This window comes from Marinomonas balearica (assembly GCF_004362145.1).
Lineage (GTDB): Bacteria > Pseudomonadota > Gammaproteobacteria > Pseudomonadales > Marinomonadaceae > Marinomonas > Marinomonas balearica.
In genome coordinates this window covers 1-50,338 of sequence record NZ_SNXC01000011.1, presented here as the reverse complement: position 1 = coordinate 50,338, position 50,338 = coordinate 1, and the positions used below count along the sequence as shown (strand labels likewise).

Genomic DNA, 50,338 nt, shown 5'->3' with positions numbered 1-50,338 from the left:
CACGACAGGGATTTCACCTTGATATTGCTTTTCGACATCATCCATTACGTTTTGAATTGAAACAACACGAGCACTGTTTACTGCGTTTTCCAATACGGACATATCAAACTTGTTTTCTTCACGTTCGATACGATGCATTTTTGCACGTGTGGTAGGTTTTACAGAAATCACGCCACAGTACTCTGGCATACTCGCCGCAAACGGCTCAGTTCCAATATCAATGGATTTATTAATAATGTCTTGTTTATTCATTGTGATAAGCGGTCGAATGACTAAGTTTTCTGTCACTTGATCGATCACTTTCAAGTTTATCAGTGTTTGACTCGAAACCTGAGCAACACTCTCACCTGTCACAAGGGCTTTAGCGTTTAAGCCTTCCATAACTTCAGATGCTGCTCGAAGCATCATGCGCTTTAAGATAACGCCCATTTCAGAGTTATCTACTTTTGTGAGTATTTCTGCCACTACGTCTTCAAATGGGACGGTGACAAATTTAACGTTGATATTTGAGCCGTATTTCTCCCAAAGGTAATGAGATACTTGCTTAACGCCGATTTCATGCGCGTCGCCACCCAAATTAAAAAAGCAAAAATGGGTTTTTAAACCACGACTCATTGTTAGGTAAGAGCTGACAGTTGAATCAAAACCACCAGAAATAAGGGACAGAACAGAATCCTGCGAGCCAATTGGGTAGCCACCCAAACCTTCAACGCGTTGTTCGATAATCCACACTCGATCATCACGAATATCGATTGGAACAAGCACCTCAGGGTTTTTCAGTCTAACCGCTAGCGCACCACAACGGGCTTTTAAACAACCACCAATATGTCGCTCTGCGTCTACCGAAGAGAAGTCATGCTGACCCACACGGCGAACACGTACAGCAAAAACAGCATCTTTGATTGCGTCACCATAGGTTTTAGCCGCTTCTTCAGCAACATCATCTAACGTGGTGAAAGAGAACTCTCTTACGTATTGAAAGTGTGCGATACCTGCAATATTAGATAGAGCATTGGTAAAGCCTTCACGCAGACCATCCTTTTCCGACAGTACTTCTATAAAGTCCCAATTACCAGCAACGACAACGTCATCGTCATAATTGCGCAACACGAGGCGGATATTGTGACGAAGTTGCTTTATAAAAGCTTTACGCACAGGTCGACTCTTAATGGTTATTTCAGGAAAGAATTTAACTATGAATTTCATTGGGTAGTCTGTCTAACAGTTGTTCAAAAAAGGCGCACAGTATAATGAATAAGGCAGACAGGACAAAATATATTTTTGCACCAAAAATAAACGCAAAGACCATTATTGCACCAATATAAAGCAGAAAAGAGAATTTAAGGCTGAATCCCTGCTGGCTAAGTGTGCATTTTTCATACAGCAACTTTGTAAGGCATTGTTTTTTAAGAACTTAATTTTTTGCCCAACATTCTGGCATGGCTTATGCTTTATTGTTTGGCAATTAATGCTTCTTTTTGAAGCACTCGTACCCAAATCGAAAATTGATTTCATTTAAACCATTTTGGAGAACATTTATGTCAAACAAGACTCTTGCCTTGATTGCTGAGCACGACGCTAAGTGGGTTGACCTACGTTTCACCGACTTCCGTGGTAAAGAGCAACACGTTTCTATCCCAGCATCAACCGTTGACGAAGAGTTTTTCGAAAACGGTCAAATGTTTGACGGCTCTTCGATTGCTGGTTGGAAAGGCATTAATGAATCTGACATGATTATGATGCCTCAAGACGACGCATCTGTTATCGATCCTTTCACTGAAGAACCTACAGTTATCGTTCGTTGTAACATTATCGAGCCAGCTACAATGCAAGGCTACGATCGTGATCCTCGTTCTGTTGCAATACGTGCTGAAGAGTTCTTGCAATCTACAGGTCTTGGCGACACTGCATTCTTTGGCCCAGAACCTGAGTTCTTTGTATTTGACGATGTTCGCTGGAAAGCTGACATGTCTGGTTGTTCTGTAGAAATCAATGCAGAAGAAGCAGCTTGGGCATCTAACAAGAAAATCGAAGGCGGTAACATGGGTCACCGTCCATTCGTTAAAGGCGGTTACTTCCCTGTACCACCAGTTGATTCTCATCACGATCTTCGTGGCGCAATGTGTGGCGCTATGGAAACAATGGGACTTGAAATTGAAGTACACCACCACGAAGTAGCGACTGCAGGTCAAAACGAAATCGGTGCTAAATTCAATACGCTTGTTAAAAAAGCGGACGAAGTTCAGATTCTTAAGTACTGTGTACACAATGTTGCTCACGCTTACGGCAAGACTGCGACTTTCATGCCTAAGCCAATCGTTGGTGACAACGGTTCAGGTATGCACGTTCACCAATCTTTCTGGAAAGATGGCGTAAACCAATTCTCTGGTGATCAGTACGCTGGCCTATCAGAAATGGCTTTGTACTACATTGGCGGAATCATCAAACACGCTAAAGCAATCAACGCTTTTGCAAACGCTTCTACAAACTCTTACAAGCGTCTTGTTCCAGGCTTCGAAGCGCCAGTTATGCTAGCTTACTCTGCTCGTAACCGTTCTGCTTCTATCCGTATTCCTTACGTTGCTAGCCCTAAAGGTAAGCGTATTGAAGCACGTTTCCCTGATCCAACTGCTAACCCATACCTAGCATTTTCTGCAATGCTTATGGCTGGTATCGACGGTATCAAAAACAAGATCCACCCTGGCGATGCTGCTGATAAAGATCTTTACGACCTACCTGCTGAAGAAGCTGCTGCAATCCCAACGGTTGCAGGTAGCCTAGAAGAAGCACTTAAGTGTCTTGACGAAGATCGCGAGTTCCTAACTCAAGGCGGCGTATTCTCTGATGACATGATCGATGGTTACATCGCTCTGAAATCTGAAGAAGTTGAACGCGTTAACATGACAACTCACCCAATTGAGTTTGAACTTTACTACAGCGTTTAATTTTCGAATGAGTTGCTTGTAGTCTAATCAAGCAACCTAGAAATACACACGAAAAGCTCTGATCATTATCAGGGCTTTTTTTTGCCCATATAAAAGCACAGAATAAAAACTCGCACCATTATGGTTCACTCAATCTATTATGGTTATGATAAATCTCTATAATCATAAGGTTTTCCTTGTGCCCAATGTTGGTTCGTTTTTTGCAGTTAGTAATAACCTGTCTTCATGAGACTCAAAAGTACGACGATCTAAAAGAGGCAAAGTTTCGTGCATAGTTTGTTGATCGACCATCTTTCTACTGCCGTGCTGCAGTTAAACAGCGAGATGAAAATTGAATACCTTAACCCTTCGGCAGAGATGTTTCTGCACGTTAGTCGTCGACGTATTTATGGGCAAGACCTTGGCGCTGCGTTCTCTGAAGATGAGAGCAGTGTTCTAGCATTAAAATCAGCAATCGAATCTGGACATCCTTTTACCAAACGCGAAGCCAAAATCACGTTAGTTGATGGCCGAGCTGTTGTATGTGATTACACTGTGACACCCGTAATGGGATCCATTAACACTACTGAAAGCCTTATTATTGAATTGCACGCGCGCGATCGTGTAAAACGCATCTCACAGGAAGATGACTTAATCGCTAATCACGAATCCAGCAAAGAGCTCGTTCGAGGTTTAGCGCACGAGATTAAAAATCCATTGGGTGGTATTCGCGGAGCGGCACAACTCATTGGTCGGGCTTTCAAAGACGAAGCCTTAAAAGATTATACTCAAGTCATTATTGAAGAATCTGACCGGCTGCGTGATTTAGTTGACAGGTTGCTTGGGCCACGTCAATTACCGCAGAAAAAAGAACTTAATATTCATCGCGTCATTGAGCGAGTCAAACAGCTTATAGATGTAGAGTCCAACGGAGAAATCGTCATTGATCGTGACTATGATCCAAGTATTCCAGAAATGATTGGAGATGAATCGCAATTAATTCAAGCGCTGTTGAACGTTATCCGAAACGCCATGCAAGCACTTCTCTCTCAACCAGAGAATGATGATCGAAGGATAAAATTGATAACACGTACATTACGCCAGTTTACGATAGGTGCGAATCGCCATCGTTTAGTGTGCAAAATTAGCATTATTGACAATGGGCCTGGCATCCCTGAGCACATCATGAAATCACTTTTTTATCCAATGGTAAGTGGCCGGGCAGATGGAACTGGGTTAGGGCTATCGATTGCTCAATCTTCAATTCATCAGCACAGTGGCATTATCGAATGCAGCAGCCAGCCACAAAAAACCGAATTTAACATACTAATACCCATTGAGACGCAATGCGTCGAGAAGGAGGAACACTAATGCAGCCCCAAGATACCGTATGGATAGTAGATGATGATCGTTCAATACGCTGGGTTTTAGAGAAAACACTTGAACAAGAAGGCATTCAGTGTCGATTGTTTGAATCCGCTGAGTCCCTTACTACATTACTCGATAAAGAACAGCCAAGCGTTATCATCAGTGACATACGTATGCCAGGAATGGACGGCCTAACGCTGCTTAACAAACTTCAAACTGAGCACCCTTACCTTCCCGTCATCATCATGACGGCACATTCTGATTTAGAAAGTGCCGTTGCATCATACCAAGGTGGGGCATTTGAATACCTGCCTAAACCGTTTGATGTTGAGGAAGCCGTAAGCCTCGTAAAACGGGCTATTATTCATCATAAAAAATCAATGCCGTCCGAACCTGAAGTCGCTGTCGTTGAAGAAGACGAAGACGTTAATAAAGAAATTATTGGTGAAGCGCCTGCTATGCAGGAGGTTTTCCGTGCTATTGGCCGATTGGCAAACTCAAATATTACGGTCTTGATTAATGGTGAATCAGGCACGGGTAAAGAATTAGTTGCTCAAGCACTGCACCGTCATAGTCCGCGTGCATCCAATCCTTTCATTGCACTCAATATGGCTGCGATTCCTCACGATTTAATCGAGTCAGAACTATTTGGGCATGAGAAAGGCGCATTCACGGGAGCAAACACCCAACGACGAGGTCGTTTTGAACAAGCAAATGGTGGCACACTGTTCCTTGATGAAATCGGCGACATGCCTGCGGAAACCCAAACACGGTTACTTCGAGTGCTTGCTGACGGTGAGTTCTATCGAGTTGGAGGTCACACTCCTGTAAAAGTTGACGTTCGAATTATCGCAGCAACACACCAAAATTTAGAAGGTTTGGTTGAGACAGGCTCATTTCGTGAGGATCTTTTCCACCGTTTAAACGTCATCCGTGTACATTTGCCTAAATTGGCAGAGCGTCGAGAAGACATTCCAAAACTCGCTCGTCACTTTTTAAGTCGCGCAGCAGAAGAATTGGCCGTCGAACCGAAAACGCTGACACCTGAAACCGAAAGCTACCTAAGTCGATTAGAGTGGCCCGGCAATGTTCGACAATTAGAAAACACATGTCGTTGGTTGATCGTAATGGCATCAGGTCGAGAAGTTCTTATTGAAGACTTACCACCAGAGCTGCTTAACACTACGCCAAGTGAACAACCGTTTGGATCTTGGGAAGATGCACTAAAAAGCTGGGTAGACGATACTCTAGCCAGTGGTCAGAAAGCCATTCTTGACCAAGTCGTACCGAAATTCGAGCGCATCATGATCGAAACAGCCCTAAAACACACGGCTGGCCGTCGCCGTGATGCATCACTTCTATTAGGCTGGGGCCGTAACACGCTCACACGGAAAATCAAAGAATTAGGCATTGATAACAGCGATCAAGATGACGATTAAAAGTCATCTAATTACCTAATCAAGTTACTATTGATCAGTAAATAATCTAAAAAGCACAAGTCATGGGAGAACTTCCTTTGATTTTGTGCTTTTTTTGCTCCATATCAACACACTCCCTTGCTTTTACCATTGCCATGCCCTACAAATTGAGTTTATAGTCGCGTCTCAAAATTGATCACGATTAAACCAGCGCTGTCAGAATGTGGGCATTTCAACGAATGAATTGAAATAGAGCACATAAATAACAGTGCGCTCATCTCATTTTATGATAGGTATAAAAATGCATCCGACACTAGAATCCATGGGGATTACCAGTTTTGACGACATCGATAAATTCACTTTGCGTTACGAAGGTGGCTTCGACGTACTAAAAGTTTACTACCGTCGAGAAAAAGGCTCTTTGTTACCTAAAAGCAAAAAGTTCAAATTTGGTCGTTCAACAAAAACCGTTTTAGCAGATGGCGGCCAACAAACATACCGTCAGGTTCAAGAACCGTCTCTTGTTGTGCTTCGTGCAGTAGAAGAACTCGGTCAAATCGTTGGAAAAGCGCAAGAAACTAAAATCACTAAAGACGAGTTAGTAAAAGAACTTGAACATCTAGAACGTGTAATGGCAAATAAAATTGCAGAAATTAAAGACAAAATAGACTCGTTCAACTAAGCGATAGATAACATCGTTTAAAACGACTAGATTACACTTTTATGGTGTAATCTAGATACGCTATTTGTAATACTGCTGAGCATCTAAAGTCATCTTTTCCAAATGACTTTTTGCATACAAACTCCGTCCAAACGTCGTTTTTTATACTTATATTTACTCCATGATAATCACGTCTTCCGTCTCTGAAATTGTTGAAATCATTCGTAATGGTGGTGTTATTGCCTACCCTACTGAAGCGGTTTGGGGGCTAGGATGCGACCCATACAATGAACACGCTGTCCGCAGAATATTAGCGCTTAAATCTAGACCCGAAGAAAAAGGATTAATCCTAATCACGGGTCATAAACAACAACTGTTACAATGGCAAAATCAACTTAATGAACGCTCATTTGAACGCTTAATATCGTTGACAGAGTCTCCGACCTCTTGGGTTGTACCGGATATAACTGTCACACCTACTTGGATACGGGGAAAGCATCAAAGCGTCGCCATTAGGCTAAGTCAGCACCAGCCTGTGATTGACCTTTGCAATCACCTAGAACAAGCAATCGTTTCTACTTCGGCGAATCCAGCGGGCGAAGAACCAGCGATGAATATAGACGAACTAAAAGCCTACTTTGGAGAATCGTTAGACGCGATATACAACGCTCCACTAGGTGAAGCCAAATCACCATCGCAAGTAAAAGACATTCTTACAGGAAAGGTTTTCCGAGATTAGACAATCCCCAACCTCCCTATGATTTAAGAGGTTGGGGATTGTATCGAAAGGCTAATGCCCGCCTAGGTAGGCTTCACGCACTTCTGGGTTTACGAGCAATTCATCGCCCGTGCCCGTCATACGAATTTCACCATTTACCATTACGTAACCGCGATCTGCGAGTTTCAGAGCATGGTTTGCATTCTGCTCTACTAAGAAGATGGTCATCCCGCTACTCGCTACATCTTTCAGTATTTCAAAGATTTGCTTAACAATGATTGGAGCTAATCCAAGGCTTGGTTCATCCAACAAAAGTAATTTTGGACGACTCATCAAAGCACGCGCGATTGCGAGCATCTGTTGTTCACCACCCGACATTGTTGATGCACGTTGATTTCGACGCTCTTCAAGACGAGAAAATAAATCAAACATCTTTCGCATGTCTTCATCGGCGTGATCCATACCAATAGGAATCGTGCCCATCAGTAAGTTTTCTTCCACCGTCATACCAGGAAAAATTCTACGCCCCTCCGGTGACTGAGCTAAACCATTTGATGCAACATAATGGGCAGATTTATTGGAAATATCCTCCCCACGATAAATGATCTGTCCGGCAGATATTCGAGGCTGTCCAAAAATCGACATCAAAAGAGTGGATTTGCCAGCCCCGTTTGCCCCGATCATAGTGACAATTTCGCCCTCTTTTATCTCCAGCGATACTTTTTTAAGAGCTTGAATTGGCCCGTAGTGGACATCAACCTCTTTGAACTCCATCAAAGCAGTCATAGTGTCACCTCTTCACCTTCTTCCGCTCCCAGATACGCAGCGATCACTTTCGGGTTAGACTTAATATCATCAGGCCCACCTTTCGCAATCACCTCACCGTGATCCAAAACCACAATATAGTCAGAAATATTCATCACCATGCCCATATCATGTTCGATCAGCAAAACCGTTGTATTATGCTCATCACGGAGAATCCGAATCATCTTGGTCAGCGCTTCGGTTTCAGACGGGTTCAAGCCTGCCGCGGGTTCATCTAAGCAGACAATTTCTGGATTCGTACACATCGCTCGAGCGATTTCTAGGCGGCGCTGCTGTCCATAAGAAAGCTCCCCTGCTAAGCGGTTAGCAGACTCTTTAAGGTCGACAACTCCTAGCCAATAAAAAGCGCGTTCTAACGCTTCATCCTCAGATTTTTTGAAGCCTTTAGTCTTCAAGATACCCGCAAACATGCTGCGATTAACCCGCATATGTTGTGCAACCAAAAGGTTTTCAACCACTGACATTTCTTTAAACAGGCGGATATTTTGAAACGTTCTCGCAAGCCCTGCTCGGTTCACTAGGTGGGAACCACCGAACATTTTGTATTTTAGACGCTTTATAAATGCCACAGGGTTGAAATAATCAGAAAACTGAAATGACTCTCCGAGTACCTGAATAACACTGGTCGCCTTACCATTCGCATTAAGCATGATGTTGCCACCTGTTGCTTTATAGAACCCCGTAAGACAATTAAATACTGTTGTTTTTCCGGCACCATTAGGACCAATCAACGCAGAAACAGTGCCACGCTTTATTTCAAAGTTCACGTCATTTAGCGCCTTAATACCACCAAAATGCATGACTAAGTTGTCCACTTTTAGAATACTTTCTTGGCTCATTTCACATTCCCCTCTCGCGCTGAAACTCCAATTCTGGTCATACGAACCAATCCGCGAGGTTTCCAAATCATCATTAACACCATCAATATACCAAATGCGAGAACGCGATAATCAGCAAATTCCCTAAGCAATTCAGGCGCAACAGTAAGCACGAATGCGGCAATGACCACTCCAAGCGTTGATCCCATACCGCCGAGTACGACAATGGCAAGAATCAGAGCGGATTCGAAAAAAGTAAACGAAGAAGGGTTCACAAAACCTTGATAGGTTGCAAAGAAAACACCTGCAAGCCCACCTGTTGATGCTCCAATCATGAAAGCAGAAAGCTTAACTAAAACGTGATTAAGACCAAGAGAGCGGCACGCGATTTCATCTTCTCGCAACGCTTCCCAAGCACGGCCAATTGGCATTTGAGTTAGGCGTTTTTTTACATATAAAACGCCTAAAACAACCAACAACAAAACCAGATAGATGAAGATATACTTATAGGCAGAACTGTAAGAAAGACCAAAAAATTCGTGGAATGGCACATGCCCTTCACTCGCGCGTCGCTTAAACTCCAAACCAAAAAAGGTTGGCAGCGGTGCGTTCATACCGTTTGGACCGTGTGTTAAGTCAGTCCAGTTGGTTAATACCAAACGAATAATTTCACCAAAGCCTAATGTTACGATAGCGAGATAGTCACCATGCATTCTTAATACTGGGAAGCCCAATATGGCACCAAATATAGCGGCAACGATTGCAGCAATAGGCAACATAGACCAGAACCCCAAACCAAGATGCTCATAACCAAGCGCTAAACCATAGGCTCCAATGGCATAAAACCCAACAAAACCTAAATCCAACAGCCCCGCTAGGCCAACTACAATATTTAGCCCCAGCCCTAGCAGAACGTAAATCAGTCCTAGAATAACGACCGTCAATACATACTTTGAGGCAATGAATGGAACAGCAAACGCAATGAGAATGGTCAGCGGAATAATCCACTTTAACTTAGATTTATGACCGGGAGCCAATACATGAACACCCTCATCTTTAGACGTATGCTTGTATAGGAAATCTCGACCTTTCGTTGATTGAAAAAACCAAGAAGCGAGAAATCGTCCAACCATAACCACTGCGACGATCGCAAATAACCGCTTAGGTTCCGCGTTAAACGCAAATCCATCGAGCACAAGCCCAACAATAGGCCCAAAGACTACCAAAGCAATCAAACCTGCTAATACAGAATCGATTGCACTCTTTTTAATATCAATACCTGTTGCAGCTTGGCTCATTATACTTTCTCCACTTCAGGTTTACCCAAAAGGCCGCTTGGACGGAAAATCAATATGACCACAAGCAATGAGAAAGAAAACACATCTTTATAATCTGAACTTACCAGTCCAGCAAATAGCGCTTCGGATAACCCAAGTATGATGCCTCCGAGCATTGCCCCAGGTAGAGACCCTATTCCACCTAATACAGCGGCAGTAAAGGCTTTGATACCTATGATAAAACCAACATAAAAGTCAAAGCCGCCGTAATCTAGCGTTACAAGCACACCTGCTAATGCAGCCATGGTCGCACCGATAACAAACACTGTTGAAATAATCTTGTCTGTATTGATTCCCAATATTGATGCCATTTTAGGGTCTTGCTGAGTCGCACGACACATGCGTCCAAGCTTCGTTTTTTGAATAATGTACGTTAAGGCAGCCATTCCGATAAACGAAGCAAAAAGGATGAACAACTTCATATACGTGATTTGCACAAAACCATCGCCAATATCAAACCTAATTGCCCCTGACAGTAATGTCGGCACACCTTGTTGCTTCGCTCCTTGGCTAAGCTGAACATAGTTTTGCAATATAAGGGACATGCCTATTGCCGAGATCAAAATAGACAATCGACTAGAACCGCGTAACGGACGGTAGGCAATACGCTCAATCACCCACCCGTATACACCGGTCACGAAAATGGTAAAAATCAGCGTGCCAAAAATAATAACCGGAAAAGATTCAATTCCGAAAAAAGAAAGTAGAGCAATTGCTACTGCAGTAATATACGCGGACACCATGTAAACATCGCCATGCGCGAAGTTAATCATGCCTATGATTCCATAAACCATGGTGTACCCAATCGCGATAAGTCCATATACAGAACCAAGGGAAAGCCCATTGACTAGCTGCTGGAGAATGATATCCATCAAAAACCTCTTGGGAAGAAAAGCAGAAAAGCACGCCGATTAGCCTTTGAAGACTAATCGGCGGTTAAGCGAGAATATTAGACAGTTACATACCTAACATGTTGTATGTTCCGTTCTTGTCCCACTCATACATTACGTAGTCAGAAACAAGTAAATCACCTTTTTCGTCAAACGCTTTCGTTCCCATAACGGTTTCTACTTTGTTTGCGTGCAACCAGTCGGATGCTTTTACTGGGTCTAGGTCTGTGTTTTGAAGAGCTTCTGCCACTACTTGCATTGCAGCATACGAGTACATTACGTAGCCTTCTGGCTCAATACCCGAGTCACGGAACTCTTTAACAACAGCTTTACCCTCAGCATAAGAGGTCGGATCAGCACCAAACGTCATAAGTACGCCATCGACATACTTAGGCGAGCCAGCGACTGATACAAATTCATAAGATGTAATACCGTCACCTGACATAAATTTCGCTGTTAGACCTTGCTCACGCATTTGACGAACCAAAGGGCCTGCTTCTGAGTGAAGACCACCGAAGTAAACTACATCAGCATCAACAGAACGAATCTTAGTTACCAACGCGTTGAAGTCTTTCTCACCACGTGTCAGACCTTCATAAAGTACTTCCTTAACGCCGTACGCATTAAGACTCGACTTCATTGCATCGGCCAAACCTTTACCGTAAGTGTCTTTATCATGGATAACAGCGACTTTCTTAGCGCCTAGAACATCCACAATGTAGGTAGCAGCAACATCACCTTGCTGATCATCACGGCCACAGACACGGAATACATTTGGCAAACCACGATCAGTTAAACCAGGCGCTGTAGAAGCTGGAGTGACTTGAAGAACCCCTGCTTCTTCATAAATATTAGAAGCAGGAATAGAAGAAGATGAACAGAAGTGACCCACAACAGCCACAGCTTCATCGGAGTCCACCAAACGGTTAGCAACGGATACAGCCTGCTTTGGCTCACACGCATCGTCGGCTTTAATAAGTTTAATCATTTCACCATTAATACCGCCAGCATCGTTAATTGCTTTAGCGGCAGCAGAAGCGCCATTCCATAACTGTGCCCCAAAGGCTGCATAAGCACCTGTGTGAGGCCCAGCAACACCAATTACCACATCCGCTTGTGCCGTCGTCACCGCACCAGCGATTGCCAAAGAGACTAGCGTTTTTCTAACAACTGCGTTTGACATTGTATAGCTCCTACTCGTTTTGTGTTTATCGTTATTTTCAAAAAGCAAGAAGCGTTCCAATAGATTTAGACCCTGAAATTAGTAAATAGATTGGAACATATGCGGCAACTTCTCAAGAATTGTGCACCACATTAACACCAAACAATAAGCCCAGTTCAAAAAATGGTCAATAGAAGTGCAGTAAATTTTAGAATAAAAAAACAAAAGAGAGCGTAAAACTGGAATATTTAACCAATAATTATGACTTGGTCAAATTTTTATACTGAATTCATGATTTTTAATCAAATGAGGAGAGGATCAATTTGCACTAGAGATGTGCAAACTCATATTGAACACGGCAAAATGGAAGAGTCGATAAAACGAACCTTAAGAATACGAAACAACGAGAAGAGCGTCTTTCAAAATACTCTTATTTTTTTTCAGAATCATCCGGTTTTTTGCGTAAATCCAACACTATCAAAAATATGAAATCCGAAGGATTAGCCAAAAGTCGTAGAAGTAAAACGCCCCTAACGACTCGGCGGTGTGATCATGTCATCGATGGGGACTAAACGAACAGAGACATCGTTTAAGTCAGCGAGGCGTTTAAGTAAATAAGCCATGGTTTCAGGGTAAGGATGGCCGATTGCGATTGCCTGACCATTTTTATGGGCTAACTGTATGAGTTTTTGAAATTGCCGATCAATCGCGTTTACTTCTCGAACATTGTCCAAAAAAACATCACGTTTTGACGCTAATAAGCTGTGCCGTTGTGCCATGGTATAAGCAACACTCTCTGCACTGGTCACACTGTCAATGAAAAATAGATTACTTTCACCTAGTACCTGCATGACCCAATTCATCGCTTGCGCGTTGGTCGTGAGCAGACTTCCCATGTGGTTGTTCACGCCTTTTATACCGGGTAAATTCGCTAAATCATCACGTAAGACAGACTTAAATTCATGCTCACTCATCGATACATAGAGACCACCTGGGCCGAGTTTCAATTCACGCTGGTTTTCCATCGGTGCATGCAACAGTGTGGTTCGGTTTTGCTCCATCGACTTTAACGCGGTTTTTTCCCCAAACGGTGTATGAGGAAGAATGGCAAGCGCTACTTCTGTTGGCAGTTTTAAGGATGATTCCATACCGCGACGATTGTATCCCACATCGTCGATAATAATACTGATCTTTGGCTGACGACTTGATTCGACATTTACTTCTGTGTCTTCTTCGGCGTTTGTTTTGCCATGCCCCAATAAGCTCGGTGGAGCGGTAAAGTTGACGTGATGCAAAGAAGAATCTGACGGCAAAATCCAAGGCCCCAATACCCTGTCCATTGACAAAGAGTCCATTGAAAGGGAGTCCATTGAGAGCGAGTCTATTGAAGGCGAGCTTAATTTTGCCGCCTTTCCTTCTTCGTTTAATAGCCCCTCGCCAGAGAATGGATACATCACGCTCGATGCCTGAGGAGTCGATACAGCATTAGAAGTTGAAACAACGGGGCCCAATCGCTCTGGCGTAGTATCGTGAGCCATCAAATACGAAGGAAAAATTGCAGAGGCCAAAAAAATAAAAATCGCAATCTTATTCAGACTGCGATTTTTCACGGATTTAAAGAAGATCATTTACAATTTCTTAGTTAACTTCGAGGCACTTTGTAGAATAGTTAAAGCTTGAAACAGTTGAAAATCAGATACCGCCAGTTGATTGAGGTCTGAGTTTACATCTGAGCTAGTACGTTCCTCTCCTCCAGTTCCATTACCGATATGACCTTTTAATTCCGCTTCTTTAATAAAGAAAGCATCATCAGGAACCGAAACATCCGCTTGAGGAATGATAATATCAGGACGAATACCTTGAGCTTGAATAGAGCGACCATTAGGCGTGAAGTACAAAGCGGTTGTCAGCTTCACGGCTGCGCCATTAGTTAAAGGAACAACCGTTTGCACTGTCCCCTTACCAAAACTCTCAGTTCCTAGTATGACAGCACGTTTATGATCCTGTAATGCACCTGCAACGACTTCAGAAGCAGAGGCAGATCCTTCATTGATCATAACAATAATAGGCTCATCAGGCAGTAAGGTGGCTTTCTTTGTTGCCTTAAACTCTGTTTTTGCCAGCTGATGACGTCCGTCTGTATAAACGATCATGCCGTTATCCACTAACGAATCGACAATGGACACAGCGCTTTGCAATACGCCACCCGGATTATTACGTAGATCGAGGATCATACTGTCAATCGAATGGTCTTGCTTTAGCTGTTTAATGGCATTCGCGAACTCTTCCCCAGAATCCCCTTGAAACTGACTTAATCGGATGTAGGCAATACCGTCTTCCTGATCGAGCCATTTTTGCGTAATACTCGACTCTTCAATCAATTGCCTTTCAATTTCATATTCTTTAATTTGATCATCACGCTGAACATCTAGACGCACTCGTGTGCCAACTTCTCCACGCATAAGAACCGTGACGTCCTGTAAGCTCATACCAGAAACCAGCTGATCATCGATCCTAATAATCACATCGCCCGGCTCTAAGCCCACTTCCTTAGCAGGTGATCCATCAATTGGCGCTACAATAGTTAATAAATTGTTCTCAATTTCAACTTCGATGCCAATGCCGGCATAGTTTCCCGACGTGACCTTCTCAAACTCGCGCATCTCTTCACTGGTAAGATAATTTGAATGCGGGTCAAGCGCAGAAACCATCCCTTTCAGAGCTTTATCGAGAATGGCTCTATCATCCAGATCTTCTACATAACCTTCTCTGATGGTCTCAAATGTTTCCACAAAGGACTGTATTTCTTCTAATGGGATAGACGATTGCTCTTGCGCAATACTGGGTGAAACTACTAGCAAGAGTGAAGCGCTGAGCAGTAGGTTGTTCATAATTCTCATAATTTATCCTAACTCGATCGTAGTGAGAGCAAAAACCACTACCCTCTTCCTACCCACTTCAATGGAGACAGTGGAATACTGTTATGGCGGATGGCAAAAAACAGGCCTGGATCCAAACGTCCACCACTGCTACCGACGGTTGCTATTATTTCGTTTGCAGCAACCCATTCACCTACGTCTTTCAATAAACTTTGGTTATAGCCATATAGAGACATATAGCCGTCACCGTGATCTAAAATAATCAAAAAGCCAAAGCCACGCATCCAATCGGCAAAAACCACTCGTCCATGGAAGATTGCTCTTACATTGTCGCCTTCTTTGGCTTTAAGTGTAATGCCTCCGAGATTGATTTGCCCATTGTTTGGTACTTTTTTAAGCCGAGCAATAGGACGCACTAACTTTCCTTTCTGACTTGCAAACGACACATCCTGATCAGGAATCTGAATATCTGCCAATGCTTCTTCCAAACGCTCTAGCAACGTCTCAAGTTGCTTTCGGTTTTTGGACAGCTGTGCTTGCTTTTGATTCCCAGATTTTAAATCTTGATTTAGCTTTGCTAAAAGCTGCTTTCTTTGAGCGTGTTCCGATTTCAGAAGGCCACGCTGCTTTTGAAGACTTGCTTGTTCTTGTACCTGTTGAGCCCGATGGCTACGAATACTCTTTTCTACGAGGTTAAGTTCTCTTACCTCGTTAATGTAACCGTTAATCACAGACTGACGTGCTTGAGAAAAATAACGGTTGTAGTGTACGAGCCTCATCGAATCGGCGCTTTGACTGTCGCTCAATAACAGCTTTAGGCCATCTTGTTCCCCAGAACGATAAACCGCCCTAAGTTGGGCGGCTATTTGATCATTTTGTTGCTGGATACTGAGTTGTAGAGTTCGTTGCTGTTTGGATAAATCCGAGAGCTGCTTTTCGCCTTTTTTTAGGCTTTGCCGTAACTCCTCAATTTTCTTATGCAGTAACTGGATGCTTTGCTCTTTAGACTCCAACTGGTTTTCCACATCAGAGCGTTCAGACTTAATTTCTTTAAGCCAGCCATTAAGCTTAGTTAGATCTTTATGTAAGGTCTCAATTTGTTTTCGAGCTTCCTCGGGGGTCTGTGGTTGAGCCGCAAGCCCAAACGAGGATATGCAAATTAAACACAGACTGAAGAAAGCTCTCAACAACATTTCAAACCTTAACTGCTTGACTACAATACATACGAACAGAACTCAGCTTACTCTGGTTATTTACGAACCAGTAAGCTTGCTCCTGTCATTTCATCCGGTTTTTCCATTCCCATCATATCCAATAGAGTCGGTGCAATATCACACAGTGCGCCGTTTTTAATGGATACATTTTCATCTGGGGAATACAGCACTAATGGAACTGGCTCCAACGTATGCGATGTTAATGGCTGGGTGCCATCATCACTTAACATTTGCTCTACATTACCATGATCTGCTGTTATCAAACACTGACCGCCGTTTTTCTCTAGCGCGGCGATAACACGACCTATACAGGAATCGACCGCTTCGACTGCTTTTACTGCCGCATCGAAAATACCGCTGTGCCCGACCATATCGCCGTTGGCAAAGTTGCAAATAATGGTATCGTATTTGCCTGCTTCAATGACTTCAACCAGCTTGTCTGTTACTTCTGGCGCACTCATTTCAGGTTTCAAATCATAAGTCGCCACATCAGGAGACGGAATCAGCTCTCGCTCTTCGCCTTCAAATACCGCTTCTTCTCCACCATTGAAAAAGAACGTTACGTGAGCGTATTTTTCTGTTTCTGCGATTCTTAATTGCGTTTTGTTTTCCTTCGACAGAATCTCACCCAAGGTGTTGGAAAGAGCGACAGGAGGAAAAGCGACAGATGCAGAAATATCCGATGCGTATTCGGTAAATGTTACGAACCCTGATAGAGCCGGTACGGCACTGCGCTCGAAACCTGAAAAGCCAGCGTCAGTAAAAGCTCGCGTCAATTGACGAGCACGGTCAGGACGGAAGTTTGCAAATACGATAGCATCTCCATCTTCAACCTTGACCGCATCACCAATCACAGTGGCTTTTAGGAACTCATCATTCTCATCGCGCTCATAGGCTGCAACAATGGCCTGCTCTGCTGATTCAGCAAAGTGCAAACCCTCACCTGATACAATCGCATCGTACGCTTGTTGAACGCGCTCCCAACGGTTATCACGATCCATTGCAAAGTAACGGCCAACTAATGTTGCAATTTTACCAACACCGAGCTCTTTTAGCTTAGCATCCAGATCAGAAACGGGGCCTTGAGCGGAACGTGGCGGCGTATCGCGGCCATCGGTAAAGCCATGTACATATATCGCTTTAGCACCGCGTTTTACTGCTAATTCAGCCATGGCCATAATATGCTCGTGATGGCTATGAACACCACCAGCAGACAGCAGGCCTAAAATGTGGACCGCTTTACCTGCACTTACCGCGCTATCAATTGTGTTAACGAGTTCAGCGTTTTCATAAAAGCTGCCATCGTCTATGGCTTTACTAATGCGAGTGAAGTTTTGATAAACAACGCGACCCGCTCCAAGGTTCATATGACCTACTTCAGAGTTGCCCATTTGCCCCTCAGGAAGCCCTACAGCCATACCGGATGTTTCTATCAAGGTATGCGGCTTTGTGCTCCAAAGCGCATCCCAATTTGGTGTATTAGCAGCTGCAATTGCATTTGACTTGGACGTTTCGCTGTAACCCCAGCCATCCAAAATAAACAAGGCGGTTGTTTTCTTGCTCATTATCTTCATCCCATTAGTGTTCTTAACTCAATACGATTGAGTTCAGCGGTTCAATCCCCCCTAGAAATGCATTCTGGTGTCATGAACGGCTAAACATTTTAAGTGTGGCTAAAGTTGTTCGTTATAATTATTCTTTTGATACTACCACAGAGGTCGTGTTTTTTGTAAATGAGACGCAAATCTTGTTTGTGAATAACGCACACACAAATCTGTCGTTACCCTAATAACCAATCTCGAAACATGACGACTTGCTCTAAATCTGCCTTTCCGGCTGGATAAGACAAAAAGTACTCATGAGGGGTCTCAATTGCATCACCAAATGGAGAGATCAATTCCCCGCTTTCCAAGCCTTGTTTTACAATAAAGGTCGGTAAAATCGCCACGCCCATCGATTGCTTTGCGGCTTCTAGCAACATATGGAAATGTTCAAACGTAGCACCAGAAAGCGTACTTTGCTCTAATTTATGAGCCGCCAGCCAATCAGGCCATGCATTCACACGCGACGAAAGATGAATCAAGTCATAGTTCAATACGTTCGCTTTTACTTTTTGCACATCTTCTTCCGCCGGCTTACCCAGTATACGGCGATGGGTGGGTAAACCAATGAGCTGCGGTGAGCATACTGCAATGACTTGCTCACTCATCAAGTGATGGGAGATCCCCTGTGGCCAATGATCTCCACCATAATGCAATAGAATGTCGGTGCTCTCTTCGTCTATGCTTGAAGTGCTCTCCAATGAGTTCACTTTAATCTGAAGCTCTGGGTGCAATTCCTGAAATTCGCTGAGTTTTGGAATCAACCAGTGTGAGGCTAATGTCGGTAGGGACGTAATTTTAAGCGTCGTTTTCTCGTCTTCACGGCGCAACATGCGCAAGCAAGCACCTTCCATTGCATCAAGTAGCGGTAAAATTTCTTTGTAATAAGCCGCTCCGGTGCCCGTCAAAACCAAGCGTTTATTAAGGCGAATAAACAACTCTCTAGATAGAAATTCTTCAAGATTTCGAATTTGACGACTTACCGCACTTTGAGTGAGGTGCAGCTCTTCGGCAGCACGGGTAAAACTAAGATGTCGTACAGATGCTTCAAAGCATTTTAACGCGGTTGAAGACGGGATATAACGCCGCATGATCCTTCCAATTATGATACCCAGAGCTAAAATTGTATCGCATATCGGGATCAATTGGGAAAGCGATCATGCACTTAAATACAGTATCAGGTTAAGATGTGAGAACGTTGACCCAAATGATAGGCTTTCGCCCCCACTTCATAGAAAACACGCTTTATCTCTCGTAATGGCATATCACGCAATTTGGAGTTAGGCGCCGATAAGTTTGCTATTTCGCCGCTAAACCATTGCGCAAGTTCTTTCCCCATGACAGTGCCTGGGCCGATGCCTCGTCCACTGTAGCCCGCCACACTGTACAAGCCTCGTTGCAATTGTTGGCAGTGAGGTAAATGATCTTCGCTGTACGCGATTTTTCCTGACCAGCAATACTCCCACTCGACCTTTGATAGCATTGGAAACAACTCGCGCACTCGTTGTGTCGCCCAATTCGTCAGTGTTTGGCCAGTGTCTCCCATTCCTCCAAAAATCAATCGACCTTGCTGATCTAAGCGAAAAGAGCTCATCACGGTGCACGTATCCCAACACCCTTCTTTGTTCGGCAGAATCGTCGATAACTCTTGTTCGACCAGTGGTTTCGTCGCCAATTGACTGTAGTGAATAGGCACAAACTTTCTTGCTTGCTCCTGAACACCAAACTCACAATAAGCATTGGTCGCTACAACTACTTTTTGCGCGGTCACTGAGCCATTTTCTGTTTGCAGCTTCCAACCACCACTCTCGGTAGCAATAGAAACAACGGGGGAGTGTTCGAATATTTGAGCTCCTTCCTGAAGCGCGGCTTTTGCGAGCCCTTTCGCGTACGCCAACGGCTGAATCGTACCGGCTCTAGGATCAAACAGCGCAGAATTAAACTTCTGAGAGCCTATTTTCTGTTGCGCTTCGAGAGCATTTAATAACTGAACAGGCGCACCGCGCTGTTGGAGCTGTTCACAGCGCCGCTGTAATTGCTCTAAGCCTGCTTTGCCCACTCCGGCATGCAATGTACCATTTCGAGTAGGTTCGCATTCTATTTGATATTCATCGATCAACTGGAAAACAGCATCAGGCGCTACGGCCAGCGCATCATAAAGCCGCTGTCCCGCTTCTGCCCCTAACTGCTTATCCAACGCTTCGGGTTCCAGCCACAATCCGGCATTAACCAAACCTACATTACGCCCTGAGCCGCCAAAACCGACATCTTGAGCTTCTAGCACAGCGACTGATATGCCTTTTTTGGCCAGATGCAAGGCAGTGGATAATCCAGTAAAACCGGCACCGACAATGGCAACATCAACCGTAAGGTCGGATGTTAAAGACGCCAAATCGAGCGTAACGCCCGCGCTCGCACGCCATAAAGAATTACAAACCGGTTCCACTGCCATGATCACCTCAGCCTTTTAGAATGAGACACACAAAGATAAAGAACGTAATGTTGTCTACGTCGCTTTGATGGAGTCAAAAAAGACGCAGGTTATTCGAACACAATGCCCTGAGCCAACGGCAAATCGCCACCGTAGTTAACGGTGTTCGTTGTTCGACGCATGTAATTACGCCATGCATCTGATCCGGATTCTCGACCGCCACCCGTTTCTTTTTCACCGCCGAAAGCACCGCCAATCTCTGCACCCGATGTACCGATATTCACGTTAGCAATACCACAGTCAGAGCCTGCTGGAGACATAAACAACTCAGCTTCTCTCATACTTTCCGTAAACACAGCAGACGATAAGCCTTGAGGCACGTTATTTTGAATTTCAATCGCTTCGTCAAAGTCAGTGTAAGTTAATACATATAAGATTGGAGCAAAGGTCTCTTCTTGAACAATCTCTGCATCGTGCGCAATTCGTACAATCGCTGGTTTAACATAGAAACCACCCGCTGGGACATTTGCAATCACTCGCTCGCCGCCGTAAACCACTTCTCCGCCTTGCTCTTTCGCAGCATTAAGTGCAGCTTGCATACGCCCAAAGCTCGTTTCATCAATTAATGGTCCAACGAGATTTCCCTCTTCCATTGGGTGACCAATACTCAAAGAAGCATACGATTTGACCAAACGCTCAACCAAACCATCTACAACAGATTCGTGCGTTATGAGTCGTCTAAGCGTCGTACAACGTTGTCCAGCGGTACCCGCTGCGGAGAAAACGATGGCTCTTAATGCCAAATCCAAATCAGCCGTCGGTGAAACAATCATTGCGTTGTTTCCCCCAAGCTCTAAAAGAGATCGACCCAAACGTGCAGCAACGGTTTGAGCAACCGCTTTCCCCATCGCGGTTGAGCCCGTTGCAGAAACAAGAGGGAAAGCAGGATTCGATGCGATGGCCTCTCCAAGGTCGCGGTCACCAATCATGACACTCACGGACGCCTTAGGAATGTCTGGCATTTCGGCGATCACATTTTGTGCGATCTGATACATTGCCAACGCGCACAAAGGCGCTTTCTCTGATGGTTTAAGCAAGATAGGGTCGCCACAAACTAAGCCCAACATGGCATTCCAAGACCAAACAGCCATTGGAAAGTTAAACGCTGTAATAACCGCAACAGGTCCAAGTGGTTGCCATTGCTCCATCATTCTGTGCCCCGGACGTTCAGATACAATCGACAAGCCATGCAACATGCGTGATTGACCCACCGCGTAATCGCATACATCGATCCACTCTTGAACTTCACCCAACGCTTCAGGAAGAATTTTACCCGCCTCAAGCGAAATAACCTGAGCCAACTCTTCTTTATACTTTCGGGCTTCTTCACCAATTCTACGAACCAATTCGCCGCGACGAGGTGCTGGAATAGTACGAAGCGACTTAAATGCATCTTGAAGTTCACCGACTACAGAAGAGAGCTGTTCAGGCGTGGCATTATTAAATTGAGATAGTCCTGAGCCATCGATCGGGCTATGGGCTGAAAATGAATGGCCTTGCCCCATTTCACGGGTATTCCCCGTCAGCACACTGTAAAACGTATCACCTTGTTTCAGTGAATGTATGCCAAGTGTTTCCAAACAAGCCAATGTCATATCCGACCTCACAATAAATTAATTGAATTTCTGACACAGTACCCAGCCTTGCTATCGATTTGAAATATTGATTTCCTGCTGGTGATCTAGTTTTTTCCTATAGCAAAGAACATAATGCAAAGATCAAAAGCGTCTTAACCGAAAATAAAAGAAAGGAACTTTGCCTTGGATATACGCTCCCTCCGATATTTTATCGCCGTATTTGAAGAGCGCAGTTTAAGTGCTGCCGCAAAACGCTGCTTCGTTGCCCAACCTTCTATTTCGGCCCGACTCGCTCAATTAGAAGAAGATCTGAACACAAAGCTGTTTGTGCGACATTCAAAAGGAGTCTCCCCGACGGATAGCGGCAGTCAATTGTATCCACACGCCTGTAAGATGGTGAACGATCTCAATTCACTGCGAGGGCTTTTTTCCGAAACGACGACACCGCTGTCTCTTTCCATTTCTTTAACGCCCTTTTTGTCCGGCGTGCTGATCAGTCAGGTAATAAAGAAAATGCTCGATGAAATTCAAGGGTTAACATTGAGTTTAGTGGACGAATCAGAGAGCGCCGATTTGCGCTTTACTTGTAATCGCTACACGTCAAAGGACGATGTTTTTTACCCGCTCTGGGAAGACGATTATGTGATCGCAATGCCAAAAGGACATTGGCTTAGCGAGTTTCCATCTTTATCTATCAAGCAAATAGATCGACAACCCTTTATTTCTCGTACACCGTGCGACATTCTTGAGTCGTGGAATTACCTCATGCAAGAACAAGGGCTTAAAACCGACATCCGCGCTCAGGTAAAAACAGAAGAATATGCGCTGGATCTTGTTGCCGCAGGATTGGGGATTTCATTGATCCCCGAACACTCTTCAAGAGGCCGTTCGGACATCTGCCTACGCCCGATTAATGACGTCAAACTCAAGCGAATTGTAGGGTTAGCACACAGTAAAGAGAGAAGCTTTCCTGCACACCTAATCAATACCATTTTATCGGCGAAACACAGCCTAGAAACCTCACCTATCCATTAACTGGGGTTGTGATAAATCACGCTAGCATGACTTTTTTGCATCATTAAGTGCTTTTTTACCTTTTGTATAACCTCATCAAGCTAACATACAGTGTCTTTATTAAACTTAGATATTTCAAATGAACACATGTTGAAGGTTAGGATAATATGAATACTGCCGACTTTTTCGATGCTCTATGGGCGCAATACACAAAAATCACCCCGCAGGCTCAGCGCATCCAATCTCTTTTCCAAAGCCACGGAGAAACGGTCCTAAACGACCACGTCGCATTTCGAACGTTTAACCATTCACCTATTGAGCTTGAAAAACTTGAGCCTCAACTGTCTGCACTAGGGTACACAGCCTATGGCGCTTTTCGCTTTGAAAATAAACACCTAAAAGCGCGTTGTTATAAACATGAATCAGACGAGAACGCGCCAAAAATCTTTTTATCCGAACTGCTAACAGAAGAGCTTCCGGAAAAATGCCAACACATTATTTCTAAGCTGACGGATCAAATTTCGGAAGACATTGTTAAGTCCCCTGAAATATTTTGGGCTGGAACACTTTGGAATGCAATTTCTGAAGAAGACTACCTTACCTTAGCAGAGCACTCTGAATACGCGGCGTGGCTGTCTACCATGGGGCTTCAAGCAAACCACTTTACTGTGAGCATTAACCACCTTGAAAAGTTCCCCACCATTGAAGAAGTGAATTCACTTTTACAAGACGAAGGATACACTCTCAACAGCACAGGTGGTTTAATCAAAGGCTCACCAGAGGTGTATTTGGAACAATCGTCAACGATGGCAGATAAGGTTGAAATCACGTTTTCAGGCGACAAAAAAAGCACAATTCCAAGCTGTTTTTACGAATTCGCTAAACGCCATAAGCAAGCGGATGGGCAACTATTCGACAGTTTCATCGAAGGGAACGCAGACAAAATTTTCGATTCAACCAACGCGCAATAATCGAATCTCAATGTTGGAATAGAAAAGCCACTAAGGCGCAACATCAATAGAGAGCAACAGGGACAATGCTTTTTGCGCAACAACGGCTTCTCCGTAATAAAACACATTCGTCATAAAAGGCGTTTTAGGCATTGTGAGAGAAACATCCGCTACGTGCTGACCTTCTATGTAGAGAGGGCCTTGCTCATTCCAAACGACTTGCATAGCAAGGCTTTCTCCAGAAGCATTTCTTAGCTCCCATTCGCGCGCATCACCACGCCAGATACGTAAAGGGGCAGATGAAAACTGCCTCTGATTTTTGTCGCTCGCCAATACCAACGTTAACGTAATAACATCACCAAGCTTGGCATCTAATTTACGTTCAGCCACTCGCTTATTTAAAGAGGCAAGCAACCCATTGGCAAGCTGTAAATTAGCAGAGTTTTGCTGAAGTATGGCTTGTTGGCCTCTATCCGTGCCACTGACTAATGGAGCCCCTCGTTGTAAGTCAGGAATAATATGCGCTCGTACCCAAAGGGCTTCCAACTTTCCCGATAACTCGACCTGAGTTTCTTGTCGTTTTTCTTCAAAATTAGATTTATTGCTAGCAGTCGAGCAGCCGCTCAAGAGAAACACCGCACTAAGAAAAACGCACAATTGTAAACATTGGCGGAGAAAACCAACCTCAAGATTCGATTTTTGACCAAGATTCAACATAATTGCGCTCCATTTTGCGTTTTGCTTTGCGAATAAACCCGCTCTGCACCATTAGCAGCGGTTTAACTCTCTCATTAATACCAAAAAATTGCGACCTCTTGAATAAAGGTAGCATTCCGAGCCTGTACCCTTTCCACAGCGCGTGTATAATGCTTGACGTATTTTCTTAGGCTTATGCAATTACCACAGGCTTTTACCATTATGATTGATCAAATTCTCGAATTTTCTACCAACCATTGGGATATGGTTGCCATCTTCGTCTTAATTCTCGCAACCGTTGTGTTCGTTGAGATGAGAGGAAACGCCAAAGGTATCTCACCAGCAAGTTTAACAAACTTGATGAACAACAAGGATGCAGTAGTCGTCGATCTTAGAACTGCCAAAGAATTCCGTACGGGTCATATTACGGGTGCCATCAATATTCCTGCAGATAAACTAAAAGATAAAAATGCAGAGCTTGAGAAACACAAATCCACCCCTATTATTCTTGTATGCAAGACAGGAATGACGGCCGGAACAAACGCGAAAGAGCTTATTAAAGCTGGATTTGAAGTTTACAAACTTCAAGGTGGCATTGCTGAGTGGGAGAACTCCAGTCTTCCTCTTGTTAAAGCGTAACAATTGAGAGGGTAATATGGCTGATGTAACCATCTATTCAAGTGACTACTGCCCATTTTGCATGCGAGCTAAGCAATTACTCAGCATTAAGAATGTAGACGTTAATGAAATTAATGTTGATGGCAACCGTGCGCTACGCCAAGAAATGATGGAAAAATGCGGACGCCATACTGTGCCGCAAATTTGGATTGGCGATCATCATGTTGGTGGTTGCGACGATTTATTTGCTCTCGAACGAGATCAAAAACTAGATCCAATGCTTTCTGTTTAGAATAATGTAAAAGATAAAACAAGGAACCAAAATGGCTGAAGAAAATAATCAAGAAGCGCAACAATCTCAAGGTCCTGTGCTTCAAATGCAACGTGTCTTCTTAAAAGACATCTCCTTTGAGTCTCCTCGTTCTCCTATGGTTTTTCAGGAAGAATGGAAGCCAGAGCTTGGTTTAGAGCTGAATACAAAGAGCCGTCAGGTTGGCGACAATTTATACGAAGTTGTTCTTGAAATCACAGTGAACGTTAAAAATGAAGGTGAGCCAGCGTATTTGGTTCAAGTTCTACAAGGCGGACTGTTTACGATTTCTGGACTTGAAGAGCAGCAACTTCACCACGCTTTAGGCGCATTCTGCCCAGGCACTCTATTCCCATATGCTCGTGAAAATATTGATGCTGTTGTCGTAAAAGGCAGCTTTAGCCCAGTAATGCTTGCACCTATTAACTTCGATGCGCTTTATATGGAAAGCCTTCAGAAGCAGCAATCTGAAGCTGAGACAACTCAGTAAACCTCTGTTTTTCTATCTACAGAGCGACTTAAAAAAGAGGCATTTTGCCTCTTTTTTTGTTTTATCCTCTTTGAATTTATCACCCCTTTTGATTAACTAACTAAAAAAGATGTACCTTCCTCTAAAAAGCTGAAAATATGTATCTAGATTAAACTCGTTCAAACTAAACTAAAGGCGCATCGGACGAGCTTTAAAGAAAAGGAAAACAAGTGAAAAAGAAAAAGCCGTGTCCATATTGTATGCAATTACGCTGGATGATTCTTTATCTTGGCTGTGCCACACTAGTTGGCATATTATTTATCGACCATTTTTTAGGGAAAGGAATCTAATCTGTGAAGTTTGTCGTTTTATGTCTCATCTCGGTCATTTTAAGTGGCTGTGCCACCTATCGAAACGATATTGATGAAGGTCTTACGTTAGCTCATGAAGGCAACTGGAAAGCAGCTGAGAGCTCGATGGACGAAGCGCTTAACAGTTCTCAAGATCAGCTTCTTTTCTATCTTGAAAAAGGGGCATTAGCGCAATACCAAAAAGACTACGAACGCAGTAATGAACTGCTGGAAGAAGCAGAAAAAATCAGCGACACCTTTTTTTCTACAAGCTATTCCAACCGAGCATGGGCACTACTAACAAACCCTCGCCAAAGTGATTATCGTGGAAATGGACTTGAGCGAGTCTACATTAGCTACTTAAAATCTCTCAACTATCTCGCTTTATCCGAACAAGCGACAAGCTCATCGAAAAAACAACAGCTCATGGATGCGTCTTTGGTTGAAGCAAGACGTATCGACCTAAAGCTAAATGAAATTGCGGCCCAATCAATCAGCTATGAAGATTTAGACGCTAAAGAAGATCAAGCCTTTTATATGAAAGCAATAGAATGGCTTGGTAACTTTTATCAAGGCGGCAGAAGCAGTGATCAATACGAATACCGCGAAGATGCGTGGGCGCGCTACCTAGAAGGTATTCAGTATGAAAAAAGCAAAGAATACGACGATGCTCGTATCAGCTATGAATCAGCAGCAAAGCTATATGAAGCAGGCTATGCGAAGCAATACGATTTGACGCCAGATGCGGCTACCCGCGCATGGTTAGACGCAATACGAATGATGCAAAAAGGCGGGTGGAGTCGTTCCGAAGTCACTGAAGCCATTGATGCGCATTTAACACCGCCATACAAAACACTGTTGGAAGAATACAAAAAGCACGATGCTGAAATTGTCGTCCTAGAGCATCAAGGGTTTGTGCCTGCAAAAAAAGAAATGTCCCTTATGCTTTTCGCCGATCCCGCAGCCTACTCTCTGGTATTGGAACCTCTTCATGGTGGAGGCCGTATCGAAGAGAACGATGCTTTTCGCTGGTTTACCATGGTCTACTCTGATGCTACTCCACTAGGCCTAATCGCCAATTACAAAGCCGGTGGCGCGTGGCGTGCTGTCGATGGTCTATTTAATAAACGCGTCATCCTAGGCCGCCCGGTTTGGAGTCAACTCAGCGCAACAGGGTTAGACGGTATGCTCATGGAGCAACCTCTTAGAATAACCGTACCTTATTACTCTCGATTCAGTCTGGATCAATCAAAAACAGGCGTATCGGCTGGAACATTCACCGATGATCATTCTCTTACAATGACCTCGCTAGCAGATATCTATCTTCAGAATCAGCTTAAAACGGCTCAGCGAGACATTTACGAAAGCCTAATTCGAGAAATGATTCGAGGCTGGTTGGCTTACCAAGTTCAATCCAATATCGATGATCAAGGCGCCAGTATGCTTATCGGCTTAGTTAGCAAGGTCGCTGTATTTATCAGCTCAGCCGCTGACACACGAAATTGGCTTACGTTACCCGCTCAAGTACGCTTGACTCGTATGCCGATCGATTCGGGGAATTACTCTTTGAGTTATAATGTGGGTGACACGACGTTTGATATGCCAGAAACATCAATAACAACTGATGACTTGGTCATATGGAACATTCGAAATCCAAACTAGTAATGATCTTTTATTCAGCTAAATTTAGTTATAGCTGCATTTATTCCGACTTATTTTAGGGAGACATATTCATGTTTAAGTCGCTTTCAAAATCTATATTTTTACTTGTCACTGTGCTGTCTGTCGTCGCTTGTTCAAGCGGTGGAGTAAAACGCATCAGTACGGACGAAGAGGTTGCGTTATCTGATCGATGGAACGACACTGACTCTCGTTTGGTGGCAGAATCCATGATGGGAGAAATGCTCACTTTTCCTTGGTACCGTAAATACAAAATCGAGCATGACGGCAACCCAACCGTTATCATTCAATCTATTCGAAACAAAAGCCATGAGCATATCCCTGTTGATACCTTTATCAATGACATCAAACGCAGCTTTTTGAAAGAAGGCAAAGTAGATTTTGTCGTTTCAGGTGAAGAACGTGAAGACATCCGTACCGAGCGAGAAGATCAAGAAATGAATTCAGCAGAAGGAACCGCGGCGGAGTTCGGTCAAGAGCAAGGAGCTCAATTCGCTTTATCTGGCACAATAAACTCTATTGTTGATTCCAATGGCGATCAGCGCGTTACTTTTTATCAGGTTGATTTGAAACTTATCAACATGACTACGAACCGTGAAGTTTGGAATGGACAGAAGAAAATCAAGAAATTAGCGGATAAAGGATTCTTCTAATGCGAATTTCATCCACCTTTTTTCGTCATAATCGACTGATTTTAGGTGTCTGTTTATCCGGTTTGTTAACCGCATGCGTTGGCTCAGGAGGTGATACTGCCTCTCAAAGTAACGCCGTAGCGACCATGCCTGAATGGATTTCAAACCCACCAAAAGATGCTCGTTATCTATACGGTGTTGGCTCTTACAGCAAGATCGAAGATCTTGCTGAGGCCTATAAACAGGCTGAACAGAACGGAAACGCGCAAATTGCCCAGCAACTTAGAACTCAAGTATCTCAGGTCAACACTCAGGATATTCAAGTTACCCAAGAAACAGGGCAGCAAGAACACGTTTTAAAAGCGCAATCCGCTTACACTAAATCTAAGTCCGTTAACATCGAGTTAGATCAAATCCAAAATCAAGCTCGTTTTCAAGATGATCAATATGTGTACGCTTTACAAGCGTTTGACCGCAGTAAAGCCGCTTCACGTTTGCGACAAAAAATTGACAAACTAGACGGCAGCATTCGTGCCATTGGTGCAAAGCTGGCGTTAGATTTAGAGCCTAACCCTAAAGATTGGCGAGCGTATTTGTCGTTAATTCCACTTTTCTCTGAGCGACAGCTGCAAGTGCAGAAGCTTGAGCTTTACTCCAAATCCGGCGCGATTTTTCCACCGGACAGTAAAGTCAAAGCCATTCAACAGGCATTGGGTGTCGCACTAAAAAGCTTCGCTTTTAAAGTCGATTCTGACGCGCTTTTCAATCCCGTATCCAGTCAGCTCACTGAAGTTGGCCTACGAGCAGGAACGGACAACGTTGTGTGGTTGTTATCAACGACAACTCAATCACGCTCAGAAAACAAAGCAGGTAGAACCTATACGTTTACGGAAGGAACGCTGAATCTTTCCACAAGTAGCGGTGAACCATTGGGAAGTTGGACAGCAAAGGGTCGTGGGATTTCTAAACAAGAAGCCTCTGCCATTTTGAAAGCGCAGCAAGACTGGTCTGAAAAGGCTGTGTCGGCCATGTTCCAGTGGATGACAGGAAGCTAATTTCTACTTTTCCATCTAAAACGCACAAAAGCGCCTTTATGCTTTATCATTCGAAGACATAAAGGCGCTTTTCCTATCTTTATTTACTTCAGATCTTCATATGGCAAACCAACGTACTGCATAGCAACGATTTTTCGCCCTTCTTCATGGTCTGTATAGAAGTTAAGCTCGGAACTCATAAAGCGATCAAATGTAATTGCATCAGCACCACTGACAGAAACACCACCGAAATCGTGCATCATGTTCGTCATCCACCATGAGAAGCGCTCACCGTTCCATACACGGCGTAAACAAATCTCGGAATACTGGTTAATGCAGTCTTTGTCATTTTCCTTATAAACCCGTGTAAGGATCTTATACAAGGTCGCAACATCCGATGCCGCTAGATTCAAACCTTTTGCACCCGTTGGAGGAACAATATGCGCAGCATCGCCCACTAGGAACAGGTTTCCATATTGCATAGGCTCACAAACAAATGAACGCAGTGGCGCAATGCTTTTCTCTATACTTGGCCCTGTTTCCATATTTTCAGCAACATCGTCTGGTAAACGTTTTTTAAGTTCATTCCAGAAAGCCTCATCACTCCAATCTTCAATCTTGTCTGTTAATGGAACTTGAAGATAGTAACGCGAGCGTGTTTGCGAACGCATACTCGCCAGAGCAAAACCTCTGTCTGTTTTACAATAAATGAGCTCATCGTGTGCAGGCTTAGTATCAGAAAGAAGACCTAACCAGCCAAACGGGTAAACGCGTTCAAACTCGGTTTTTACTTCATCAGGAATGGTTTTTCTAGATACGCCATGAAAACCGTCACACCCAGCAATGAAGTCACACTCCAAACGAACATGCTCTCCGTCTTTTTCAAACGTAACGTAAGGCGAATCCGATTTAACGTCGTGTAACTGCACGTCACTGGTCTCATAGACCGTTGTTAATCCCGCTTTTGCACGCGCCTCCATAAGGTCACGTGTGACCTCGGTTTGACCATAGACTGTGACGGTATCGCCGCCAGTTAGTTCATCAAGCGCGATTCGCACACGTTTGTTGTTAAACGTTAATTCAACGCCCGTATGGACCTCTCCTTCCTTATCCATTCGTTCACTGACGCCCGCCTCACGCAACAAGTCCACCATTCCCTGCTCTAGAACACCCGCGCGAATTCGGCCCAATACATAATCGCCCGTTACGCGCTCAAGGATGATGTTATCGATGCCCTGTTTTGCTAACAATTGACCTAGAAGCAAACCCGATGGTCCTGCCCCAATAATAGCGACTTGCGTTTTCATAATGACCTACCTGCATTGTTCTTTTTATTGATGAAGTGATTACATACAGATATCTTGGTAGATCATCGCTCTTTTTGTCAGGTACTATAAAGACAATAAATTGTACTTTTTGGACAGGAGAAATAGACATTTTTTTGCTATAAATAACAAATAAAAAAACGAAATGCAGTGACAGAGCGTAAATAAGACACAAAAATCACTGCAAAGTAACCATTATAAGATATAAAAACACATATTCATTTTTTAGAAACACACCACATTTGGATGCATAATGTCAGACAGTAACATTCCACTTTTTGGACTTTATGGTGATTCCGAATGGGCTGATGATCCTGAGTTTCTTCATATCGAAGACATTGAATCCCGCAGCAGTGATTTAGGCTGGAAAATAGATGCTCATAGGCACAGTCAACTGTTCCAAATTCTTGTTCTAAAGTCTGGCGACTCTAAAGTTCAACTGGATGATCAAACTCGACGGTTGAAAGGGAAGTGGGCCATTGTTATCCCCGCAGGTTGTGTCCACAGCTTCAGATTTGCGCCCGAAACAGACGGCAAAGTACTGTCCATCGCCGCACCATTATTGGAAGAAGCCTATCAAGAACGCGCCGCCAAATTAATTAAGCCGTTACTTCAAAACCCTGCATTCATCGATTTAGGTCACAACACCGATCAATTTAATGAGTTGTGGCCCATCGTTATGCAGATCGAGCGTGAAACTTCCATTGCCCGAGCTGGACGCGCGTTGATGGGAGAATATCTGGTAAAAGCACTCTTAATTATGTTGCATCGCTATAGCGTTGTAGGAGACGCCAATGCTTCTGACAACCAAAACCACCAGCTTCTTCAAAACCTAAAAGAATTAATCGAGAAAAACTATCTCAAACATTGGACGACGTCGGAATATTCAAAGCGCTTAAACACATCAGAGAAAACCCTTAACCGACTAACAAAATCGACCTTAAATCAGAGTGTTAAATCTTTGTGCCATGAACGCGTATTTCTCGAAGCCAAACGGCAACTAATCTACAGCCGAAAAACCATAGAAGAAATTGCCTACGATCTCGGGTTTATCGATCCTGGCTACTTTTCGCGCTTTTTTAAACGACTCAGCCACTACACTCCTGGTCAATTTCGACTAATGAATCAGCAAAATTGACCCTAATTAGAAGGCTTATCAGACGAGAAATTCACGCTATTTTCACGTCAAGATACACAGAGTTTAAGCAGCAATACAGCCCCCAAAAGCAATGGGTTAGTTTTTTTCATCTACCGCCTGAAATTTGATCGTTTGATCAAATTTAGTTCAATCGATATCCTTTCAATTATTCCAAACCAACAGAGGATTTTCCCGATGAAAAGCGACTATAAATACGATCAATTTGGTAACTTAGATACTGACTTCTATGTTGAGCGAGCTTACGAACTTCGTAGAGCTTACTTTGCAGAATCTGTAAAAAATGCAAAAGCGTCTTTTAAAAAATGGTTCACAGGTCTTATCCCATCACGTTCTGGGCATGCAGCACATTAAGCTCTGTTCAGCAGATAATTTGTAATTAGCAGTTTCCAATCGCACAGTAAAAATAAAAAGCGATTTCGGGAACCCCTTTAGTATCAAAGTTTAACTTTCAACACATCTCCCCTCCGTGAATTTCAACAACACTCACTGATAATTTCTCCAATCTGTCATATTTGTGTATTAGAATCGTCATAACCCACCGTCCTTTTGAAAGGGAAGCAACATGCTGGAAAGACGATGCAAAATAACCAAATAAAGCAATTGTATAAGACGCTATCAGAAGGCCTTATAACACCCTATTTTCAGCCTATATTTGATTTGAGAAATGGTGAAGTGCTTGGTCACGAGGCACTTTCTAGAGGTCCGAGTAAAACTCCATTGTTTGCGCCTGATGTTCTGTTTCCACTTGCCGAGTCTGCTGGAAAATTGCATGAGCTTGAGATACTGTGCCGTTCAAAAGCCCTGTCTCGTTTTGTAGAGATTGGTTTAAAAGGCAAACTCTTCTTAAATGTTAGCGCATCCCTTTTAAGATCCCCTCAGCATCAGAGCGGTATGACACTCGCTATCCTTAAAGACTTAGGGTTAGATGAGAAACAAATTGTTATCGAATTATCCGAAAAGCACCCGTACGATCAAGATGGTTTATCGCACCAAAGCGTCAATCATTATCGTGAAATGGGCTTTCAGGTCGCTATTGATGACCTAGGTGCAGGTTACTCTGGTCTTCGTCTTTGGTCCGAGCTGCAACCCGACATCGTAAAAATAGACAAACACTTTATACAAGGTATAGACAGCGATGATGTAAAACGAGAGATCGTCAGATCGATCATTGCAATCGCTCAGAGGCTCAAATGTACCTTAATCGCCGAGGGTATCGAAACGCGACAAGAGCTTGATCAAGTTGTTGAATTAGGTATTCCTTTCGGTCAGGGCTATTTTCTAGGACGGCCTACGCCATCGCCTGTCGATACTCCGCATTCGTACTTAGCTCAAAAAGCACAGAAAAAAGAGCAATTTGATGCCAATCACGGCGAAACAGTTTGGACGTTATGCAAATCCACTCCAAGTGTGAGCGCAAATAGCCCACTTCGCGATGTTGCGAAGCTCTTTAGCAAATACAACGATTTGTTTGTGGTTCCTGTGTTGGATGATGGTAGACCTATTGGCGTTGTTCGACGTCACGCGCTTCACGAGCTTTTCTCTACCCCGTATGGGAGAGCGTTGTACGAACACAAAGCCGCAACGAATATCATCAGTGATGACGCAATCATCGTTGAAAGTCATGTTAGTCTGGCAAGTGTATCCACCATGCTCACCACACAAGAAGCAGATACCCTCAACAATGAGATTATTATCGTTAAAGAAGGTCAATACATCGGTACAGGGCATCTTAGGGATTTGCTAAAACGCATTACCGAGTTAAAGATTCAAAATGCAACGTATTCGAACCCACTGACTCTTCTTCCTGGTAATGTTCCCATTCACAAAGAAGTCAACCGACGCCTAAAAAATCAAGACACCTTCCATGTAGCGTATTTTGACCTTAACGATTTTAAGCCTTTTAACGACTATTTTGGCTACGCCAAGGGCGATGAAGTTATTCAATTGTTAGGCAATATTATTCGAGAAGAAATCAACCCTGAAGATAACTTCGTTGGTCATATTGGCGGTGATGATTTTGTGGCGATCTTTGGTGATCCAAACTGGCATGAACAATGTGAATCCGTGTTAAATGCATTCGCTGCCCAAGTGCGTGATTTTTACAATCAAAGCACCCTCGCAGCAGGCGGTGTTTGGTCCCCAAACCGTCATGGAGATACCGTCTTTCATTCTATTTTGAGCTTGTCGATCGGAGTGGTTAATCCAGATCCTGCTCAGTGCAATAGCCACCATTATGTTGCGGAACTTGCCGCTCAAGCAAAGAAAGCCGCTAAAAAACAAGGGGGAAACACCGTGCATTTATTGACTCCTCGTTATACCCAAGCGTCTTTTAATTCAAACCACACTAACGCTTAGCAACCAGTGATTAGGGAGCAGACTTAGTATAAATGAAGGCGTTCTAACAAAACTGACATCGAAACGTCACTGAGTCGTCATATCGTTTTTTTAGCCTTGTAGTCAGTTAGAAAAACGGGGCGACACTATGCAAACTCATTTCAGAGCAGTCTTTATTTCCGATGTGCATCTTGGTACAAAAGCCTGCCAAGCAAAGCACCTTTTAGATTTTCTTAATCGCATTACTGTCGATACGTTATATTTGGTTGGCGATATTATCGACCTTCAAGAAATGCGTAAGCGCGCTCACTTTACTGACGATCATCAAGCCGTTATTGAACGCGTTCTGACAATGGCAAAAAAAGACACTGAAGTGATTTATATCCCCGGCAACCACGATGCGTTCTTTCGTCAATTCGTAGGGCAACGCCTTTCAGGCATCGATATTCGGTTAAATACGATTCACACAACCGCAAACGGTCGCCGCTTTCATGTAAGCCATGGTGATGAGTTTGATCAGATGGTAAAAATAAGCCCCTTAATGCTCGCAATAGGCGACAAAGCCCATGGACTCATGCTTCATTTAAACCAGTTTACAAATGCCACGCGCCGTTTTTTTGGCTTACCTTACTGGTCTTTAGCGGGCTATCTAAAAAGTCACATTGGCAAAGCGCGTGATTTTATTGCGCGTTTCGAACTTGCTGCAATTAAGTCTGCGCGCAGTCAAAACTTGGACGGGTATATTTGCGGACACATCCATTTTGCTAACTTTCAAATGAATGATGGAATTCTATATTGCAATGACGGAGATTGGGTTGAACATTGTACTGCTTTAACGGAATCAAAATCAGGTGAGCTGTCATTGATCCACTGGTCTGATACACAGTTTTTGATCGCGACAGAACCGGTAAGCGATGCGCACGTTGGCATAACCTCACCTGTTTAAAATTAAATCGTTCACAGCGACAAGTATTATTGAGTTTTCCGCCAGAAATCGCCCCTTACTGGCAGAAAACGCTTTATTTAAATCGAGCGAGTAACTCATCTTCCGGCATGGGACGACCAAGACCGTAACCTTGGAATAAATCACAGCCCTGCGATTTTAACCATTCAAACTGGCTCTCTTGCTCCACGCCTTCAGCGATGACTTCCATGTTTAAATTGTGGCCTATGTTTATGATCGAAGCTGCAATGGTTGATTCTCTCGTCCCATCAGACAAAGACGATACAAAAGATTGGTCAATTTTAAGCTGATCAATGGGCAATCGTGTGAGGTAAGAAAGAGAAGAATATCCCGTTCCGAAATCGTCCAAGGAAATAAGAACACCTAGCTCCTTCAAGGAATTCATCTTTTTGATGACATCTTCCTGATCGTCCACCAGCATACTTTCAGTGAGTTCCAGTTCAATCGTGCTTGGATTCACACCTGATTTATCCAAGGCATACTTAACTTGATCAACAAAATTGTCTTGAGAAAACTGCAAGGCACTGACATTAATAGACATATTCGAATCTTGAAACACGCCGTTTTTAAACCAATCTGCTTTTGTCTGACAGGCTTCTATTAATACCCAAGCTCCTATTTTGATAATCAGCTTACTTTCTTCTGCAAACGGAATAAATTCTCCGGGGGCAACGAGCCCACGATCTGGATGGTTCCAACGAATAAGCGCTTCCATCCCCACTAAGGATTTATTTACGTCAAACTGCGGCTGATAATAGAGGCTAAACTGTCTTTTAGCTAAAGCATCTCGAAGGCTTGTCTCAAAATAAACCCTCTGCACCACTCTCTCATGCATTTTAGGAAGGAAGAAGCACGACTGCGCTCGACCGGACTGTTTTGCTTCATACATCGCCATTTCTGCTTGCTTGATGACGTCTTCAGCAGCATGTTCGGTTTTAACAGCTCCAAACTCCGTCATACCTATGCTGGCGGTTATCGTTAATTCTTTACCCTCCAATACAAAGGGATATTTAAACTCATGAAGGATTTTGTCTGCAACGTGTTGTGCTCGATACGAAGCCCGCTCAGGGTTGACGGTGACGTCGGCATCTTCGAGCAAGAGTACAAAATTATCACCACTCAGACGCGAGACCATATCTTGCGACCGAACGACGTCCACCAATCGAGAGGCGACCTGCTGTATCAACTCATCGCCTTTTTTATGACCGTAATAATCGTTTAAATCTTTAAAGTTGTCTAAATCCAAATACAAAATAGCACTGCGTCGATAGGTAAATTCCGACATGATCCCCAAACGATGATCAAGCTCTTCTAGAAATAGCGTTTTGTTTGGAAGACGAGTGAGTTCATCATAATAATTAAGCTGTTCAATCCGATGCTGATTGTCTTTGTCTTTCGTGATGTCTCGAAATGTAGCCACGTAATGAAGCAAGCGTTTTTCATCATCTTCAATAGCGGAGATATAGAGCCACTCAGGGAAGATCGTACCGTCTTTGCGACGGTTCCAAATCTCTCCTTCCCAATGACCCACTTTATTCAAAGATTGATACAATTTTCTGTAGAAGTTCCGATCGTGTCGACCTGAAGAAATGATCGCAGGGTTTTTACCAAAGACTTCACTCTCACTGTAGCCCGTAATCTTTTCAAACGCTTTGTTGATTTTAATAATGCGATTATGGCTATCTGTGATGATGATTCCATCTTGCGTCTCAAAGGCAATCGCCGCTATTCTAAGTTCCGCTTCGTATTTAATTCGATCCGTTATATCGCGGGCAAGAAACAGGTAAAAAGCCTCTCGATCTTTTGATTCATCTCGACTGGTGTAGACCGTTGAAAGCTCAAACCATTTTTCATCTTGATCCAATTCCACCCTAAAGCTTAGACCTGTTGATGTACCGTCCGAAAAGGCGTTTTTCATCGATTGTTCCCAAACCGATAAGATCTCTTGGTTCAAACACTCTGTGAGCCTTTCTCTCGGGTACAAGGGAAGCCACTTCATAAGACCTTTTTCAGACGAATAGTGATTTTCGGCTACAACCCCTTTTTCATCTACCTCCACCAAATAATCAGGAATCGCATCGAGCGTATTGGACAAACGTTCGAGCGTTAATTCTGCTTCTCGTGTTTTTTGTTCTACTAGCTGTGCTTTAACGGAGCGCTCAAAGAATTTTCTCGCAATCAGGAAGCACACACTCGTCAACATAAGAACAATGAGAGAAATGGACGAGGCTAACGTATATATGTATCGATTTGATACCCATGCAACGCTGGGAGAAAGTGACAAAGTCCAATGCACGCTGGGAAGTGACATGTCATATTTGATGCTATCTGAGGCGTTATAGCCTTCTGATTGACTGATAACAACATGCGTTTCATCCAAGTCTCGATATTCAGAAAGCTGATATTCGAGCTGATGCTGTTCCAGATTAAACAGCTCCGTATTTTGAATTAATTTTTCAACGCCAAATGCAGCAGCAACGAACCCCCAAAAGGGTTGATCTTTAGACGTTCCCTCAATCACGACAGGAATTCTAACTCCTACTGCGTAGGTTTCGTCTATCAATCGAATGGGAGCAGAAACACTACTCGACAAAGCGAGGTGATCACGTAAAGCATTTGCTCTTAGTTCATCATTTCCGAATAGATTAATACCGATAACACGCTCATGCCCAGTAAGCGGATAGATTTTTGCAATGATCCCATTTGGAATCAATACTAAGCGGTCAACAATGGGGTAACGTTCGAGCACAAAGCTAGCGTACGATTCAAAGTCTTTTACTTCGCCACGATTAAATCGAACATAATCCACAATTTCTGCCGTTGCAGCTAAACCTTGATCAATTTTTTTTTCAATTTTATTGGCGTACGAAAAAGCTTCGTGTTGAGCAAACTCTTTTGCTAAATATTCCGTGTTTGAAAAGCAAGTATGAAATGCAATCCCACCTAGGATGGAAAAAGACACAAAGCTCAGCACAGTCACTAACTTTACAAATGGTACAGAGTAATCAAGTCTGTTCATACGATTTGATAGATTTCCAATAGCAAAGAGAAGCAAATCCATCTATTCCCACCCATTTTCAACGATTATCGCCATGGGCAGTCTTCTTACATTAATGGTCGTTGTCGCTGCAAATCACTCTAATGAGTTTAATAATAGACGTGTCTAACAGTTTGGTATGTTTTGCAATTTAACATAGAAGTCATACTTAAAGCGAACACGTCGCCTTCTGATACCTAAAGCTTAAAGCTCAGCTCCAATCCATCAGGCTCTTGTCGTATTTTAGGATAGAAGAAGATCCATAAAATTCATATGCGGTCTGCGATAATAACGCTTTATTTGTCGCCAAATGAGAGGCAGAATGCGCGTAAAAATAAGAATAGCAATAAAGGTAACGTACGTTGAATACCGTTCTAAAACGCATCTATGACAAAGTTCTGCCTCTCGTTGGTGAAGGTAAGGTCGCAGACTACATTCCCGCACTCGCGAGCGTTAACCCAAATCAATTTGGTATCGCCATCTATAGTAATCAGGGTGAAAGCTATACCATTGGCGATGCCAACACACCGTTTTCGATCCAAAGTATTTCAAAGGTCTTTAATCTAACATTGGCCATGAAGCACTATGGTGACGATATGTGGCAACGAGTCGGTCGAGAGCCATCAGGCTTACCCTTTAACTCACTGGTTCAACTCGAATATGAAAGCGGCGTTCCAAGAAACCCGTTTATAAACGCAGGGGCAATTGTTGTCAGTGATATGAATCAAACACGATTCGCGACGCCTCACTATGCCATGCGTGAATTCGTTCGAAGATTGTCTGGCAACCCAGATATCAAAACCGACAAAGTCGTTGCCGATTCCGAGTATCAACACCGTTCACGTAATGCGGCAATGGCCTACCTTATGAAGTCATTCAACAACTTCGAGAACGAGGTAGAAGATGTACTTCACAGCTACTTTTCAAACTGTGCATTACAAATGAGCTGCATGGACTTAGCAAAAGCCTTTGGTTTCCTCGCCAATAAAGGTTATTGCATGATTAACAACGAACAAGTCGTTTCAGAGCAACAAGCGAGACAAATCAACGCTTTGATGGCAACCAGCGGCCTCTACGATGAAGCGGGGACATTTGCATACACGGTAGGCTTACCTGGAAAAAGCGGTGTCGGTGGCGGTATTGTTGCAATCGTACCTAACCAGTTCTCTATATGTGTCTGGTCACCGTGCTTAAATAAGGTTGGCAATTCGTTGGCAGGTGTAGCGGCACTAGAAGCTCTGTCTAGCGAGATAGGCTGGTCAGTCTTTTAATGATTGAGAGACAGATTCACGGGCTAATCTGTCTCTCATCACCCACCAACACTATCGTATTTATAATGAGATCTCTTCGGCACCCAAAATAGTGCGGCCGTAGCCATCACCTATACGTTGAGCATAAAAGCGCCAACGTGTTCCCGTCCTTATACCAATAAATAATGCACGCGAGTTTCCATAGTCTGGACGGCCATAGACTTTAAGGTTTGCTCCAAGTCGAGCATGCAGAGCATTCCCCGTTTCTCCTGTGGGCTGTAAATGCGATACGCCCACAACATTTCCCATTTTCACCATCAGCATGCAACAACCAGTAAGCTGAGTCGTTACCATCACCCGAGGCCCATTGTTTGGCAATGGATGAGGAAAAGATAACGTATCGCTGTTTTGAACCGGAATGTAAACGGCCTGAAAATTGACTCCCTGCTCTACATTATCTGCACGCATTTTGAATCTTTGCCCGTCGTTATGCGTATTGAGGTTTCCTAATACCGTGCCCGGCCGAGTAACGGCATCATCAGTGGAGACCATTCGATATTGAACCGTTCCTGCGGCTCGACCCGGAGCGGCGTAAGGCGTCAAAGCATTTTTCCGTAAAAATGCCAAAGGGTTATTTATCAATGCATTAACAGCTTGTTGAGCGTTCATATAATCGTCCTTCTATTCCTTTATACTATTGATACGCATAAAAACATCGCTTGCTTTAAGTTAGACTCCTTAAGTTAGACTTCTGAATGCAGACTCCTAAGTTTAGGCGTTATCCGCGACTTTACTTTTTTTAGCACTCTTTTCATTCAGCTCATCATTCGTCACCAAAGACTGCATATCTTCAATGAAATACGATAATGCACGTCGTTCAATAGTACGAATTCCCTCTTTTTGATGAGGCAATAAATTGTCGTATTTCGAAGCTGCGCCAAAATCACCAAATAGTAAATGCCCATCAGGGTTTACAAGTACATTGTGCGCATACAAATCTCCGTGAGAGACTTCTTTTTCTTCAAAGTGGGCAACCAAGCTTTCCATCTGAGAAATCAAATGTTTGGCTTCTGATGCTGTGAAAGACTGCCCTTGTGTAAAAGTATCTCGTGTACAGGTTTGTAAACTGGGTGGCTGACCCAAATTTTTGTACTCTAGCGGTATCAGTGTCATGACTAGCGCAGACATTGCCTCTTCATCAATATAGGCCAACGCACTCACTAGGTTTGAGTGATGACCAACAGACAAACAAGCATCTAATTCATCCTCCGGATACCCATCACTGGTTACATCGCCTCTAAACACCTTTACTGCAACGTTACCTGAAAAAGCAGCATCAGGAGACAGAAACTGTGCTCTTGAAATGATGCCAGATGCGCCATTTCCCAGAACGTCCATTAACTCTAGATCTTGCGCGTTCACCAAGGGAAAATCTAAATGAGGTTGTCGTTCAGGACAAAATGGGTTTCCTGAAAAAGCCATCCAAGCTAACTTTGGCAGCGATAGCAGAACATCAGGAAAATCATTCAAGCGGTTCGCGGATATTCGAATCAGCCCTAAGTTATATAAATATCTCATCGAATCAGGGAGTGATTTCAGCATATTGCCAGCAAGTGCAAGCTTTTCTAACCTCGAACATTGACCAATACTGTGTGGCAGCGTTTCGATTTGATTATCGGTCAATATGAGCCATCTAAGCTTAACGGGAAAACAGTCTTCTGGCACACGATTGATTTGATTGTGCTTAAAGCCAACCATCTCCAACTTTTTGCATTGCCCTAGTACAGAAGGGACATGTTTGAACGCGTTATTGGAAGCAAAAAATATTTTTAAATTCGGCAGACTCTCAGCAAAATCTAAAGGCAGATCGTCTAATTGATTGGAAGATAAATCCAAGATCTCAAGAGAATCAGAAAGGTAGTAAATCTCTTTGGGAAACGTTTTAAGGTTATCGGACAATTGGAGGCGCGTTATGCCTGCTAGATCCCCATTTTTTAACTGTTCTAATGTATGCACAGAAAATTCCATCAACTCTATTAATTTTGGTCAATGATGAACGAAATTTAGCGCAAAAAAAAGCAGCCATTTGGCTGCCTATTTTTTCGTCTTCCTGACGCGCACCGCTTCTTGCGGTGAAAATTCCTGCTCGCTGTCCTAGCGACACTCATTCCTGCGAGTGCTTCAATCCTGATCCCTGTCCAGCTAACGCTGATTTCCTTTTGAGCTTCATGCTCTGACAATCCATTTGCCTTTGTCCTAAAACTCCGTCTTTCCTTTGGAATTAAGGGGGTGACTTACGTCACCCCGTTTCTCGCCTCTGTCCGTAGAAACGACTCTTCCGATGAGTTGAGCATCCTGCTTGTTCTTCCGTTAGAGATCCGACCAACCTTAGTCACATGACGTTATCCTTCGTCACTACACATCCTGTTCTAAACATCCGTTTAATTTGAGCATCCTGCTCTGTCCTTCAGTATCCGTATAACTTACCTGTTATACTGCACGCCATGTGCTGTCATCCCTGATGTCCGTCTGGATAAGGTAAATGTACACCAAATTTTAAAAATGTAAAAATTCTAGAAAAAGACAGAAAATATTATTTTTCCATTATAAATCATATACTTAAATATAAACTACACATCGTACTTCTCATTTTCTACATGCTATTCAGATATCTCCTACCTGATCGTCAGATTTCCCCTACAACGCTTTTACTTATCGTAACCATCCGAAAAAATTGGACAGAAAATCTTTCGTTCAATTCAAATTCGACACGTTCATCCATTACATCATAAGCGCCATTTTCCATATCGATTAGAAAACCTAAGGCAACTTAAATACCGTTTGGCGGGGAATATTTACGATAAATCCAAACCTAAAAATGACGTGCCCGGCATCGGGTTATCACTAACAGGTTCACATGGTCGAAAACCCAATGATTCATATAAACGCTTCGCTGTTTTAAAATCTGCTAAAACGTCAAGACACATTCGCTGATAACAACAGCTTTTTGCTATTTTGATCAACTCTTTTACCAATTTTTCACCCGTTTTTTGACCGCGCACTGATGGCCTGACATACACTCGCTTCATTTCACAAGTGCTTGCATCTACTTGTCTAAAAGCTGCACACCCGACGACTTCGCCATGATATTCAGACAACAATACAACGCCATTGGGCAGAGAGTATTTTTCAGCTATTGTCAGAAACTCTTGTTCGTTGTTTTGGTAATCCAAGCTTACCGGAGCGGATTCAATATATTCACGGAAAATACTCAACGTCCGTTCTGTATCTTTTGAAAAATCCGCTATTCGTATTAAGACCATGCTATTCGCCATTCCAATAAAGTAACGTCAGTAGCATTAATTTGCATGATGAGCTTAGAAAAAACAATATATGAAGCTGTTCAGCCTCTCCCCCTCATTCCTTACTACATAATCTCTGCATACTTTCTATATAGGCTAAACAGTACAAGCATAAGTCGGTCAATAAGTGTTTCAACATATTACGAGCAGATGGGGATCAAATCTGAAACGGCATAACCGAGTTACGTACCTTTGTAATTTCTCTAACGTAGAGGGACAGCCAATGACACACTCATCATCCAGTTTAGAAAAAATCAATAAAATAGCCGTGAGCAAATACACGTCTGCCGGCCTGCTCGCTTTATTACTATCGGCCTGTGGTGAAAGCCACACCCACTCTCATGCAATCAATGATCATGCAGTCGATTTAAAAGATGCCATACTTCAAAACCGCAGTGCAGACTGCGCGGATTATGCGAATGAGTATGGATCGTCAGTTAAAGACATTCGAAAAAATGAACATTTTATTGCTCAAGTCAGCATAGAAGTTCAGGACCGCTACTGTACGCTTACCTCGAACAATATCCCGAATCATGATTTCAATGACCGAAACGCACGATTTGCGACAAACGCTAAAGAAGTGTCTCAAAGCTTTAATATTAAACGCGCTCCTCAGCTTTCCTATCGTGTAACGCCATTAGAGCAAAGCACTTACAATGGCATTATGATAAATGGCGTGCCTATCGATATTCTGTCTGCAGCATGCTATTCACCAAACGCTCGTCGAGCCGACAGACAAGGCAATATCCCAATTGGCTGTCGCTCAGATGCAAAATGGTTGGTCGACCCACTGGGCCCTAACGCAAACATGGGAGCAGATGCGCACAACGCCCACACACAGCCCGATGGTTCTTATCATTATCATGGGAATCCCAACGCATTATTTGATGAAAAACCAGGAAACAATGGTTCGCCAACAATAGGGTTCGCAGCCGATGGGTTTCCAATTTATGGCTCGTATTTTTATGACGAAACACGCAAGCAAGTACGAAAAGCAAAATCAGGGTATCGGCTCAAATCAGGAACGAGACCAACCCGCAGCTCGACAAGTCCTGGAGGCAACTACGATGGAACCTATATCCAAGATTGGGAATTTGCCAACACCGGTGACTTAGACCAATGCAACGGTATGACTGTCAACGGTCAATATGGTTACTACGTGACCGACACGTATCCGTGGATTGTAAACTGTTTCAGTGGCACTCCCGATCCATCATTTAGAAAAAGAATGGGGAAAAATAAGCAGCCGAACCACAAAAATACACAGCACAGATTCCCTCCAAAACCAGCCTATTAGAGAAGATAGAGACATAAAAAAATCCGATGCAGCACTATCTGCATCGGATTTTCAAATCAGCATCATGACTAAAAGAGTCATGTAAATTTTGCAGCTCTCGAATAACCAACGCTAAACATCAGAAGCATTGGAGTCACTAAATGACGTGACGAGCCATTAATTTTGAAGCAAAAAATTCTTAATTAAATCTCGCCCACCTTCCGTTGCAAAGGACTCTGGATGAAATTGAATCCCTTGAATAGGATATTGCTTGTGACGCACACCCATGATCTCAAAATCGCCACCTTGATGAATCACATCGTGATTATCAAAATCTTCTACTGCCAACTCGCCAACAGACGAGGTCACTTCCAACACCTCCGGCAAGCTTTCTGATTCCGCTATCAATGAATGATAACGCATGATCTCCAACTGATCAGGGATATCATGGAAAATCCCTTCGCCATTGTGCGAGATCGGGCTGGTTTTCCCATGCATAGGAAGAGGCGCTTTAACAACATTACCTCCAAATACATGACAAATACCCTGCATACCAAGACACACTCCCATTAACGGGATGCTTTTACCCAGTTCGCGGATGACTTGTGCGCACACACCAAAATACGCCTCGTTGTCGGGACTGCCCGGCCCAGGCGAGATAATAATACGATCAGGTGCAGCCGCTTTTACATCTTCAAGTGTCACTTCATCATTACGCTTTACCACCACCTGAAAAGATTCAAGATCACCTCTCGACTGTTCACCCATCAATATTTCACCAATATATTGATAAAGGTTGTACGTAAAGGAGTCGTAGTTATCGATAATATAGACTTTCACTTTAATTCTCCTTTACTGTTCGTTCTGCGGTGAGAACTGATCAAGCACGCGTTTCGTGCCAGCAAATTTACGTTGAATTTCTTCAAATTCATCGGCGGCATTTGAATCGTATACATTCCCACCACAGGTTTGCACGTAAGCCTTTTTACCGTTGGCAAATACCGTACGAATAGGAATAGCGAACATACAATCACCATTAAAAGAAAACTGCCCCACCGCACCGCCATAAGGGCCACGGCCATCATTTTCAAGATCATCAATGATCTTCATCGCTTCAATTTTTGGTGCGCCGGTCAAGGTGCCTGCAGGAAAGTTACTCGCAAGCGCAGAGAACATATCGTGCTCATCCGCAATGATACCGACGATCTCACTGGAGATATGCTGCACATGGCTAAAACGCTTAATATCCATCAAAGAACGGACTTTAACCGTACCAAAACGCGCAACACGTCCAATGTCATTTCGATGCAGATCGACGATCATATTGTGCTCTGCAATTTCTTTAGGATCGTTCAAAAGAACCCGCGCGAAATCTCTGTCTTCTTTTTCATCAACACCGCGCTTCGCGGTTCCAGCAAGCGGGAAGGTTTCCATTTCACCTTGTCGTAAGCGGAACAACAGCTCTGGACTTGCGCCAATCACCTTTTGCTCGCCAAACTTCACATAATACATTTGCGGCGACGGGTTCACTTCTCGCAACTGCTCATAGATACCGATGGTGTCGCCATCCAACTCGAACCATTTTTTAAAGCCAACCTCAACCTGAAAAATCTTGCCATCAATGATGTCTTCTTTTACTTTCGCAACCGCGTCCGCATGATCCTCTCGGTTCATAGAGTCGCCCGTTGGCGTGATCGTTAACGCGCCATTTTCAGGAATCGGCGCATTCAGCATTTCCTCCACCAGCTCTAGGCGGTTATTCTCGTAATAGAAGTAAAAAACCTCTCCCGTCATTTTGTCTAGAATCAAACCGTCGGTATATAAGCCAAAGCGAAAACCATCGAACATCTCCGATACTTGTAGATCCAATGAAGGCTCGAAGTAGTTCATACTGTCATAGCCAATATAACCCGTTAACCCGCCCGCATAACCACGTGAGATGATGTTTTGCGGCACGATACTGCGCAATAGGTAATAAGGGTTATCCGACTCATAAGACTCCGTTGCTCCATCTCTTTCTTGAATAAACAACTGATTGCCTTCGGCCCATAACTGCTTCTCTGGATCAAAGCCAATAATCGAATGGCGCGAGATGTAACTGTCTTCGCCTAAGGATTCCAGCATAAAACAGTTCTCAAAGCGCTTTTCAACTTTCTTGAAAAGCCCGAAAAAGTCACAGTTAGAACTGATCGTCACGTACTTGGGTTTACGCGGCAGCTCTATGCGCGGTGGCACTTTCTTAAACGGAGTCATTTTTTTGTAATTCCTTAAAGGCTCTGGAGCCTCGAGTGACGGTCGCAATACCGACCCCCAATTGTTTAGCTATTTCTCTTTGTGGAATACCTTGTCGCAACAGCTCAAAAATCTGTAAACGATGCTGCATTTCACTCACTTCATTGGGTGTTAACAACGCATTGAGCTTACGCTCCATCTGCGCGTCATTTTCCACTTCGCGTAAAAATTGAATCAATTTTTGCATTCGAGACAGTGCTCATATAATTATTCATGTATCAACGTACTAGTACAGTATAGATATAAACTCATTTTGGCAAGTGCATAAGGCTTTGTATTGGCAATAATTGCGAAGTAATGTTTACTAGAAACCTTTACACGACTACTGCGTACTCCAACACGCTGTGCAAAGGTCTCTACTAAGAAGTAAAACGGTAAGGAGTAAAATAAATGCCAAAAGTGATTCGTGTATTTCGTGTCGAAATCGTTCCTGAAATTAGAACCGAATTTGAAGAAAAGTTTCGCCGCATTTCGGTTGGCGCGCTTGACTCGCAGCCGGGTTGCCTTGACATAACCATCGGCTTTCCATCACCTACGACTCCCAATGAATATTCCATGATATCGACATGGGAAAGTCACGAAAAACTGGTCGAGTTTCTTGGTGATAAATGGGATCAAGCCTTGATCCCAGACGGGATGGAACATTTTGCTAAACACTACTCAGCGTATCACTACACAGTCGCATGAGGCCATGAGCGAAAGGAAGCTGAAGTCGTAAAGAGAAAGCTGGATGAGAAAAACGAAAAAACAATCAACGAATTAGGCCCACCTTTAGGTCTTTTGCTTCATAGATAACCTTATCGTTCAGCAAGACAAAGCCATCGGCGATGCCCATGCCCAATGGTTTTTTAATAACGCGTTTCACGTGGATATGGTACTCAATGCGGCTATCATCTGGGTAAATTTGCCCTGAAAAGCGCACATTACCAACACCTAACGCACGCCCTTTTCCCGGCAAACCTGAACACCCTAAAAACACACCCAACAACTGCCATAAAGCATCTAACCCCAGACAGCCCGGCATTACAGGATCACCTTTAAAGTGACACGCGAAAAACCAATGATCAGGGCGAATCGCAAGCTGAGCACCTAAGAAGCCCCGACCATAGTGACCACCAGTGAAATCCAATTGGTCAATGTGATCCACCATAAGCATCAAATCACTGGGTAACTGTGCATTGCCTTCGCCGAAAAAACCGCCTTCAGACATGGCTAAAATATCAGAATGGGAAAATTGCATACTCACCTTACCTCTTTAAAAATCAAGGTTACGGACTTAAAGCCCGATCAATAAAAGAGGCAAAAGTATGCTGTCTAGCGCTTATTTCGCATTGTAAAAACCGGACATAAAATCAGAAGCGGTTGGCGAAAGAGAATGTACACCGTACTTTTTGAACGATTTAATTAAATGGGATTGATCGAAGAAACCGAGATCAATCCCATGATGCAAGGCGGGAAGTACGATGCCCTCTGACCTCTGAGAACGTCGTTTTAAAAAGCAATTCATGCGAATGGTCTGGCTAAATGTTTTGACCGAAGCGCCAATGTGCAATTGAAATACTCGATTCAAATGCCTAGCACTGCACCCTACTTGAGCGGCTAACGCATCTACCGATAACGAGCCTTCAGCTCGATAAATCAAATTCAAAGCATGGGATAAGTAAGCAACAAATTTACTAAAATGACTATTTTTAGAGAGTACTGAAGTCAGTAAGTGTTCACATAGTAACGCTCTACTCTGAAAACTATCTTGCTCATAAATCCTTTCATGCACAAAGCGAAGCTCTGGTGATTTTGGCGATTGCAGATAGTCCAGATCATGAATGCAGCCCTTAGCTTCGGCTAAATCCACATTGAAGACATGACGAATGGCACCAGGGTAAAACCAAATACCAAAGTATTCGCCTTTTGGCGTGGCCAGTGGCACTTCCAAAATCTTTGCCTGCGTCCCGCCAAATGATTCCCGACATTTTGAGAAAAACAAGATATTCGTTCCATCGGGGACAATCGGGTAAACCGTCGGCTGATCGATCTTTACCTGCACAAACGCGTAGACAATCCCTTCCAAGGATTCGTTAGGCTTGAGTAACTGAACATCAATGCCAAAGTGCGATTGACCTAGAGAAGTTAAGGTCGGCTGAAACGGTTGGTAGAAAGAAGGTAAGGGAACGGTCATCAGCATAAAACCATGAACAGATATTGCTCAAGTTTAACACTGGTTTTGGTCGGCGTCAGGTAGATACTCTCTCAGGTAGACACAATTGAAAAAACCATAGCATCCTTTGGCTTATAACACCGCATCTAGGTTTGAGCAACGCTTGACTATACTTGCGTGAAAAGAAACCGCCAAGCGTGCGGAATCACTCTTAAATGCTTTCTTAGAACAAAGATTTCAACATGCTGTCTTTATTCAGTGCCAAAACTATAGCTTTTAATTCTTGAGCAACTGTATCCGCAAGTGAGTTTAGGTAATTATTATCAGACAACTTTTGAAGGTTCTCATCCGTTGATGCTGATAGAACAATTGGGTCACTTAGATATTTCCAACCTGCGGACCACTGGTTTGATTTATTGTAACTTGAAAAGTTACTAGTATTAATAGCATTTCGTGCAGCGTCATAAATTGTTTTATCACCTTTTTGGGAACACCAGACACTAAAATAGCAAGCTCCATGATTATTTATAAATCCAACTTGCAACCTTTCCTCTCCAGCAATGGGGTACACCCAAATATCAAAACTATCATTCTTTGCAACAAAGTCCTCACAATCAGATAGAGTTACTGTTGATTCATTCTGGTTAAATGACAATCCGGAAATTCTCTCGAAGATAGCTTCACGAAAAACTTCGATTCTTTTTGCATGATACTTTTCTTTCGCAATCAACAGTGCATCAAGCATTCCAACTGGGCGACCATTAATTAGTTCTTTCTCGAACCAAGACTCAAGCTCTTTCATAAACGATGCACTTTGATTTGTATGAGTAAGTTCTGATACCAAGTTTAAGTATTGTGTAATACTTTCTCGTAGTTCTGGCTTTTCAACCGCTTCCTTTCGACAGAGTTTTAGCCATTTTGATATGTCAAATTTATAACTAATATCAGTGTAGCTTTCACTAAGTATTTCATCTGGAATACCATTTAAGCTTTGATTAGAAGCTTTTTTTCCATCAAGTGTTAAATAAACTATATGGATATTTTTATCTTCGTAGCTCAAATCATTTACGATTTGATAGTATCTATGCAACTGGTTTTCTTGGTCATGGGCATATATTTTATTTTCTAATATTATTGCCTGACCATTTTTGTTCCGGATTAATATATCAATATCATTCCATTCTTTGAGAACAAAAGCTGACTCACAATCAAAACCATCTAAACGCAGGACTTCCCCTACAAAGTGGATTAGATATTCAGGGCCTAGACCATGACTACCTTGCGGATCTAGCAGTTCAGCCAAAAAGCGACTATGTAGTCTCACTTCATCACTCGAACCACGAAGCACCTTAAATAGGTTAAATGATTCATCAAGCTGGTATTTATCTCGTAATATCTTAGGAATGTGCAAGAATTCATCAAGCTTTTTGTGCATTTCGCACTCCTTTGTTCTAACGCCTCAAACACCGGCTTGGTGAAGTTGGCGGCTTTTTTGCGCAAGCGAAAAAGGTGACAGCTTTACCAAGTCCGAGTGATTTGACTTGTTAT

At 43.3% G+C, this 50,338-nt stretch carries 45 protein-coding genes; 20 read left to right on the top strand and 25 right to left on the bottom strand.

All coding sequences use genetic code 11. The features are described from left to right. The coding region (gene thiI, locus DFP79_RS07685; RefSeq protein ID WP_133503760.1) for a tRNA uracil 4-sulfurtransferase ThiI at positions 1 to 1,206 on the bottom strand (1,206 nt) is incomplete at its 3' end. 332 nt (positions 1,207 to 1,538) lie between these two features. Here thiI and glnA point away from each other — a divergent pair. The 5 genes from glnA to tsaC all read left to right on the top strand — a co-directional run bounded on the left by glnA (position 1,539) and on the right by tsaC (position 7,110). Next, the gene (glnA, locus tag DFP79_RS07680; protein WP_133503356.1) at positions 1,539 to 2,945 is read left to right on the top strand and encodes a glutamate--ammonia ligase; all 1,407 of its coding nucleotides are present in this window, start codon (positions 1,539 to 1,541) and stop codon (positions 2,943 to 2,945) included. Between the two features lie 267 nt (positions 2,946 to 3,212). Beyond that, positions 3,213 to 4,295: a nitrogen regulation protein NR(II) gene (gene glnL / locus DFP79_RS07675; RefSeq protein ID WP_133503355.1), complete on the top strand. Its 1,083-nt coding sequence runs from the start codon at positions 3,213 to 3,215 to the stop codon at positions 4,293 to 4,295. Next, positions 4,295 to 5,731 (top strand): nitrogen regulation protein NR(I), encoded by a 1,437-nt coding sequence (gene ntrC / locus DFP79_RS07670; RefSeq protein ID WP_133503354.1) that lies wholly within the window; start codon positions 4,295 to 4,297, stop codon positions 5,729 to 5,731. The genes glnL and ntrC overlap by 1 nt, the downstream gene beginning before the upstream one ends. Before the next feature lie 280 nt (positions 5,732 to 6,011). Further along, positions 6,012 to 6,392, top strand: coding sequence for a DUF3461 family protein (locus tag DFP79_RS07665; RefSeq protein WP_133503353.1), 381 nt, complete (start codon positions 6,012 to 6,014; stop codon positions 6,390 to 6,392). A gap of 160 nt (positions 6,393 to 6,552) precedes the next feature. Beyond that, a complete protein-coding gene (gene tsaC / locus DFP79_RS07660; RefSeq protein WP_133503352.1) occupies positions 6,553 to 7,110 on the top strand; it encodes an L-threonylcarbamoyladenylate synthase type 1 TsaC in 558 nt (185 codons plus the stop codon). A 51-nt stretch (positions 7,111 to 7,161) separates the two neighbouring features. On the opposite strand, the gene DFP79_RS07655 is transcribed toward tsaC, so the two are convergent. From DFP79_RS07655 to amaB, 12 genes are all read right to left on the bottom strand, one after another. Continuing rightward, positions 7,162 to 7,875, bottom strand: a complete 714-nt coding sequence (locus DFP79_RS07655) for an ABC transporter ATP-binding protein (protein WP_133503351.1) — start codon at positions 7,873 to 7,875, stop codon at positions 7,162 to 7,164. Next, positions 7,872 to 8,753 (bottom strand): ABC transporter ATP-binding protein, encoded by an 882-nt coding sequence (locus tag DFP79_RS07650; protein ID WP_133503350.1) that lies wholly within the window; start codon positions 8,751 to 8,753, stop codon positions 7,872 to 7,874. Before DFP79_RS07650 ends, DFP79_RS07655 begins: the two co-directional genes overlap by 4 nt. Further along, the gene (gene livM / locus DFP79_RS07645; protein WP_133503349.1) at positions 8,750 to 10,030 is read right to left on the bottom strand and encodes a high-affinity branched-chain amino acid ABC transporter permease LivM; all 1,281 of its coding nucleotides are present in this window, start codon (positions 10,028 to 10,030) and stop codon (positions 8,750 to 8,752) included. Before livM ends, DFP79_RS07650 begins: the two co-directional genes overlap by 4 nt. After that, positions 10,030 to 10,941, bottom strand: coding sequence for an ABC transporter permease subunit (locus DFP79_RS07640; RefSeq protein ID WP_133503348.1), 912 nt, complete (start codon positions 10,939 to 10,941; stop codon positions 10,030 to 10,032). The genes livM and DFP79_RS07640 overlap by 1 nt, the downstream gene beginning before the upstream one ends. A gap of 85 nt (positions 10,942 to 11,026) precedes the next feature. Continuing rightward, positions 11,027 to 12,142, bottom strand: a complete 1,116-nt coding sequence (locus DFP79_RS07635; RefSeq protein WP_133503347.1) for a branched-chain amino acid ABC transporter substrate-binding protein — start codon at positions 12,140 to 12,142, stop codon at positions 11,027 to 11,029. A 509-nt stretch (positions 12,143 to 12,651) separates the two neighbouring features. After that, on the bottom strand, positions 12,652 to 13,749 hold the full coding sequence (locus DFP79_RS07630; RefSeq protein ID WP_243730226.1) for a divergent polysaccharide deacetylase family protein: 1,098 nt from the start codon (positions 13,747 to 13,749) through the stop codon (positions 12,652 to 12,654). Beyond that, positions 13,750 to 15,021, bottom strand: a complete 1,272-nt coding sequence (locus DFP79_RS07625) for a S41 family peptidase (protein ID WP_133503346.1) — start codon at positions 15,019 to 15,021, stop codon at positions 13,750 to 13,752. Positions 15,022 to 15,059: 38 nt separating this feature from the next. Beyond that, positions 15,060 to 16,193 (bottom strand): murein hydrolase activator EnvC family protein, encoded by a 1,134-nt coding sequence (locus DFP79_RS07620; protein ID WP_133503345.1) that lies wholly within the window; start codon positions 16,191 to 16,193, stop codon positions 15,060 to 15,062. Between the two features lie 56 nt (positions 16,194 to 16,249). Next, positions 16,250 to 17,779, bottom strand: coding sequence for a 2,3-bisphosphoglycerate-independent phosphoglycerate mutase (gene gpmI / locus DFP79_RS07615; protein WP_133503344.1), 1,530 nt, complete (start codon positions 17,777 to 17,779; stop codon positions 16,250 to 16,252). Positions 17,780 to 17,994: 215 nt separating this feature from the next. Then, positions 17,995 to 18,906 (bottom strand): LysR substrate-binding domain-containing protein, encoded by a 912-nt coding sequence (locus DFP79_RS07610; protein ID WP_133503343.1) that lies wholly within the window; start codon positions 18,904 to 18,906, stop codon positions 17,995 to 17,997. Positions 18,907 to 18,992: 86 nt separating this feature from the next. Then, a complete protein-coding gene (locus tag DFP79_RS07605) occupies positions 18,993 to 20,267 on the bottom strand; it encodes an NAD(P)/FAD-dependent oxidoreductase (RefSeq protein WP_133503342.1) in 1,275 nt (424 codons plus the stop codon). 89 nt (positions 20,268 to 20,356) lie between these two features. Further along, complete coding sequence (gene amaB, locus DFP79_RS07600; RefSeq protein ID WP_133503341.1) at positions 20,357 to 21,901, bottom strand: L-piperidine-6-carboxylate dehydrogenase; 1,545 nt, start codon at positions 21,899 to 21,901, stop codon at positions 20,357 to 20,359. Positions 21,902 to 22,066: 165 nt separating this feature from the next. Between amaB and DFP79_RS07595 the strand changes: the two genes are divergently transcribed. Together DFP79_RS07595 and DFP79_RS07590 are read left to right on the top strand one after the other, a co-directional pair. Next, positions 22,067 to 22,918: a LysR family transcriptional regulator gene (locus DFP79_RS07595; protein ID WP_133503340.1), complete on the top strand. Its 852-nt coding sequence runs from the start codon at positions 22,067 to 22,069 to the stop codon at positions 22,916 to 22,918. A 146-nt stretch (positions 22,919 to 23,064) separates the two neighbouring features. Next, positions 23,065 to 23,868: a DUF1338 domain-containing protein gene (locus DFP79_RS07590; protein ID WP_133503339.1), complete on the top strand. Its 804-nt coding sequence runs from the start codon at positions 23,065 to 23,067 to the stop codon at positions 23,866 to 23,868. Positions 23,869 to 23,898: 30 nt separating this feature from the next. On the opposite strand, the gene DFP79_RS07585 is transcribed toward DFP79_RS07590, so the two are convergent. Next, complete coding sequence (locus DFP79_RS07585; protein ID WP_133503338.1) at positions 23,899 to 24,564, bottom strand: hypothetical protein; 666 nt, start codon at positions 24,562 to 24,564, stop codon at positions 23,899 to 23,901. Between the two features lie 201 nt (positions 24,565 to 24,765). Here DFP79_RS07585 and DFP79_RS07580 point away from each other — a divergent pair, with 201 nt between their 5' ends. The 6 genes from DFP79_RS07580 (at position 24,766) to DFP79_RS07555 (ending at position 29,657) form a co-directional block, all read left to right on the top strand. Beyond that, on the top strand, positions 24,766 to 25,182 hold the full coding sequence (locus DFP79_RS07580) for a rhodanese-like domain-containing protein (RefSeq protein WP_133503337.1): 417 nt from the start codon (positions 24,766 to 24,768) through the stop codon (positions 25,180 to 25,182). Positions 25,183 to 25,198: 16 nt separating this feature from the next. Then, entirely contained in the window at positions 25,199 to 25,453 is a 255-nt protein-coding gene (grxC, locus tag DFP79_RS07575; protein ID WP_133503336.1) for a glutaredoxin 3, read from the top strand. 31 nt (positions 25,454 to 25,484) lie between these two features. After that, entirely contained in the window at positions 25,485 to 25,961 is a 477-nt protein-coding gene (gene secB, locus DFP79_RS07570) for a protein-export chaperone SecB (RefSeq protein ID WP_133503335.1), read from the top strand. 332 nt (positions 25,962 to 26,293) lie between these two features. Further along, positions 26,294 to 27,952 carry a COG3014 family protein gene (locus tag DFP79_RS07565; protein WP_133503334.1) on the top strand — a complete coding sequence of 553 codons (1,659 nt, stop codon included), beginning with the start codon at positions 26,294 to 26,296 and terminating at the stop codon, positions 27,950 to 27,952. A gap of 71 nt (positions 27,953 to 28,023) precedes the next feature. Next, positions 28,024 to 28,623: a penicillin-binding protein activator LpoB gene (locus DFP79_RS07560; RefSeq protein WP_133503333.1), complete on the top strand. Its 600-nt coding sequence runs from the start codon at positions 28,024 to 28,026 to the stop codon at positions 28,621 to 28,623. Beyond that, on the top strand, positions 28,623 to 29,657 hold the full coding sequence (locus DFP79_RS07555) for an LPP20 family lipoprotein (RefSeq protein WP_133503332.1): 1,035 nt from the start codon (positions 28,623 to 28,625) through the stop codon (positions 29,655 to 29,657). The genes DFP79_RS07560 and DFP79_RS07555 overlap by 1 nt, the downstream gene beginning before the upstream one ends. Before the next feature lie 83 nt (positions 29,658 to 29,740). Here DFP79_RS07555 and pobA read toward each other — a convergent pair whose 3' ends face one another. Next, a complete protein-coding gene (gene pobA / locus DFP79_RS07550) occupies positions 29,741 to 30,943 on the bottom strand; it encodes a 4-hydroxybenzoate 3-monooxygenase (protein WP_133503331.1) in 1,203 nt (400 codons plus the stop codon). A gap of 271 nt (positions 30,944 to 31,214) precedes the next feature. On the opposite strand from pobA, the gene DFP79_RS07545 reads away from it, so the two are divergent. The 4 genes from DFP79_RS07545 to DFP79_RS07535 all read left to right on the top strand — a co-directional run bounded on the left by DFP79_RS07545 (position 31,215) and on the right by DFP79_RS07535 (position 35,400). After that, entirely contained in the window at positions 31,215 to 32,099 is an 885-nt protein-coding gene (locus tag DFP79_RS07545) for a helix-turn-helix domain-containing protein (RefSeq protein ID WP_133503330.1), read from the top strand. Positions 32,100 to 32,294: 195 nt separating this feature from the next. After that, positions 32,295 to 32,471 (top strand): RSP_7527 family protein, encoded by a 177-nt coding sequence (locus DFP79_RS17885; RefSeq protein ID WP_166637668.1) that lies wholly within the window; start codon positions 32,295 to 32,297, stop codon positions 32,469 to 32,471. A 225-nt stretch (positions 32,472 to 32,696) separates the two neighbouring features. Next, the gene (locus DFP79_RS07540) at positions 32,697 to 34,475 is read left to right on the top strand and encodes a GGDEF domain-containing protein (protein WP_133503329.1); all 1,779 of its coding nucleotides are present in this window, start codon (positions 32,697 to 32,699) and stop codon (positions 34,473 to 34,475) included. Positions 34,476 to 34,602: 127 nt separating this feature from the next. Then, the gene (locus DFP79_RS07535; RefSeq protein ID WP_133503328.1) at positions 34,603 to 35,400 is read left to right on the top strand and encodes a UDP-2,3-diacylglucosamine diphosphatase; all 798 of its coding nucleotides are present in this window, start codon (positions 34,603 to 34,605) and stop codon (positions 35,398 to 35,400) included. Between the two features lie 73 nt (positions 35,401 to 35,473). Here DFP79_RS07535 and DFP79_RS07530 read toward each other — a convergent pair whose 3' ends face one another. Further along, entirely contained in the window at positions 35,474 to 38,479 is a 3,006-nt protein-coding gene (locus tag DFP79_RS07530; RefSeq protein ID WP_133503327.1) for a bifunctional diguanylate cyclase/phosphodiesterase, read from the bottom strand. A 338-nt stretch (positions 38,480 to 38,817) separates the two neighbouring features. On the opposite strand from DFP79_RS07530, the gene glsB reads away from it, so the two are divergent. Further along, complete coding sequence (gene glsB / locus DFP79_RS07525) at positions 38,818 to 39,726, top strand: glutaminase B (protein ID WP_133503326.1); 909 nt, start codon at positions 38,818 to 38,820, stop codon at positions 39,724 to 39,726. A gap of 60 nt (positions 39,727 to 39,786) precedes the next feature. Here the strand turns inward: glsB and DFP79_RS07520 are convergent, their stop codons facing one another. From DFP79_RS07520 to DFP79_RS07510, 3 genes are all read right to left on the bottom strand, one after another. Continuing rightward, entirely contained in the window at positions 39,787 to 40,374 is a 588-nt protein-coding gene (locus DFP79_RS07520) for a hypothetical protein (RefSeq protein WP_133503325.1), read from the bottom strand. A gap of 102 nt (positions 40,375 to 40,476) precedes the next feature. Then, a complete protein-coding gene (locus tag DFP79_RS07515; RefSeq protein WP_133503324.1) occupies positions 40,477 to 41,721 on the bottom strand; it encodes a leucine-rich repeat-containing protein kinase family protein in 1,245 nt (414 codons plus the stop codon). Between the two features lie 839 nt (positions 41,722 to 42,560). Continuing rightward, positions 42,561 to 43,028 (bottom strand): GNAT family N-acetyltransferase, encoded by a 468-nt coding sequence (locus tag DFP79_RS07510; protein WP_133503323.1) that lies wholly within the window; start codon positions 43,026 to 43,028, stop codon positions 42,561 to 42,563. 262 nt (positions 43,029 to 43,290) lie between these two features. On the opposite strand from DFP79_RS07510, the gene DFP79_RS07505 reads away from it, so the two are divergent. After that, positions 43,291 to 44,364 carry a YHYH protein gene (locus tag DFP79_RS07505; RefSeq protein WP_133503322.1) on the top strand — a complete coding sequence of 358 codons (1,074 nt, stop codon included), beginning with the start codon at positions 43,291 to 43,293 and terminating at the stop codon, positions 44,362 to 44,364. A gap of 156 nt (positions 44,365 to 44,520) precedes the next feature. Here the strand turns inward: DFP79_RS07505 and DFP79_RS07500 are convergent, their stop codons facing one another. The 3 genes from DFP79_RS07500 to DFP79_RS07490 are packed head-to-tail and all read right to left on the bottom strand — an operon-like array spanning position 44,521 to position 46,822. Beyond that, positions 44,521 to 45,183 carry an anthranilate synthase component II gene (locus DFP79_RS07500; protein WP_133503321.1) on the bottom strand — a complete coding sequence of 221 codons (663 nt, stop codon included), beginning with the start codon at positions 45,181 to 45,183 and terminating at the stop codon, positions 44,521 to 44,523. Between the two features lie 12 nt (positions 45,184 to 45,195). Beyond that, positions 45,196 to 46,596 (bottom strand): anthranilate synthase component I family protein, encoded by a 1,401-nt coding sequence (locus DFP79_RS07495; RefSeq protein WP_133503320.1) that lies wholly within the window; start codon positions 46,594 to 46,596, stop codon positions 45,196 to 45,198. Next, the gene (locus DFP79_RS07490; protein ID WP_013662681.1) at positions 46,583 to 46,822 is read right to left on the bottom strand and encodes a Trp family transcriptional regulator; all 240 of its coding nucleotides are present in this window, start codon (positions 46,820 to 46,822) and stop codon (positions 46,583 to 46,585) included. The genes DFP79_RS07495 and DFP79_RS07490 overlap by 14 nt, the downstream gene beginning before the upstream one ends. Before the next feature lie 203 nt (positions 46,823 to 47,025). Here DFP79_RS07490 and DFP79_RS07485 point away from each other — a divergent pair, with 203 nt between their 5' ends. Then, a complete protein-coding gene (locus tag DFP79_RS07485; protein WP_133503319.1) occupies positions 47,026 to 47,322 on the top strand; it encodes an antibiotic biosynthesis monooxygenase family protein in 297 nt (98 codons plus the stop codon). 64 nt (positions 47,323 to 47,386) lie between these two features. Here DFP79_RS07485 and fabA read toward each other — a convergent pair whose 3' ends face one another. The 3 genes from fabA to DFP79_RS07470 form a co-directional block, all read right to left on the bottom strand. After that, positions 47,387 to 47,875: a bifunctional 3-hydroxydecanoyl-ACP dehydratase/trans-2-decenoyl-ACP isomerase gene (fabA, locus tag DFP79_RS07480; RefSeq protein WP_133503318.1), complete on the bottom strand. Its 489-nt coding sequence runs from the start codon at positions 47,873 to 47,875 to the stop codon at positions 47,387 to 47,389. An 81-nt stretch (positions 47,876 to 47,956) separates the two neighbouring features. Then, the gene (locus tag DFP79_RS07475; protein ID WP_166637667.1) at positions 47,957 to 48,811 is read right to left on the bottom strand and encodes a helix-turn-helix domain-containing protein; all 855 of its coding nucleotides are present in this window, start codon (positions 48,809 to 48,811) and stop codon (positions 47,957 to 47,959) included. Positions 48,812 to 49,013: 202 nt separating this feature from the next. After that, positions 49,014 to 50,225, bottom strand: coding sequence for a PDDEXK-like family protein (locus DFP79_RS07470; RefSeq protein ID WP_133503316.1), 1,212 nt, complete (start codon positions 50,223 to 50,225; stop codon positions 49,014 to 49,016). Positions 50,226 to 50,338: the final 113 nt, after the last annotated feature.

Bases quoted from the DNA above. Each gene is read 5' to 3' on its own strand.
- glnA (WP_133503356.1), top strand. From the start codon at position 1,539: ATGTCAAACAAGACTCTTGCCTTGATTGCTGAGCACGACGCTAAGTGG.
- ntrC (WP_133503354.1), top strand. From the start codon at position 4,295: ATGCAGCCCCAAGATACCGTATGGATAGTAGATGATGATCGTTCAATA.
- DFP79_RS07665 (WP_133503353.1), top strand. From the start codon at position 6,012: ATGCATCCGACACTAGAATCCATGGGGATTACCAGTTTTGACGACATC.
- tsaC (WP_133503352.1), top strand. From the start codon at position 6,553: ATGATAATCACGTCTTCCGTCTCTGAAATTGTTGAAATCATTCGTAAT.
- DFP79_RS07655 (WP_133503351.1), bottom strand. From the start codon at position 7,875: ATGACTGCTTTGATGGAGTTCAAAGAGGTTGATGTCCACTACGGGCCA.
- DFP79_RS07650 (WP_133503350.1), bottom strand. From the start codon at position 8,753: ATGAGCCAAGAAAGTATTCTAAAAGTGGACAACTTAGTCATGCATTTT.
- livM (WP_133503349.1), bottom strand. From the start codon at position 10,030: ATGAGCCAAGCTGCAACAGGTATTGATATTAAAAAGAGTGCAATCGAT.
- DFP79_RS07640 (WP_133503348.1), bottom strand. From the start codon at position 10,941: ATGGATATCATTCTCCAGCAGCTAGTCAATGGGCTTTCCCTTGGTTCT.
- DFP79_RS07635 (WP_133503347.1), bottom strand. From the start codon at position 12,142: ATGTCAAACGCAGTTGTTAGAAAAACGCTAGTCTCTTTGGCAATCGCT.
- DFP79_RS07630 (WP_243730226.1), bottom strand. From the start codon at position 13,749: ATGATCTTCTTTAAATCCGTGAAAAATCGCAGTCTGAATAAGATTGCG.
- DFP79_RS07625 (WP_133503346.1), bottom strand. From the start codon at position 15,021: ATGAGAATTATGAACAACCTACTGCTCAGCGCTTCACTCTTGCTAGTA.
- DFP79_RS07620 (WP_133503345.1), bottom strand. From the start codon at position 16,193: ATGTTGTTGAGAGCTTTCTTCAGTCTGTGTTTAATTTGCATATCCTCG.
- gpmI (WP_133503344.1), bottom strand. From the start codon at position 17,779: ATGAGCAAGAAAACAACCGCCTTGTTTATTTTGGATGGCTGGGGTTAC.
- DFP79_RS07610 (WP_133503343.1), bottom strand. From the start codon at position 18,906: ATGCGGCGTTATATCCCGTCTTCAACCGCGTTAAAATGCTTTGAAGCA.
- DFP79_RS07605 (WP_133503342.1), bottom strand. From the start codon at position 20,267: ATGGCAGTGGAACCGGTTTGTAATTCTTTATGGCGTGCGAGCGCGGGC.
- amaB (WP_133503341.1), bottom strand. From the start codon at position 21,901: ATGACATTGGCTTGTTTGGAAACACTTGGCATACATTCACTGAAACAA.
- DFP79_RS07590 (WP_133503339.1), top strand. From the start codon at position 23,065: ATGAATACTGCCGACTTTTTCGATGCTCTATGGGCGCAATACACAAAA.
- DFP79_RS07585 (WP_133503338.1), bottom strand. From the start codon at position 24,564: ATGTTGAATCTTGGTCAAAAATCGAATCTTGAGGTTGGTTTTCTCCGC.
- DFP79_RS07580 (WP_133503337.1), top strand. From the start codon at position 24,766: ATGATTGATCAAATTCTCGAATTTTCTACCAACCATTGGGATATGGTT.
- grxC (WP_133503336.1), top strand. From the start codon at position 25,199: ATGGCTGATGTAACCATCTATTCAAGTGACTACTGCCCATTTTGCATG.
- secB (WP_133503335.1), top strand. From the start codon at position 25,485: ATGGCTGAAGAAAATAATCAAGAAGCGCAACAATCTCAAGGTCCTGTG.
- DFP79_RS07560 (WP_133503333.1), top strand. From the start codon at position 28,024: ATGTTTAAGTCGCTTTCAAAATCTATATTTTTACTTGTCACTGTGCTG.
- DFP79_RS07555 (WP_133503332.1), top strand. From the start codon at position 28,623: ATGCGAATTTCATCCACCTTTTTTCGTCATAATCGACTGATTTTAGGT.
- pobA (WP_133503331.1), bottom strand. From the start codon at position 30,943: ATGAAAACGCAAGTCGCTATTATTGGGGCAGGACCATCGGGTTTGCTT.
- DFP79_RS07545 (WP_133503330.1), top strand. From the start codon at position 31,215: ATGTCAGACAGTAACATTCCACTTTTTGGACTTTATGGTGATTCCGAA.
- DFP79_RS17885 (WP_166637668.1), top strand. From the start codon at position 32,295: ATGAAAAGCGACTATAAATACGATCAATTTGGTAACTTAGATACTGAC.
- DFP79_RS07540 (WP_133503329.1), top strand. From the start codon at position 32,697: ATGCAAAATAACCAAATAAAGCAATTGTATAAGACGCTATCAGAAGGC.
- DFP79_RS07535 (WP_133503328.1), top strand. From the start codon at position 34,603: ATGCAAACTCATTTCAGAGCAGTCTTTATTTCCGATGTGCATCTTGGT.
- DFP79_RS07530 (WP_133503327.1), bottom strand. From the start codon at position 38,479: ATGGATTTGCTTCTCTTTGCTATTGGAAATCTATCAAATCGTATGAAC.
- DFP79_RS07520 (WP_133503325.1), bottom strand. From the start codon at position 40,374: ATGAACGCTCAACAAGCTGTTAATGCATTGATAAATAACCCTTTGGCA.
- DFP79_RS07510 (WP_133503323.1), bottom strand. From the start codon at position 43,028: ATGGTCTTAATACGAATAGCGGATTTTTCAAAAGATACAGAACGGACG.
- DFP79_RS07505 (WP_133503322.1), top strand. From the start codon at position 43,291: ATGACACACTCATCATCCAGTTTAGAAAAAATCAATAAAATAGCCGTG.
- DFP79_RS07495 (WP_133503320.1), bottom strand. From the start codon at position 46,596: ATGACTCCGTTTAAGAAAGTGCCACCGCGCATAGAGCTGCCGCGTAAA.
- DFP79_RS07490 (WP_013662681.1), bottom strand. From the start codon at position 46,822: ATGCAAAAATTGATTCAATTTTTACGCGAAGTGGAAAATGACGCGCAG.
- DFP79_RS07485 (WP_133503319.1), top strand. From the start codon at position 47,026: ATGCCAAAAGTGATTCGTGTATTTCGTGTCGAAATCGTTCCTGAAATT.
- fabA (WP_133503318.1), bottom strand. From the start codon at position 47,875: ATGCAATTTTCCCATTCTGATATTTTAGCCATGTCTGAAGGCGGTTTT.
- DFP79_RS07475 (WP_166637667.1), bottom strand. From the start codon at position 48,811: ATGACCGTTCCCTTACCTTCTTTCTACCAACCGTTTCAGCCGACCTTA.
- DFP79_RS07470 (WP_133503316.1), bottom strand. From the start codon at position 50,225: ATGCACAAAAAGCTTGATGAATTCTTGCACATTCCTAAGATATTACGA.